Source organism: Clostridium sp. CTA-6 (assembly GCF_054768115.1).
This window is the reverse complement of sequence record NZ_BAAAAU010000002.1, coordinates 288,356-346,026: the sequence shown is the minus strand read 5'-3', so window position 1 is coordinate 346,026 and position 57,671 is coordinate 288,356. Positions and strand designations below refer to the sequence as shown.

The window sequence follows — 57,671 nt, the reverse complement described above, 5'->3', positions numbered from 1 at the left end:
TAAAATTTATTCTATTTCTATAAGCATAGGGTTCTAATTGCTTTCTTACTGTATCTATTATTTCACATATATTTATTTCTTCTTTATTTAAATTCATCTTTCCTGATACGAACTTTGAAAAATCTAATAATTCTTCTACCATTCCGCTTAGTCTTTCGCTCTCATCTTCTATTATTTTTAATCCATCTTTTAAAACTTCTTTATCTACTTCATTAGAGTTTAATGTTATTGACCATCCCTTTATGGAGGTCAAAGGAGTTCTTAGTTCATGGGATACAGAAGATATAAATTCATTTTTTAGCTGATCTTTTTTTACTATCTCATCTGCCATATAATTTAATGTATCTGATAGTTCTCCAAACTCATCATCAAACATTTTTTCACTTTTAACTTTAAAATTACCAGAGGCCATCTTATTTGCTACGTAAGTTAATTCTTTTATAGGTTCTGTTATACTATTAGCTAAAAATAGACTAACTAAGCCAGATATTAAAATTACTACTAACCCAATAAGTAAAAAGCCTAAAGATATCCTTGCTATATCACTATTTACATATCTTAATGAAGTTATAAATCTTAATACTCCAACTATTTGATTGTCTGATTTTAATGGATAGGTTACTGCCATTACACCAGAAGTATCATAGTCAACTTTGCCTAACCATACTCCTTTTTCTCCTTTTAATGCCTTTTGAACATCTGAAGTCTTTATCTGGTCTTTATTTGATACTCCTATAGAATCCATTAAGACTTTACCCTTTGTATCTATTATTTGTACCTGAGCAGAGGTCTGTCTCCAAAATACATCTACATTATCTAATACATTATCTTCTAAGGGTGAATTTGAAAAATATTTGTTATAAAATTCTGCAGAAGTTTTTATTTGATTAGAAATAGCATCCTCTAAATTATTATAATAATAATGTCTTGTAAAAAGAATTAATAAAAATTCTAGTATAAAAACACTTATTATTATAATTAATATGAAATTTACCATTAACCTTCTTTTTACACTTATTTTACTCATAATAACTCCTTAAGTGTTTTGCCATCTATAACCTGTTCCCCATACAGTATTTATAAATTTAGGCTCAGATGGTGTTTCTTCTATTTTTGATCTTAATCTTCTTATATTTACATCTACAATTTTAGAATCTCCCATAAAATCATAGCCCCAAACTAAATCCAATAACTCATCTCTATTAAAAGCTTTCCCCGGATTTTCAATAAATATTTTCATAAGTAAATATTCTGTTGGGGTTATGTCTATTTCTTCTTCATCTTTATAGATTTTTTTTGAATAAAGATCTATTTTAAATGGCCCTCCAGTTATTATATTATCATCATTTTCCTTTACTGCATTAACCCTTCTTAATATAGCTTTTATTCTTAGAGTAAGTTCTAAAGGATTAAAGGGTTTTATTATATAATCATCTGCCCCATATTCTAATCCTAAAACTTTATCTGTATCTTGGCTTTTAGCGGTAAGCATTATTATTCCCATATTAGTGAACTCCTGTCTTAGAATTTTACACACTTCTAATCCATCCATCCCTGGTAACATAATATCTAATATAACTACCTCTGGTTTATGTTCTCTTGCTTTTTCTACCCCCTCTTCTCCTGTTTCTGCTTCTATTACATCAAAATTATTCATCTTCAAATTTACTTTTACAAAGCCTCTTATAGAAGGTTCATCTTCTACTATTAATATTTTATCCATATATTCCACCTCAGTTTTTAGTATCTTATTTTTATATCTTTAGTATATTGTAATTTTTGCTTTCTTTACAACTTTTAACTATAAATTTAAGATATTTTATATATATACTATTTTAAGGCTTTGAATTCGTAGCCCTGTGATATTAAATACTCTATTATATCTGGCAATGCCTCTACAGTAGTTTTTTTCGCTGCACAATCATGCATTAGCACAACTACATGATTTTTTCCTTCAATAGTACTTTTTACATTTTGTATTAATTTCTCTTTTGGTATATTATTTCCTTCTGCATCTCCATTTAAAGCATTCCAATCCATGTTATAATACCCCTTCTTTTTTATAGCCTCTTTATAAGGATTTAATCTATCTCCAAAAGATCCTCCAGGAAACCTTACTAGTTTTATATCATAGTTAGATCCTACTATAGATTTTATAACATTTTGAGTTTTATCTACTTCATTTACAAAAACATCTACGCTAGAATAAATATTTTTATAATTATGAGTATAAGTATGATTGCCTATGGAATGCCCCTCTTTAATTTGTCTCTCTATTATACTTTTATTCTCCCTTGCTAAGTTTCCCACTACAAAAAAAGTAGCCTTTATGTTGTATTTTTTTAATATATCTAATATATCATTACTTAGATAGCTTGGTCCATCATCAAAGGTTAAAAAGGCTATTTTCTTACCGTCTTTCTTAAATACTTGCTTAGCATCATATTTGTCCTTTACATATTCACTAAACACTACCTTATCATCCATTTGTTTAATTACCATTTTACTATTGTTAACCATTTCTTTTTTCATAACTTGTTTTTCATTATTTTTATCTACTATGTTTTTGGTGACGAAAAAACCTGCTATAAAAAACAAAGCACATATTGTTATTAATAAAATTTTATTTTTTTTATCCATATTAACAGCCTCCAAAAACTTTCATTTATAATAATACTAATTTAAATAGAATTTTGGGTTACAAACTTATTAAAATATATTTATAAATAATAGCTATTATAATTATATTGTAATTATTTTTAGTCTTATTTACCACATAACATTTAATATAACTAATAGTTATATTAAAATAGCTTTATCTATACAACTTGAAACAATTTTATCACCTTCCTTACATTAAATTAATACTAAATGAATTTTATTTAATATTTATTATAGATTTACTATAAATCTTTTTCATATCATCTTTAATAATATATGAAAAACTTATTTAATAATGAACATAAAAAGGCAGTTCTTAATAATTAAGAACTGCCTTTCTCTATTATGAAAATTAACTAAATAAATTTTTTATCCAGTTACCTATTCCGCCTTTTTCTTGTTCTTGAGCAGATGTTTTATCTTGTGTTGATGCTTTCTCTTCCTTCTTAGGTTCTTCTTCTTTTGGTTTCTTTATTTCATCTGTTCTCATTATGAATTTAACATTACCTTCCATGTCATCCCCTAAGCCTGTGAAAGTTCCATAATTCTTAGATAGGTTAACTATTTCATCTTTTACATCTAATATTTCTTTTACATCTGTTATCTTTGTACCCAATTTATTATCTATTTTCTTTACGCCTTCATTATTAAACTTTGTCATGTTAACACTTAACTCTTTATTTCCTTTAGCAATGTTATTTGCACCGTCACTTAGTTTTGAAGTAGCACCTTTTGCTAATGATAAGCCACCATTTAATTTTCCTGCTCCCCCAGTTAATTTACTTGCCCCTGCACTTAATTGTGATGTTGCTCCTTTTGCTGCTGATAAACCACCATTTAGCTTATTGGATCCATCTACTAATACATTGGATTTTGAATCTAAGGCAGATAATCCTACTTTTAATTTTTCACTTCCTTCATTTAATTGACCTATTGCTTCTCCTAATTTAGGAGTTGATTGTTCTACATTTTTGTTAAGCTCCTTTGCACCTTGGCTTAAGCCTGATGTTCCACTTACTAAATCATTAGTACCCTTATAAAGTTTTTGTGAACCTTCGTATAAATTCTTTTGTCCTTGTTGCACTTGACTTATGCCTGTATCTAAATTTTGTGCACCTTGTTTTGCCTCTCCAAGTTTACCTTCTAAATTTGATAATCCTCCAATAATTTGTTGACTACTTCCTTGCATTACTTCTAATGCAGCTATCTCTGCATCAATTTTTTGAAGTACTGATGCTCTTACACTTTCATCTTCTATCTGATTTGCTACCGTTCTTAGATTTCTCATATTATTTAAATTATTATTTATTCCATTAATCTCCTGCTGCTTAGCAGCTTTAATACTAGCTGCAGCTCCTGCTGCTTGTTCCATTCCACCTGCAATTTGTTGGGTTCCTGCTTTTATATTTTCTGTATTTTTAACTAACTCTCCCAATCCATCACTTATTTTTGCTGTATTCTCATTTATATTTTTTGCTCCAACTTCTAATTTTATAGAACCATCTTGAATCTGATTTGTTGCTTTTGGTAATTCCTTCATTTTCTCAGTCTCTTTACCTAATTTTGATATTCCATCATTTAATTTTACTGCACCCTTTTTAGATGTGTTTACCCCTCCTGCGTATTGTTTTATTCCTGCTGCTAAATCTCCTGTTTTTGCTTCCATTTGTTCTATAGCGCCACCAAATTTATTCATATTTCCTGATAACTGTCCAATACCACTATATAACTGTGATGCACCTGATGCTAATTGTCCTGTTTTACCAGCTAATTCACTATTACCATTTGCTAATTTAGAAGCTCCGTCTGCTAATTTAGAGGATCCATCTTCTAATTTTGATGTGGCATCTTTTATATCATTTATACCATTTTGTAGTTCATCTATTTTATCTGATTTTTCTATTTTGTCCATTTCTGGTACTTTTGTTGTAGCTGTCATCATTATAGGTGCTAATTCAAAATCTTTTGCATCCGCTGTTATTTCTATTTCATCTTTTAAATCTATATCAAGTATATTTTCATCCACATTTAAGCTTTCTTTTAATCCTGGTACAGTTACAAATGTTATAGCTTGATTATTTCCGTCGGATATTATTTCTCCTTCACTTACTTCTACATTTGTAAATTTATCTATTGGAAGATTTACTACTGAAGCTACTGCAAAAGGTGTATATATAGTTCTTTCCTTTCCATTTACAGTTACTTTATGAGCATCTGTGTTTTTAATTTTTATATTGATAGTTACTTTTCCTGATTTTCCTGCTAATTCTTGTGGTTTTATTTCTTTTCCATCTAATTTATAAACTATGTCTGTTTCTATAGGTAGTTTTTTATCTGTTTTTCCTTGATAGAATATGTCCTTTTTATCTGATTTCCAAGTTACTTTATCTCCTGAAATTTCAGGTTTTTCATTTCCTTTTATATTTTTTATTCCTGTTAGTTCTGATTTATCTTTTATACTTATTCCTGCGTTTTCTGAATGTAACCAATCACTAACTATCTTCTCTTTTATTACTCCGTTTTGATTTAATGTAACATAGACTGATTCATCCTTTTTAATAGTATCTGCAGCATATACTGCATTTGAACTAAGCATTGAACCTATTATTACTAAACTTGCAACTTTCTTAGACATACATTTATAATTCATCCTAACCATCTCCTCAAATTTTATTTATCTTCTAAGCTGACATTTTATTTGCTTCTTTTGCTGTATTACTTTTTCTCCATCCCTTTGTTGTCTTAGCTATTATAGGCTCTGCTACTATCAATATCGATGGTAATATAAATACTGTTACAAACATACTTATGATAGCTCCACGAGCCATTAATATACATAAGCTATCAATTAACTCCATTTTAGAAACAATAGCAACCCCTGCAGTTGCACTAAAGAATGTTAAAGAGCTTGTTATTATAGATTTTGCTGAACCTTGTATAGATATTTTCATAGCCTCAAATTTATCATGACCATATCCCAATTCTTCTTTAAACCTATTTGTCATTAATATAGCATAGTCTACAGTAGCCCCCAACTGTATAGTACCTATTACTATAGAAGCTACAAATGGTATCTCCGTTCCTGTGTAAAATGGTATACCCATATTTATAAATATAGCTAATTGAATAGCTGATACTAATATCACTGGAATTGATACTGATTTAAACACAAAGAATATTATTGCAAATATAGCTAATATAGAAACATAACTTACATTTTTAAAATCTTTATCTGCAATTTCTATTAAGTCTTTTGTTAAAGGTCCTTCCCCTGCTATCATTGCTTCTTTATCATAATTTTTTACTATTTTATTTATCTCTGTTATTTGTGCGTTTTCTTCATCTCTAGCTGCTTTATATTCTGAATTCGCTATTATTAAATTGTAACCACCTTTCTTAAAGGTATCTTTTACTTCCTGTGGTAAGAAACTTTCTGGTACAGCTGAACCTATTATTTTATCATAGGATAGTACTTTACCTATACCATCTACCTTTTCTATTTTTTCTACCATTTCTTTTATTTCATAAGGTTTTACTTTATCTCTTACTATTATAAAATGAGTTGTTGTCATATTATAATTATCTTTTAGTTTATTTAAGGCTACAATAGATTGCATATCTTTAGGTAAAGTTTCATCTAAATTATAATAAACCTTAGCATTTTTTTCTCCATACACTGCAGGCAGGAATGCTATTAAAAATATAATTATAAACAATTTGTATTTTTTAGTTACTAATCCTGCAGTCTTATTAAACTCTGGCAATATAGTTTTATGAGTATATTTATGAATGGCTTTATCAAAGTATAATATAAAAGCTGGAAGTATTGTTACTGTAGATATAACCCCTAAAACTACTCCCTTTGCCATTACAAGTCCTATGTCTTTTCCTAAAGTTAAGTTCATTGCACATAATGCTAAGAACCCTGCTATGGTTGTAAGAGAACTACCCCCTATAGCTGTAATAGTATTGCTCACTGCCTCTGCCATAGCTTCATTTCTATTTTCAAATTTTTCTTTTTCTTCTTCATACCTATGAAGTAAAAATATTGAGTAATCCATGGTAACCCCTAATTGGAGCACTGCTGCTAAGGCTTTAGTTATATAGGATATTTCTCCTAATAACACATTAGTTCCCATATTGTAAGCTACTGCAAAACCTATGGATATAAGGAATATAAATGGTACCAATGTGGATTCCATAGTAAGCATTAAAACTACTACTGATAAAGCTACTGCTGTCAATACATAAAAAGGTGTTTCTTTGTCTGATAAATCTTTAGTATCTTTTATTATTGCTGACATTCCGCTCAAAAAGCATTGCTTATTTAAATGTGTTCTTACGTTTGCTATAGCTTCTTGTGTTGTTTCTGATGCCGGTGATTCCTTAAACTTTATGATCATTAGTGTAGAATCCTTATTATAGAAAGAATCTTTTATTTTATCTGGCAATATTTCTTTTGGTATAGATGTGTCCATTAAATCATCTACCCAAAGTACTTTTTCTACACCATCAACTTTAGCTATTTTATCTTTAATCTTCACTATGTCTTTGGCTTCCATATTATCAATTACCACCATAGAAGTAGCAGCACTAGAAAAAGTTTTATCTAATACCTTTTGCCCCTTTACCGTATCTAATTGCTCTGGAAGATAAGATAGTATATCATAGTTTATCTTTGTCTTTGCCATTCCATAAAAAGATGGTATTAACAAAGCTATTGCTACTATAAGAACTAGCACCCTCTTTTCTGTAATAAATTTCCCAAATTTTTTCACTGGAATCATCTCCCTATATAAATTTAAAATTTATGATTTCTGTATACTTTGCTCTCATTTCATTTATAATTATCAGAGCATAATGACTTTAAGTCATTTATCACAATACCAATTATATACTAAAATGACTTAAAGTCAATACTATTTTTTGTTATTTATATTAAAAATTTTTTAAGTTTTTTTTAACAGAATATAGCCTATTTATTTACTTTTACAATTTAAAATATAAAAATATATATAAAAAAGATGTCTCAAAATTAAATCTATTTGAGACATCTCATTTTTTATATTTGAATATATAATTTTAAGACTTTTTATCTAATCACTATATTTAATACTTCAACTGAAATTAAGAATTTCGTTTATTATAAATATAAAGTATTATATTAGCACTGATTATGCCGATTAAAGCTCCTACTAATACATCTGATGGATAATGAACATATAAATATAATCTTGAAAAAGCTATAGAAAAAGCTAATATATATATGGGTAATTTAAATTTTTTTATTTTTTTTCCTATAACTATAGCTACGGCAAAGGATGATACTGTATGTCCTGATGGGAAAGAAAAACTTTTAGGTGCTTTAACCAATAGATTTATTCCTTCTATGGCCGTAAAAGGTCGTCCCCTTTGTACTAAATTTTTAAGTACCACCTCACCTATTAATGAACTTAGTACTAATGAAGCTATACATAGCATTCCTACTTTTCTATATTTCTTGCTTATTAACAATAATAAAGATATTGCTATCCAAATTAATCCCAAATTCCCTATAGATGTTATAAATATCATTATTTTATCTAAAAAATCATTTGCTATATTCCTATGAATAAAGTCTAATAAGTATATGTCCACATTTTGTATAAAATTCATCTCTTATCCTCCGTTAATTTTTTATTTCAATCCAACTTATCATAATTATATTTTAAAATACTATTGTAACATATTTTTTATTATAGAATATTATAAATTGAGCAATTTTAAAAGGAGTTCTTTATGTACCCATTCTTTGGTAATCCAAATTATTCTAATACTTATGATGCAAATGAAAATTTTGTATGTCCATATTTTTTAAGTTCTTATAATAATTCTGAGAACAACTGTGAAAACTTTAGAGGAGAATATTGTAACTTTGAAAATTCAGAAGAAAACATGAAAAATAGAAATATAGAAGGAACTGAGTATGAAGGTCTTCTTAGAGCTTGGGGCCCTTGGAATAATCTAGGTGGTAATATTACTTCTGGTTTAGGGGCTTCTTCTTGGGCTGCTAATAGAATAGACTTATTTGCTAGAGGAAGAAATGGAGAATTAATTCATAATTGGTTCGATAATGGTAGATGGAATTATTGGGAAAATCTTGGAGGAATTTTAACCTCTTCTCCTAAAGCTGTATCTTGGGGTTTTAACAGAATTGATGTAGTATGTCGTGGTACTGATAATGCTATGTATCATAAATGGTGGAATGGCTCTAGTTGGAGTGGCTTTGAAAATCTCGGTGGAAATCTTACATCAGCTCCTACTATTTGTTCCTGGGCTTCTAACAGATTAGATTGCTTTGTTAGAGGTACCGATAACCAACTACACCATAAATGGTGGGATGGCTCTAGTTGGAGTCAGTGGCAAGCTCTAGGGGGAAATCTTACTTCAGGTCCAGGTGCAGTTTCTTGGGGACCTAATAGAATTGACGTATTCGCCCGTAGTAGGAACAACACCCTAATTCATAAATGGTGGAACGGAACTAGCTGGAGTCAGTGGGAAGACTTAGGTGGATTCTTAACTTCTGCCCCTTGTGCTTCCTCTAGAGGACAAAATAGGATTGATGTTTTTGCTCGTGGAAGAAATAATAGACTTATATATAAATACTGGGATGGATCTCGTTGGAGTGATTGGAGTGATCTCAATGGTAATTTAACATCTGAGCCAGTTTCTGTTTCTAAAGATTCATCTACCATAAATATATTTGCAAAAGGTCCTAGAGAAAATGTTATAGAGAGAATATACTCTTAAATTATATTTGATTTAATATCTACACCAAAAATACACCCCATAAACTAATTTATTTTTATTAAAAAGTTCTAAAATTGACTGAATTAAAAATTTTTTACCCATTTGATTCATCTTTCTTAAGTTCACACCTAATTTCTTATCCCCTATGAGAAATTAGGTGAATTTTTAATTAGGTTAAGTTTAGAACTACTAAAGCTTATTCATATGTTTATAAAGCTTATTTATTATCTTGCTATATCAAAATTAATTATATTTTTTCTACTGTTTATTATTATTTAATACATATATTATGTTAAAGAGGTAAAAATAACATATATCATAGCAATAAAATTCTTATTATTATAAAAGTAGGTGAACATTATTATGGTTATATATCATGATGTGGGAGGTTCTCACTCTAGCTGTGTAGCAGCTAATATACATGTTAAAAATTTACCATCAAATACGACTCCTACCAAAGAGGATTTACTAAAACTACCCACCTTTGATAAGATTACAAAAAAAGATGTAGGTCATCTTAAATTTATAGGAGTAGATGAATTTGGTCATAAAGTATATACTATAAGTGTACAATATAAACCTAATATAGTAATACCAGCTCTTAGAGACATGTATACACAAATCAAAGGATTTGACGATGATTTAATATTGGTTAGTTCTCAACCTTTTGTAAATACATGGATGAAAATTGGTGGTTTTACATCTAGAAAATTAGGTATCGTGCCTATAGGAAGACCTATTGTAACTTATGGTACATTAAAATCCTATAAGGAAATCGTTAATTTAGTTGAAAAAGTAAAAAAGAAAATACAAATTGGTGTCCCAATGTAAAACTTTGAGACACCAATTTGTATTTTAATAATGCTTTTTATATGAAATTAATTTTTACTTTCTCTTTTATGTTTTAACTTAATCCAAATAATCTACCTACTTGATATACCTAATTTATCAGATATCTTATGTAAATCTATTTCTATATCTTTTACTTTTCTTCATCTATCATATTTATAGCTAAAAATATATTTTAATATTAATCGTAAACTTGTTCTTTTTCTAATACTTCTAAAATCATATTAGTCCTGCTTATATCATAAGTGGTAAATTGTTTTTTAGCCTTTTGTATATCGTTATAAACTTTCCAATAACCACAATATATACATTCTCTCTTAGGATCTTGTATAAAAGATTTTACTTCCTCTAAAGGTATACCTAAAAAAATACCTATTTCATGAGGACAAGTATCTTTAAACCTACTTTTTAATTTTAATAAAAATGACTCTTCATTAGAAAAATCTCTATATCCTATCTCTTTTAAAAATTCTAAGTTGTATTTATTGTATAGTACCTTATTTAAGGCTTCTTTATGATAAAACAAAATAGTTGTGCATTTATCTGTTTTTTTCAATTCTATATAATTAATTTTGTAAATTTCTAAAAATTCTTTTTTATATTTACTCCATAATAAATCTAAATTTTTACCGCTTGTGCTTAAAGTAACAATAGTGGATGGTTTTACTCCATCTAAGGTTGGAGCAATTAAATACAAAAGCAAGGAATATAAATATTTTTTATTTTCCATGGCATTTATAACATTCATATACTTTGTCACTAAATTTCTACTCATATTTAACTCCTTTTAGTGTATTACTTCCTTTCACGTTAATTTAATAACACCCTTAACATTAATTTTCCCCTATGGTATCCTTTAATGTTTTCTCAATGCTAGTCCAAGCTCTTCTAGAATAAACTATCCTAGTGTTTTGAGATTTACTTTGTTCTTTTATAGATTCTACCACAGTATGCCCAACATAATCTGTTAATACTAAAACTAAATCTGTATTGGTAGGTACCTGTATTTTTCTATGTCTAGTCCTTCTACCTGTAACATGACTTATTTTATTAAATCCCATTTCTTTTAAGTTTTCTTTTATGGTTTGAATCTTATCTCCTCCCACAACGAAAACACTCATGAATAACACCCCTAAACTATCTATTTTTAATTTATATTATATCTTTCACCCCGAAACTGAGAATCAATTTCATTTAGATTATATAACAAATGAGACATAAAATCAATAGTATTTGAGAAATAATTTGATATTTATTAATACAAAATAAAATAAATTATGTTCATTAAAAAAAAGTAATACTGTGTCAAAATAAAATTAACTCTATTTTGACACAGCATTACTTTTTTTTGTATCGATGTTTGGTTTATGGGTAAAAACTAAAATTTTAGCTTTGTGTAATTATAATAATATTCCATACTATATATTTTAAACAAACTTATTTCTTGTTACTAAAAACATTAGTATACATTTCTTTTATTTCACTTATTAATGGATATCTTGGATTAGCTCCTGTACATTGATCATCAAAGGCTTGTTCGGACATTTCATCTAAAGTTTTGAAGAATTTATCCTTTGATACTCCCGCCCCTTCTATAGAAGTTGGAATATTTACTTCTGCCTTTAGTTTATCTATGGCTTTTATTAATAACTCTACTTTTTCATCCTCAGTTTTTCCACCTAATGATAAATAATCTGCTATCTTTGCATATTTAGCCTTAGCATTTGGATATTTATATTGTGGGAAAGCAGTTTGCTTTCTTGGCATATCCTCAGAATTAAATTTAATTGTTTCATTTATTAATAAAGCATTAGCTATACCATGTGGTACATGATGCATAGAACCTAATTTATGAGCCATAGAGTGACATACTCCTAAAAATGCATTTGCAAAGGCCATACCTGCAATAGTTGATGCATGGGCCATTTTTTCTCTTGCTTCTATATCTTTAGCTCCTTCTTTATAAGCTTTTGGTAGATATTCAAAAATAGTTTCTATAGCTTCTAAACATAATCCATCTGTGTACTCTGACGCCATAACTGATACATAAGCTTCTACTGCATGAGTTAATGCATCAATTCCTGATGCCGCTGTTAATCCCTTTGGCATATTAAGCATTAAATCTGCATCTACTATAGCCATATCTGGAGTTAATTCATAATCTGCTAGTGGATATTTTACCCCTGTTTTTTCATCAGTTATAACCGCAAAAGGAGTTACTTCTGAACCAGTACCTGCTGAAGTAGCTACTGATATCATCATTGCTTTATCTCCCATATGTGGGAACTCATATACCCTTTTTCTTATATCCATAAATCTCATAGCTAAATCTTCAAATTCTACTTCTGGATGTTCATACATTACCCACATTATTTTAGCTGCATCCATAGCAGAGCCTCCGCCTATAGCTATTATTGTATCAGGGTTAAAATCTACCATTTCCTTTGCACCCTTTTTTGCTGTTTCTAAAGTTGGGTCTGGTGCTACATCAAAGAACACTTTATAATTTATTCCTATTTCGTCCAATACATCTGTTACTTTTTTAGCAACCCCTAATTCGTATAATACTTTATCTGTAACTATGAATGCTTTTTTCTTATTCATTCTTTTTAATTCTTTTAAAGCTATTGGAAGACATCCATATTTAAAGTAAACTTTTTCTGGCACTCTAAACCAAAGCATATTCTCTCTCCTCTCAGCTACATTTTTGATATTTAATAAGTGTTTTGGTCCTACATTCTCTGATACTGAGTTTCCACCCCAGGATCCGCAACCAAGAGTTAGAGATGGTGCTAACTTAAAGTTATATATATCACCTATACCACCTTGAGCTGATGGCATATTTATAATTGTTCTTCCTGTCTTCATATTATTTGAGAATTTTTCTACTTCTTCTTTGCATTTTATTGTGTTTATATATAATGAAGATGTATGTCCAAATCCTCCTAGTTCTACTAATCTTTCTGCCTTAGTTAGAGCTTCTTCATAGGTTTTAACTTTATACATTGCTAAAATTGGTGATAATTTTTCATGGGAGAAAGGTTCTTCTAGTTCTACAGATTGAACTTCTCCAACTAAAATCTTAGCCCAAGCTGGAACTTGTATTCCTGCCATTTCACCTATCTTTTGTGGTGTTTGACCAACAATTTTAGCATTTACATTTCCATTAACTAAAATTATTTTTTTAACCTTTTCTGTTTCTTCTTTATTTAAAATATAAGCTCCTCTAATTATAAATTCTTTTTTTACTTCTTCATATATGCTATTCATTACAATTACTGATTGCTCTGAGGCACAAATCATACCATTATCAAAGGTTTTAGAAAGTATTACTGAGCTTACAGCCATTTTAATATCTGCTGTTTCGTGTATTATCGCTGGTACATTTCCAGGTCCTACTCCTATAGCTGGTTTTCCTGAAGAATAAGCTGCTTTAACCATACCTGGACCACCTGTTGCAAGTACTAGATTTGTATTACTCATTACCGCATTAGATAATTCTAGTGTAGGTTCTTCTATCCAACCTATTATTTCTTTTGGTGCCCCTGCTTTTATCGCTGCATCTAAAACAATCTTAGCTGCCATTATTGTAGACTTTTTAGCTCTTGGATGAGGTGAGAAAATTATACCATTTCTAGTTTTTAGAGCTATTAAAGCTTTAAAAATAGCTGTTGAAGTTGGATTAGTTGTTGGAACTATGGCCGCAATAACACCTATTGGTTCCGCAATTTTTGTTAATCCAAAGGCTTCATCTCTTTCTATTACACCACAGGTTTTTTCATCTTTGTATTTATTGTAAATATATTCAGATGCAAAATGATTTTTTATAACTTTATCCTCTACAATACCCATACCTGTTTCTTCTACCGCCATTTTTGCAAGTTTAATTCTTTCTTTGTTAGCGGCTATGGCTGCTGCTTTAAAAATTTTATCCACCTCATCTTGAGAATATGTGGAATAAACTTTTTGTGCCTCTTTAATTTTTTCAATTTTTCTTATTAGTTCCTCAGTAGTTGTAATTTTCATAATAACACCTCTTTTAATGATAGTTTATTTTTTCACAAAGTTATCTAAAATATAAAAGTATTAATAATTAGTAATACTTAGAGTTTCTTAATTGTTATTTATTTAACAATTTCATAATAATACTTTATTAAATCAAAGTCAATAGTATTTGTTAAACTTTTATCATATTTTATTTTGTTAACCTTTTCTTTTTTTGATTTTATTTTTATTACATAGTACATTTATAAAATTATTAATTTGATATAGATAATTTGTTTATAAATTACTACCACTTATAGAATATGGGAGAATTTTGCACATTAATGTTAAAATTGAATTTATTATATTTAAAATAATATTTATGGATAAAAAAATAACTATGAAAAAATATATTTTATAATATACTTTTTACATAGTTATTTTTATTACTAAAGGGTACTGTTTATCCGATGACTACCCGCTCTAACACTCCCATCTTCTTCAAAGCGGAAGTAAAGAGCGGCTACGTCCCTGGATAACGATTTCCCCTAAAGGATAACGACTTCTAATGAGTAAAACTCCTAAGAATTCTGTTAATAAGCTTTAGTGGGAGTAAAAACTCCCTCTAAAGCCAAGAACTCTGTTTATAGGATACTTATATAAAAAATTTATTCTATTATAGTTAACTCTTTACTATATTTATTTAAAACTTCACAGCCGTCTTCTGTTACTAAAACTAAGTCTTCTATTCTAACACCAACTTCACCTGGTAAGTATATACCTGGTTCTATTGAGAATATCATTCCTGGTTTTATTTCTTCAGTGTTAACTGCTGAAACGTCTCCTAAGTCATGATCTTCTATACCAATTGAGTGTCCTGTTCTATGAGTAAAGTATTTTCCATATCCAGCTTTTTCTATAACGTCTCTAGAAGCTTTATCTATATCACAGAATCTTACTCCTGGTTTAACAGCAGCTATACCTGCCATATTAGCAGCTACTACTGTATCATAAACTTCTTTTGAATGTTCTGGAACACTTTTATAGAAGAAAACTCTAGTCATATCTGAACAATAAGAATCTTTTACACAACCTATATCTAAAACTATGCAATCTCCTTCTTTAAGTTTAGAACCATCATTTTCATGATGTGGATCTGCTGCATTTGCTCCATATCCTACTATTGGATCAAATGAGAATCTTTCTGCACCTAAGTCACTATAAATTTTTGCAAGTCTTTCACCAACTTCTTTTTCTGATAAATCTTGATTTTCTTTAAATAAGCTATATAATTTTTCCATAGCAGCGTCATTTGCTTTTGATGAAGCTCTCATTAATTCTTTTTCTTTTTCATCTTTGAACATTCTTGCTCTATCTATTATTATTGAACCATTAACAAATTTGCTTCCGCCTTCTAATTCCATAAGTCTTAATAAAAAACGTGCTGGCCAATTTTTATCTACACCCATTACTTTATCTTTTTCAACATATTTAGAAATTATTTCTACTCCATCTTGGTTATCATTAAACCAAACTTTTTCTACTCCTAAGTCTTCAGTTACTGGGAATAATTCATTTATAAATAATTTATGGTTCCCATTTTCATTAAGGTAAAGAGCTATTAGCCTTTCTCCTGTATGAATCCATTTTCCTGTTAAATAAAATATAGCTGGTGCATCTGAAATCAACATTTGAGGAATTTCTCTTTCTTTCATTCCCTCTAAAACTTTATTAAGTCTTTCTTGGTTCATAAAAATCCACTCCTAAATTTATATTTATTTTTTTATTCTCTATATAAAAGAGAAACAAAATCAATATTTATTTGTGAAAAAGACTACCTTTTAGATAGCCTCTTAATTCATATTTCTATTTTTCTTCTCTAAATCCTGTTTTTTAACAAAATTATTCCATTTCCATAAACCTATACCTATAACTAAAACTGCTCCGCCTATCATTTCTAATTCATATATAATATTTTCTTTTAAAGTTGGCATAACTGGTGCTGCTGATAAAACTATTCCTACTACTGATATTATAAGTACCATATTAGCTATAGATATAGCTTTTCCATTATTTTTAGACATTTCATATGGTCTTACTTCGTTTGGTCTGTCTTGTCTTAACTTTATATACGAACGGAATAATAAAACATATGGGAATAATGATGTTAATGCTGTCATTGTAACAAGCACATTATATATTGCATCAACGGATGGTAACAATGTAGTAGTTAATAATATTATACTTACTATAACCGCTTGTAATATAACTGCTTGTACAGGTATATTGTGTTCATTAACCTTTGTAAACTTCTCTGTAAATATTCCTTTTTTAACACTACCAAATAACATTTTTATTGGTGATGCTATATAAAGTATTATAGCTCCAAGCACTGATAAAGAAATACCAAAAGCTATTATTCTTATAAACCATGGTCCTATTCCTAAATTAGCTGCAACAGTCCCTAAGGCTGCTAATATACCTTCAGATGCAGTTATCTTATCTGTTGGAATAATCATAGTTATAGCAATTGAACCTAATACATAAAGACCTCCAACTATAGCTGCTGATATTAAAATTGCCTTTGGGAAATTTTTTTTAGCATCATCTATTTCTGTGACAAAGTTTGCGGCAGTTTCTGCTCCCGCAAGGCCAAACATAACTGATGAAATTGCTGCTAAAGTATCCATGTTTAATTTTGGTGTTAACGTAGCTACTGTATAAGTTGATGCTGGTTTATGTCCAAACACTAATACAGATATAAGAGCCATTACTATTAAAAGAACTGCTGGCACAGTTGAGCCTAATGCTCCTACATTAGTAAATATCTTAGCAAAGGCCATACCTTTAGTACTAATTAATGAAAGTATCCAAAATATAACTAATGAACATATAAGTACAAACATTTTATTTCCTGCAAGTTCTGGTTTTCCTAATACGTAAGAAACGTTTACTATTAAAAATGTTAAAAATGAAGAATACCAAAATAACTTAGCTGTCCAATTTAACCAAGAAACCATAAATCCCCATTTTTCTCCATAGGCTTCTTTTACCCATTCATAAAGCCCTCCATCTCTTGGATAAGTAGCTGCAAGTTCTGCACAAATAAGCGCACTTGGTAAGAAAAATATAAATGCGAATAATACCCAGGCCGGTATAGCACCAAGACCTAACCCAAAACTAGATGCTGTAGATTTTGCTATCCACCTAATTCCAAAAAGCGCTGATACATTCATGAAAACTAAGTCCCATAGACCTATTTTCTTTTTCATGTTTATCCCTCCATACGTCAATTCTTTAGTTTCGTTAAATATTTAAATTAAAATTTTAAAATATTTTCAGTATATTTTGATAATACCATAATTTTTTATTTATGTATATATATTTTTTCGATATTACAGTAATTTTTTATTGTTTACTGTAATAAATTTGTTGTTTTTTTGTTTATATTAAGAATTTTGAATTATTGGTAAAACACTCTATTATGTCATATATTTTTTTAATATTTATTATATACTTTTCTAATAATAGGATAATAATCTTGAATTACCAAGGTTATTATGCTATTATTATTGAAAGAAAAGTAAGATTTTTCTGGATTTTGCTAATATATATATTGGAGGTCAAAATGATCAATGAAATTGCTGAAAAAATTAGAAATCTAAGAAAAGAAAAAAATTTAACCTTAAAAGATCTTGGTGAAAAGACAGGTTTGTCCATAAGTTTTTTATCACAAGTAGAAAATAATTCCTCTTCTCTTGCAATTACTTCTTTAAAAAAAATTGCAGATGCATTGAATGTACCTATAACCTATTTTTTCAAGAGTCCAGAACTTCATAAATATTTAGTAAAAAAACAAGAAAGAGAAGTTTTTGAACTTGAAGGCTCTGCTTCTAAGTTCATAAGATTAAGTGGTAATTTTACGGAAAGAAATATGGAGTCTATATTAGTTGTAATACCTGCTGAAAAACAGCATGGTCATAAATTTAGCCATCCAGGAGAAGAGTTTATATATGTATTAGAAGGAGCTATTATAGCTAATCTAGATGGGGAAGAATATTTTGTAAACGAAGGTGATTCCATTCATTTCCCTTCTACTATACCGCATATACTTTCTAATCCTCTTAAAACGGACTCTAAAATATTAACAGTAGTATGCCCTGCAATTTTTTAAAAATATTTATATAATTGATATTCATGTGCTATTTATAGATAAAAGATTTCCAAATATTAAAGTAAATTTACACTTTTAAATATTTGGAAATCTTTTTTTAATTATTTATCTGTTCTTTAACTATATTAATCTTCATCATAAAAATCTAAGTAAGAATATTTTTCTTTATTCTTTTGCCATCCTAATATAGCTTCCATATTAACATTTTTAGATGACATAAATATAGATTTATCTACGTCCTTAAAGTTTTTCTTTAATTCTTTAATTAAGTCTTTTATTTCATGCCTTTTATTACCTATTTTACCTGCTGCCACCATACAAGCACAGTTTAGAGGCCAAATCCCACTATTTTGTATGAACTTTTGTATATATTCTTCTTCTACATAATACAATGGTCTTATTAATTCTAATCCTTCAAAATTTGTAGATTTAAATTTAGGTAACATGGTCTTAAAATTTCCCGCATAAAGTACATTTAATAAAATAGTTTCTATAACATCATTAAAATGATGACCTAAAGCTAATTTGTTGCATCCTAATTCTTGAGCTTTAGAATAAAGAGCTCCTCTCCTCATTCTAGCACACATATAACAAGGATAGTCCTTAGCTATATCATCTATAACTTTAAAAATATCAGAATCAAACAAATTAATAGGTATATTTAAATAATTACAGTTATCTATTAATAATTTCCTTATATCTTCATGATAACCTGGATTCATTGAAATAAACTCTATTTCAAAATTTATTTGGCCATGTTTTTTTAACTCTTGAAATAATTTTGCCATTAAAATACTATCTTTTCCCCCAGAAACTGCCACAGCTATTTTATCACCATCTTCTACAAGGTTATATTCTTTAATAGCTTTAATAAATTTATTCCATATAGGTTTTCTATATTTTTTAATAATACTTTTTTCTATATCTTTAAGAGGTATTCTCTCATTAAAAGGTACTAAAACCTCACAACCTTTACCAGCTATACCACTCATATTTTCACCTCACTTATGCAAAATATTATAACACTTTTATATTATTTTGTGTTAAAAGATTTTTAATAAATCAAAAATAAGCTATATTATATTTTTTAATAAATACAGCTTATTTAAGGTTATTATTTATATTAAAAACACTAACGTGTACATTAAATCTATCTTAATAAAAATTTAATCATTTTAAAAGGATTTATTATGTATCCAAATAAAATTATATATAAAACTATTCTACTTAGATGAAAACTCTGAATAAATATCTGAAAATTCCATATCTACATATTCTTTACTTGGTGAATACAGTACATTATTTTCCTTTTCTGAATCTTCTTTTACCAATTTAACTGGTATATTTATTATGAATTCACTACCTTTACCTATTACACTTTGGATATCTATATTACCTTCATGCATATTTACAAAGGACTTAACTAAATATAGGCCTATACCACTGCCTTCCTTATTTCTTCTTAAAGTTTTATCTACTTGAACAAATCTTTCAAATATATTTTCTATTTTATCTTGTGGTATACCTATCCCTGTATCTTTTACGGATATGGTAATGCTATCTTTACAATCTTTTATATTTACATATATATTTCCGCCACTACCTGTAAATTTTATAGCATTAGATAATAAGTTTAATATTATTCTTTCTATTTTATCTGGATCTACAGCCATAATTTTTTCTTCAACATCTGTATCAAATATGATATTTATATTTTTACTTTCTGCATAATATACAACGGATAAAGTAATCTCTTCTACTAAATTTACTATATTACAATTCACTAGATTAAGTTTTAAATATCCTGAATCTAGTTTAGTTGTATCCAATAGATTATTAATTAACCTCATAAGTCTATAGCAGTTTTGCTTTATAACTTTTATATACTGTTCCTTTTTATCATAAGAGTTTGCATCTTTTTTATATAAATCTAATATTTGCACTGCTGTAAATATTACATTTAAAGGCGTCTTTAATTCATGGGATATATTAGCTAAAAAATCAGTTATTAATTTATTGTATTCTCTGCTTTCATTTAATAATTCTATATTTTTTTCTACATCCTTTTGAAGTTTTTCTACCTGTTTTTGTGAAGTAATATCTCTTAGTATAGATAATATAGCAGGCTTATTATTATATATAATATAAGTACTTATACTTTCAACATTTATATTTTCTTTTTTATTATTTTGTATAACTTGTTCAACACATATTATATCACTTTTATTTCTATATACTAACTCTAATTTATTCCTTATTTTCTTTTGCTCTTCTTTTAATATAAAATTATTTATATTTATATCTTGAAGTTTATCATTATTATTACAAATTAATAATTCTGATGCACTTTCATTGGCAAAAACAATCTTATCTTTTCTGTGGATTATAATAGCATCCCTTGCATTTTCTATAAGTAAATTATAGCAAGTATCGTTTTTAAAAAGAAGTTCCTCTATATACTTTCTTTGACTATCTTTTTCATTTAATTTCTTGTTTAAGTTTTCTAGTTGAATATTCTTTTGTTTTATGCTCTCATTACCTAATTTAACATAATACCCTAGAGATATGGCTGTTAAAATGAACACTCCTGAAAGAATTAAATCATTTTCAAAATAAGTATTTATGCAATTATAATTAGCCATAGATAAATCTATAGTTAAAATTATAAGAGATGATATTATTGAAATAATCATACCAGACTTTAATCCTCTTTGGATAGTAGTTGTAATTATAATAAATAAAAATAAATACTTGTATTGACTATTATACTTTCCTGACATTATAATCAATACTGTAAAAATTAAAATGAAAAACATGTTTTCTATTCTTTGAACAAGTAATATATTCTTAAACATTCTAGTTTTTATGGCAAAAAAAGACCAAATTAAATATATTACAGTCATTATTAAAGATAATAATATCGCAAAAGCAGTATTGTAATAACTGTTTTTATTAGCACAATTGTTTTCAGAAAGATAATTATATAGTATTATAGAAGAAAAAAGTAAAGATATTAACTTTACTATACAAGTTATATTATATATATTTTTTTCTTTAATTTGATTAATTTCGCTCATATACCTCACACTCGCAGTCACATTAATATATAGCGTATAGGTAAGTTTCCTTTCCCTATACACTATTTAAAATTTTTATTTTCTTAATGACTTTGGTTCTTTTGGCTGATATATACCCGCTACACAAGCTGAATCTGCTGTAGAATAAGCTACAGATTTAAGAAATTTTGCAGTAACCTTTATACATTTTTCTTTTAATTGTTTTTTCATTATAATTCCCCCTATAATTTTATATTATTACATATTAACATATTAACATATAATTAACTTTAATGAAATAATTTGTTATTCCATGGCTATATTAGCAAACACTCTTTTAGCTAAGGGTGTAAGAGTAAAACTCTGCCATAAAACACCTGCAATTATACATTTAGCGTAATAAATCAACATTTCATTCTTATATTGAAAATAAATTAACAAAAGTAGGGCTTCAATGAAAAATAAAATACTAATTATAAAAAAAGAATACCTTCTTAATTTTAATATTTCATCTTCATTTTCTATAGGCTTAGTTTTAGTATCTACTGGCACAAATTTATAAATTGCATAATATGAATAAATGAATATCAAAATACAAATTACTGGGAAAAATAAATTCAAACCTATATTAATATTTTTTACTATTAATGCAAATCCTACAAAAACTATAGCTCCTAAAATTGCACACTTATTAGGTGTATTAGCATGTATTCCACCAGAATACTTTCTGTATATAACTGAAGTTAATGCAATAATTACAGATTCTATCAATACATTACATATATATCCTAAAATTACTACACATAAAAATGCCCATATTGTTTGCAATACTGAAAAGGCTCCATATGCAATAATCTCTTCTGTATCTTTATCTAGATTTAAATTACTAGAAATTTTACTTCCTATTTTATTTGAAATCTGTTCAATTAAAAACATCCTTTACTCTCCTATCTTTTATTTTAAATATAAGTAAAACTATAATTACCAAAACAAGGATAGATGGCATTAAATAAATGCATTTTTTTAATGGACTTTTTAAAACATTTTCTATATTTTCACCAAATATCTTATACATAAAATATAAATTTAAAGCCTCACTTAGTGCTAAAAAACTCACTAATATTAAAGAATAGGTTATAGCTTTAATAGGAGCAACTTGATTTATGAAAGTGCATATTAATATAATTGCTATAATATTTAAAATAGTATGTACACCATAATGTATTGGGAGTAATCTAATTGAATATATAATTACAGAAAATAAAATACTAGATAAAACATATTTATTCTTGTTTATCTTGCTATTGCTAAAAGCTTGTATAATAAAAATAAATAAAAACGCTTCTGGAGTTAATCTCATAAATAACTCTACTACACTACTTTTCAACACGATTAAATCATTCCTTTATTAGTGTATTTACACTATAATTATAACACTTTTAGAAATTAATGTAATGTTATTTTTCTATTTAACTAAAATTTTAACATTTTTGGATATATAGTATTATTTTTTTATCAACTTGTAAACTTATATAAGTTTTAATAAATAAAAACAAAATAAATTCTCTAAAATTGTATAATACAATTTTAGAGAATTTATTTTGTAATAATTATAATATTATTGAGTTATATCTGAGAACTCCATATTTATACGTTCTACATTAGCTTCATAAATTACATTTTTTGATTTTATATTATTATTACAAACTGTAGCAGGCAATTTTATTATAAATTCTGTTCCTTTTCCTAGTTCACTGGCTATAGTAACATCACCCTTATGCATTTCTACAAAGGACTTTACTAAATGTAATCCTATACCAGTTCCCTCTTTATTTTTCTTTAAAGTTTTATCCACTTGAAAAAATCTTTGAAATATAGATTCTAATTTATCTGAAGGTATCCCAACCCCTGTATCTTTTACATGTATATATACATAATCTCCAGAATCTTTTATATTTACAAATATATTACCTCCAGAGTTAGTAAATTTTATAGAATTTGAAAGTAAATTTAAAATAATTCTTTCTATTTTATCTGGATCTACCGCAATTATTTTCTCCTCCACATTTGTATCAAATACAATATTTATACCCTTGCTTTCCGCATAGGATGTTACAGATAATGTTATTTCTTCTATCAAACTTATTATATTATAATTAACTAAATTTAATTTTAAATACCCTGAATCTAATTTAGTTGTATCTAATAAGTTATTTATCAACTTCATAAGCCTATAACAATTTTGTTTTATTAGTTTTAAATATTTATCTTGCTTTTCATAATCAAGATCTTTGTTAATATCTTTTTCATAAAATCCTAATAATTGTACTGCTGTAAAAATCACGTTTAATGGGGTTTTTAGCTCATGAGATATATTAGATAAAAATTCTGTAATTAATTTGTTATACTCCCTACTTTCATTTAATAATTCTATATTCTTTTTAACATCTTGTTCAAGTTTTTCTACTTGTATTTTAGATGTTACATCATGTAATATACTAAAAATTGTTGGCATACCATTATATATAACATAAGTAGATGTATTTTGTATTGTCTTCTCTTTATTATTAATTACATTGTGCTGAAACTTAACTATATTTTCACTACCACAATATAAATTTTCCAATTTATTTTTTACAGTATTATATTGATCTTTAGGTATTAAACTTTTTATATCTATATCTTCAAAATTATACTCTTTTTTGTATCCTAACATCTGTTTTAATCTCTCATTAGCAAATATAATTTTACCATATCTATGTACCAATATAGCATCCTTTGAATTTCTTATAAGTAAATTATAACAATTTTCATTTTTTATAAGTAATTGTTCCATACATCTTTTTTGCATTTCCTTCTGGCCTAGTTTGCTAGCTAATATATTTACTTCTTCCTCTTTTTGTCGTAAATCTTCCTTTTGAATATTTACATAATACCCTAAAGGCCAAGCTGTCATTATAAATACCCCTACTAAAATTAAATCTGTTTCGAAATATATATTTATTGGAGCCTTTGGTGCTAATATTAAATCTATAGCTAATACTATACTGGAAGATACAATTGCTGTAATTATTCCATATTCCATTCCTAATTGTATGGTAGTAATAATTATAACTAATAAGAATAAAAACTTATAAGAACTTTTATAACTTCCTGACAATATTATTATGAATGTAAAACTTATCATTGATATGATATTTTCTATGACTTGAATTGTTTTTATTTTTTTCAGTTTAAAAGCTTTTATTGATATAAACATCCAAATAAGATATACACTAACTAAACATATTATAATAATAGCTAAATTTAATGCATCAAAATAAAATTTTTCAGTAATATTATTCTTTTCTGCATAATTTAAATAAATAGCACCTGCACAAAAAAGCAATATAATAAATTTTACTATAAGCATACTATTATATATTTTTTTATCATGACTCCAATTTTTAATTTTTATTTTATCTAAATTCATTAATTTAACTCCTATATATTTTTACATTGTTTCCTTCTATCCATAAATTTGCTTATAAGAAAAACATTAAATACAAATAGAATAAAATACGGAATAAAATATATTACTTTAGTGATAGGTGTAAGTCTTAGTAAAGGTACATTAATTTGAAATACCTTAGTTAAAACGAAAATGCTTATAAATTCACTTATGCATAAAATTATTGTCATAATCATATTGTAAGAAATGGCATCTTCCATGGATATTTCACCAATATTAACAGATAATATTATTGAAAAAATAATATTTATAGCTAAATGAATTCCAAAATGTATAGGTAACATTCTAACACAATAAATTTCTATAGCTGATAATAAAGACATTATTATTAACCTTTTTTTATCAAAAAATTTCTTTGATAAAAAATAAATCCCCGTTGTAAATGTAAAACTTTCTGGTATCGCTATTAAAAAAAACTCTAATATAGATAATTTAAGCATATCTTTTATTCCTTTTCATTTATAGAATCTATATGTAATTATATCATATTTTTCTATTATATAAAATTAATGACAAGAAAAAATATGTTTTTTATTTGTTCTATTGTTATTTTCGTCATATTTTTATAAAAATTTAGTTTTTACAACAAATTTTAACTCTATATTATACAAAAAATCATTTTTTGTCAAATTTTGTTCCATTTAAACTATAATTCCTATTTAATAATTATATTATTTATTAAGGATTTATATTCCATATTTATTATAAATAAAAAGCCATATACACTTATATCGCATATGACTTTTCATAACTATTATTTGATTATTTATTCATATATGTAAATTTAGCAATATATTTTATGTCTTCTGTGTTTTTTTTACCAAAAATTTAACAATAGTATTATGCTACTAATTGTAAAAATTTCTTTATAGACATAGAATATTGCATTTCTTTTGCTAACTCTTTATCTTCTGTAAATCCAATTTTTTTAAATACCATTCTTGAACGTTGATTTTTAAAATTAATTTTTGCAACAACTTCATCAACTCTCCACTGAAAAAATGCATGTTTTAATCCTTCTAATATTGCATTAGTTCCTAATCCTTTACCCCATTTATCTTTATCTCCTATTACTATAACCATTTCTGCAATATTATTCTTAGGAACAAGTCTTAAAAATCCTACAGGTTCCTTTTCATTAGTTGTTACCATAAAAAAACTACCATTTTGATTAAATAAATGAGTAAGAATAGGCATATTTATTCTATACATTATATCTTTAATACTTTTACTTACATTCTGTTTTTCGTTTAAATATTGTGTTATTTCAGTATCTTCTAACCAATTAGCAATTATTGAAGCATCTGATTTAAAAACTTCTTGTCTCAGCTCTACATTATTATCTTCCATTAACATTAATCCTCCCTAGCATAATAAAAAACCCTATTATAAGTGCAAATTTTGCATTTACAATAGGATTTATCTACATACAATTGGATTGTACCAGCATTATCTATTTATTTCAAATACTGTATTTCACGTTTAATATAGTTTCTATTGCATTAGTACAGATTGGTGAAGAATGGCCATGGTAAAATGAATATTGCTCATTTTATCTTCATAATTGGCATATACCTCTATTATAATAAACTTAAATCATCAAAACTATCCTTGTTTTCTATAATAACCTTTATAAACTTTTCTGCAATATATGGATCAAATTGGGTCCCACTACACCTTTTTAATTCTTCAATAGCCTCTTCATAAGTCTTTCTTCTATTATATGGCCTATTAGAGGTCATAGCATCAAAGCTATCTACTACCGTCAATGCTCTAGCAAGAAAAGGTATATTATCCCCTTTAAGCTTACCTGGATAACCTTTTCCATCATATCTTTCATGATGATGTAATATTAAATCAGAGATACTTTGAAGAGAACTAACAGGCTTTATTATTTCAACCCCATTTACAGGATGCTGTTTTAATATTTCCCATTCTTCTTTTGCTAAAGGCATTTTTTTATTCAATATCTCCCTTGAAATATTTATTTTACCTATATCATGCATATAAGCTCCATATATAAAAATTTTTTTATCCTCTTCAGATAATTTAAGCTTGTCCGCTAATAATCTACTATAAAGAACTACCCTTTCAACATGCCCATATGTATATCTATCCTTAGCGTTGATAACACTTATTAATGTTTTTATTGATGTAACCAAATCTATGTGTTTTTCATCAATATCATTTTTAAGTTCATCTAAAATGGAAGTATACGCTTCAACTCTATTTTTATTAAAAAATTTAGCTCTATAAAGAGCATCATCAGCACTCTTAATAAGCTCCATATCACTTTTAGCTTTATAAGGGTATACAGATATTCCCATTGATACAGTTAGATTACCATTGGGTTGATTTTCTTCACCTTCAAAATAAGTGTATTCTATCTTTCTCCTTATTTTTTCCGCTATATTAATAGCTTCTTTCTCTGGAGTATTAGGTAGCAGTACTGCAAATTCTTCTCCCCCATATCTTGCTACTATGTCTCCTTCTCTTGTATTATTTTTTAATATGTCACCTATGGTTTTAAGTACCTTGTCTCCTTTTTGGTGACCATATAAATCGTTATAATGTTTAAAATAATCTATATCAATAAATATCATAGAAAGAGCTTCATTTTTTTCTTCACACTCTATTATTTCTTTGCTTAAAGCATCATGAAAAAATCTATGATTGTATACATCTGTAAGTCCATCCCTATTAACTAAACTTTCAAGTTTTTTGATGTGTTCACTTTCAACCTTCACATAAAAACCTAAAGGCCAGGCTGTAAGTATAAACACTCCTGCTAATATCAAATCCTGTTCAAAATATTCATTAATTATTAAATTAGGTACACAGATAACATCCATAATTAAGATAATCAATGAAGCTAAACAAGCTATTATTATTCCCTGCTTCATCCCTAATTGTATAGTTGTTATTATAATAATAAATAAAAACAAAAATTTATATTCGCTAGCATAAGAGCCAGATACATGTATCAGAATAAGAAATATAAACACAAAGATCAAATTTTCCATCAAATATACATATTTAATGTATTTGTCACTGATCCTATTGGTTTTAGGGAATACCCATATACCATATATTAACAATAACAAAAGTACTACAAATATTACTGATATCAAACTATAATAAGAATATGTACTTGATAAACTATTGTAATAAAAAAATCTTTTAAAAAATATTATTGCCGAAAATAATAACATAGACAACTTTACTATAGATACTATATCATTTATCTTATTTATTTTATCATCTTGCATTTTACTCATTTTCTGCTACCTCATATTCTCACAAAATAAATATTTTTATTTATATATATTTAATAAGAAAGATCAGTTATAAACTGATCTTTTTCTTTTATTCTTCTTTTAAACATTTTGGCTCTTCAGGTTGATATACGCACCAAACACACGCTGATGATGCTACTATAGATGCAAGAAGAGTTGTAAATGTTGCAACTAGCATTAATGCCCTTTTACTTAATTTTTTCATGATTTTTGTCCCCCTTTGTAGTATCTATTATATAATTTAAAAAATCGTCTAATTTTTTCACTACTAAATGCCCATATTGTGTAAGAGTAAATGTTTGCCATAGTATTCCACTATATACACATAAAGAATATATAATAAACTTTTTATTCCCCATTTTATAATATAAAACAAAATTAATTAATATAATAACTAAATAAACACTTAATGTTATAATAGAACTTTTTTTTAGCCTTTTTATTTTTTTAGATTTCTTTATAGGTTTGGCCTTAGAGTCTACAGGAGCTAATTTATAAATAATATAGTAAGACCACACAAAAATAATTACCCCTAAAAATAATAGTATATTTAAATTAACTAATGAACTTGTTAAAAATACTACTATTATAGCAAACCCAACACAAATAATTGTTCCTATAATAGCACAATTATTTGGAGAAGTAGCATGTACTCCACCGGAAAACTTCCTTAATATGCTTATTGTAAAGGATATCAGCAAAGCTTCAATTTGAACATCGAATAAATATCCAAGCATAATTATAAGAAATATACAAAATATAGTTTGAAAAAAAGCAAAAGTTCCGTAAGCTATAACTTCTTTTTTATCATTATCCAAATTTAATTCTGATGCTATTTTTGTAGCAACATTATTAGATATTGTCTCTGCATTAATCATATTGCAGCTTTTCCCTTTTTAATAATCTAATATAACGTAATGCTATAATACAAGCAAAAATAATCAAAGATGGAATTCCATATATAGTTTTCAAATTAGGATTACTAAATATATGGTTCATATCTTCTTCTAAAATGTATTGTATTATAAAAATATTAGTGCCTTCACAAATAAGCTGGAAAATTATTGTAATAATAGTGCTTTTTACTGCCTTCATTATATCTATTCCATTTATAATATAACTTAATAAAATAATCACCATAATACTAAGTATTGTGTGAATACCATAACTGATTGGCAAAGATCTAATTATAAATATCATTATTAGCATTGAGAAACTGGACAATAAATAGTTTTTTTTATTCATTCTAGTATTGGAAAATGTATAAACTGCAAAAATAAGTAAAAATGCTTCTGGAATAGCTCTTGCAACAAACTCTACCACGGATAATTTTAGCATATTTTATTTCTCCTTTATTAATTATGTAAATATTTATACATCTTTTATAATTATATCACTAACATTATCGAAATAAAATGAACTTACTTTTAATATTTAGCAATTTATATATATTTTTCAATAATTAAAATTATAATATATTCTAATATATTTATCATCCTAATAATTAGAAATTGCTTTAAATTTTTATAGATTTTATATTATTTATATGTTTTATAGTATTAAAAATAACAATAAAAACAAAAAATCTTATAAATATATCTCCAATACTCATAACACTATAGCCTACGTCAATTATATCTGTTAAAAATTTAAATTTAGTAGATGAATTACCTAGAATATGTATATCATTAACTTTAAGAAAAGAATAAGGCTTTGCATATCCTGTAAAATAAGATAGTGTAGGAAACACAGGCATCTTACCATTATTTACTGCTATGGCAATTTTATTTAGCATACCACCTATTAAAATAAATATAGACCCTATAATAGCACTGGTATATTGTTCATATTTTATAATAATAAATAAATAGGAACAAATATATATAGTCTCTAATATTTTAACATGTGTTATTAAACTATAATTTTCTAAGAATATGTTTATTTGTATAATTATATATATTAATTCAATAGTTACCACAGGATAAATATGCCATGATTTAAATAATGACTTTATTTCATATCCCTTTAATTTAGTTATTATTAAGGCTAATATTATTGTTTCTAACATAGATACTCCCTCCCCTTCTTATATATATTTTTATTAATTCTATTATATTAATTTACCTTAATATTAATATAAATAAATATTAAGTTAAATTTACTTATTAAGTCAAATATTTACCATTATATTTTATATCCATTAAATTTTTATATCTATATTTTTCATAATTGTCCTTTTATAATATAAATATCCCAATTGTCAATATTAAAAAGTTAAAATCTAATTTAAATTTTTAAAGCATATTTTTTTCATAGACAATAAAAAAACATGCCCAAAATCCATTACTCCAAATTTTGAAATAATGAATTTTAGGCATGTAATTTATATTAATTTTAGTTATTATAATAAAGACTTTCTGAAATATATTCTGGATCGCAGGTTACATCTATCCCAAGCTTTCTAAAGGTTTGTTCTTCATTGGTGCTTAAAATTGTAGTTGAATGAGCTTGACATCCATTCAACATTGGTAATTTACTCATAGCTACTTGAGCTGTTGGATTTGTAGCTGCACATATACTAAGGGCTATTAACACTTCTTCACAACTTAAAGCAGTTCTTTTACTTCCTAAAGTTTTTGCTTTTAAATTTATAATTGGTTCTAGTATAACTGGTGAAATAAGATGTATTTCATCAGATATATTTGCATAATGCTTAACTGCATTTAAAATTACAGCAGCTGTTCCATCCATTATATCTGAACTTCTACCTGTTAATATTATTCCATCCTCTAATTCTAAAGCTACAACTGCACAAATTTCACTTTTGTTAGCTCTTTCTTTTAATTTAGATGCATATTCTCTTGCAGGTATAACAACTTTCCTATCCTCTTCTTTTAAATTAAGCTCTTCCATAATAAGTTTAGCTCTATGGAAAGTTTCCTTATCTACATATCCTTTTTTATATTCGCAGGCTGTTTTAAAAGCTCTTCTTATTATTTCTTGTTTAGATGCTTCTTTAACAACTTCATCATCAACTATACCAAATCCCACTCTATTTACCCCCATGTCTGTTGGAGATTTATAAGCAGATTCTTCTCCTGTTATCTTTTCTATAATTCTTTTAAGTACAGGAAAACTTTCAATATCACGGTTATAGTTTACAGCTACTTTGTTATAAGCATCAAAATGGAAAGAATCTATCATATTCACATCTTTAAGATCTACTGTAGCTGATTCATAGGCTATATTTAGAGGATGTTTTAAAGGTACATTCCATACTGGAAAAGTTTCAAATTTTGAATACCCTGCCACGTTACCTCTTTTATATTCATGATAAAGTTGACTAAGACAAGTAGCTAATTTACCACTTCCTGGGCCTGGTGCTGTAACAACTACAATTGGCTTTGTTGTTTCAATATATGGATTTTTACCATATCCTTCATCACTTACAATAGTATCTACATCTGTAGGGTATCCTTTAGTAGCTTCATGCTTATAAACCTTTATACCTCTACGTTCTAATTTATTTATAAATATATTAGTTGCAGGCTGACCGCTATATCTTGTTATTACAACGCTGTTTACTTCAAGGTTATATCCTCTTAAATCATCAATAAGTCTTAAAACATCAACATCATAAGTAATACCAAAATCTCCTCTTATTTTGTTTCTTTCAATATCGCCTGCATATAAACAAATAATTATTTCTACTTTTTCTCTTAATTTATGTAGTAGTTTAATTTTTGCATTTTCATCAAATCCAGGTAAAACTCTTTTTGCATGCAAATCGAATAAAAGTTTTCCTCCAAATTCTAAATATAGTTTGTCATAATTGTTAACTCTTTCTAATATGTACTTTGATTGTTCTTCAAGGTATTTTTCGTGATCAAATCCTATTTTCATATTTACGCCTCACTATACTTTATTATTTTATTCTTATTTATAAGAACCTTTAAGTTTTTACATTTTTATATTATTACATAGTTTTGATTGAAAGTAAATTATTATATAATGGATTTTTAAATTATTTAAATTACTAAAACCAACTTAGCTGATTATTTCCATAGTTCTTTTTATATGCCAAAACTATATCTTCCATTTTATATAAAATACCTAATCTTTCACATTCATTTCTAAATATATTCCATAATTTTTTGTGATTAAGTGAGGCACATTCATATTTATTTCCAAAGGTATCTTTGTATTTTGCTATCATATTTTCTTTTGGAAACTTTTTTATTAAATTCCTATAAAAGTATTCCCTTTGATTTCCTCTTAAAGTTAATCCCATACCATATGCAAAAATAAATTTTGCACCACATTCATGAGCAGTTCTTATTATTTTTATAATATTTTCTTCATCATCATTTATGAAGGGCAAAATAGGCATAAGCAATATACCTGTAAATATACCATTGTAAGAAAGCTCCTTTATAGATTGAAACCTTTTAGATGTTACACAAACATTAGGTTCAATTTTTTTGCACAATTCATCATCATATGTAGTTATGGTAATCTTTATTAGTGTAGGCGAGTGGTTCTTAATTTTTTTCAAAATATCAATATCTCGTACTATAAGATTGCTTTTAGTTGCTATAGCTACTCCAAAATTAAAAGTATTTATCTCTTCTAATGCCATTCTTGTAAGCATCAGTTCTTTTTCAAAAGGATTGTAAGGATCACTCATAGCTCCTGTTCCTATAACTCCTTTTTTTCTTTTTCTTCTTAATTCATTTTTAATAATCTGTATTGCATTTTTCTTTGCTCTTACTTTATCAAAGTTTTCTATACCATAACATTCGCTTCTAGAATCGCAATAAATACAACCATGACAGCAACCTTTATAAATGTTCATATTATAATTTATCCCAAACCACCAATTGTCCTTACTATAATTTGATATTAAAGTTTTTGCTGGAACATACTCCAAGTTTACTATCACTCCTTAATAAATCTTTTATTAACTATTTGTATTTATATTATCAAATCATACATGACATCTGCATGTCATATTAAACAAATCTTTATCATAATTTTTTATTTATTTATTGTCTAATAAATCTTAATTTCATTACTCCTATATTATATCCATTAATCTATTGAATTTGTTGTAATTATTAATTTCATTATATTAAAGATAAAAAAATATTTATTATAATCAAAATTAAGGAGATAGAAAATCTCTTTCCATCTCCTTAATATAAATATATAATTTTAAATTAATCTTTTAATTTTAATTAACAATTTTTTGTTTAAAACTGTATTATTATGTATAAAATAAGTTTTATCTTTACGAGTTTATTTTATTCCTGAAGTTAATTTAACAATGCCTGCACCAAAACTTTTCATATCTTCTGGTATCCAAGTCTTTTCTTTTATAGTAAATTTAAAAGTTTGTTCTTTCATATCAGATGATGGTTTTACATTTTCATATGATTTTATAAGATTTTGTATATAGATACCTGTGGCTTTATTAATAGCTTCTTGTCTATCTGTAATATTCATTTTTTTAACTTGTTCAACAGCATCTGTTGCTGCTTTTTCATCAAGAGCAACTTCATTAATGTGAGTTGCTTTTACTTTAACTTGTGCAGATTTATCATCTTGAGAAACAACTTCTGTTTTTGCTGATAATTTCTTTAAAGCAGATACACGAGCTGCATATATTTTGTTTATTTGTTCATCATTAACTTTCAAACCTGCTGCTGTAAGATTAGTTTTTATTGTTGATATAGTTTGATCTTTTTGCATTTTTGAAATTTCTTCTGTTTGTTCTTTAGATATCTTAATTTTTGATAAAGACTCTTGATCTCCTTTAATATAAAAATCAAATAAAATTTTTGCTGTTTCATCAGCACCTACCTTTGGTTTAGAACTACATCCTATTACCATTACCGGAATAAATAATAAGATTAGCGATAAAATTAGACCTTTTTTTGCTTTTTTCATATTTTTCCCCCTAATATAATATATTTTTAAAATAAATATATTATATTTTGAGCTTTTTGTCAATTTTTTTTATATATCCCATGTATTATAAATTAATTCTAAATTTTAATAATATTAATTTTTTAATTGAATTGATATTTTTACAAAAAATTTTATACTAATTTTCATTAACTAAAAAAGAGGGCATCTCAAAATTAAATCTATTTTGAGACCCCCTCTTATTAAAATTAATTATTTTAATAAGATCCTATATAAAAATAAATTAGTTAAAATAAAAGGAAATAAAAACAATGAATAATTAATGTAGAAATTTTATTATTATAGGAGCTAAGAAAGAAGTAATAAGTCCCGCTATACCTATAGCTAAGCTACTCATAGCTCCTTCAGTTTCTCCCATTTCTATAGCTTTTGTGGTACCTATAGCATGGGATGATGTTCCAATAGAAATACCTATAGCTATATTGTTTTTAATTTTAAATATCTTACACACTATAGGAGCTATTACAGCTCCCATTATACCTGTTATTATAATAGCAGATACCGTAATGGCAGGTATACCACCTAAAACTTTAGACACTTCTATACCTATAGGTGTTGTTATAGATTTTGGCATCAATGAATAAGATAATTCACTGGTCAGACCAAATGCTTTAGAAATATAGAATATACTTATCATAGCAGTTATACAACCCACAGTTACCCCAAGTAATATAGGTATAGCATATTTTTTTATTACATTTATTTTTTTATATAATGGTACGGCAAGTGCTACAGTAGCAGGTCCTAAAAAGAAAGATATAAGATTGCCACCTTTATTAAAATTATCTAATTTAATATTAAAGGATATTAATATACATACTATTAAAGCTATACATATTAAAAGAGGATTAAATAAGGCTATTTTTGTTTTTCTGTATATGTAAAGTCCTATTTCAAAACCTATTATTGATAATAGTATTCCGAAAACAGGAGAATTTAAAAGATCTTGGACCATTATTGTGCCTCCTTACTCATTAGTTTTATATATAATTGAATAGTCCAACCTGTAACAACTATTATAATAATACTTGTTATTAAGCATACTCCTAAAAATGCTAACCATTTACCTTTTAGCATAGGCATACAGGATAAAATTCCTACTCCCGCTGGTACAAAGAAAAAAGCTAAATGATCAAGTAAGAATTTACTTATGTAGTTTATTTTAGTTAATTTTATTATACCTGAGGATAAGCATAGAAATAATAGTATCATCCCTATAACATTTCCTGGTATAGGCAACTTAAAGAAGTCATGTATAGCTTCACCTAGCAGGCAAATTAACAAAATTATTCCTAACTGTCTTAATAATCTCAAGGTAACACCTCTTTTCTAAATATTAAGTTTTTAACAACTAGTATTTATTTTATTACTTTTTTATTATAAATACCATAGTAAAATAAAAGTTGAAATTTTAAAACAAATTAGTATTGTGGCAATATATAATCAATAATATAAATTCCAAAAATGGATTGGGATTATAAAAATGGTTCCGCTCATAACATATAACTAACTATTGTTTGCAAAAATAATCCCCTTACTCTATAATAAAACAAGCTAAAAAATTTCATACACATATGAATGTAATTTATACTTGGGGGGGATGAATTTTATGCTAAATGTTAAAAATATGAGTGTCATGAACTTCGAAAATGCCTTGCGTGGGGCAAGAAATCCGATGAATAGTTGGGGAAAAAGTGATAGTTATTATGATTCTAAAGGCTTATTTGTTATTGGAGAAAATGATTTAACCCTTGCTAAGAAACTTTGCAAAGCAGGAAGTGACCATAGAAAATTTTTACGCCAAATATTCATTTCCGTTGATATAACTGCTCCATTATATTGGTGGAAGGAATTTGACACCTATAAGATAGGAACAGTTGCCAATTCAACAAGCACAATGCACAAAATTCATAGTCAAGAGTTCACTTTAGATCATTTTAGTTGTGACCAAATGACTGAAAAAACCAAGGAACAAATGATACTTCTAATAAAATATCTAGAAGATTTAAGAACCAAATATCTTGAAACAAAAGATAAGCAATATTGGTATGATATAATTCAATTATTGCCTTCAAGCTATAATCAGTTAAGAACCTGTACTTTTAATTATGAAACTATGATTAATATATATCATTCTAGAAAAAATCATAAATTACAAGAATGGCATACTTTCTGCCAATGGATTGAAACTTTACCATATGCAAAAGAATTAATCCTTTTGGATTAATAAAGTAGTCTTACTAAGTAAGTATAGGCCTAATTACTAAGGGGTAATGTAGCTGGCTGCTACATTACCCTTTAAACACTCTTATTAAGCACTTTTCTATTATGCTTTTTTTATTATATAAAACATCATTAACCATAAACTTTACCATCCTTCTTTATTAAATCCATAATAATTTGTCTTTCTTCATTTAATTTTACATAATCTTTAAAAGCTCTCATATCATACTGGATTCTTAGATTTTCATCTTGGCTATAAAGAATCTCTTTGGTACCCACTATTTATGCGTGAATTATATTCTATTTGCTAAGCTTTTCTTTATATCTAATAGATAGTTTCCTCTTATAATAAAGAAATATATTATTTGAATAATAAGGAAACTTCCCATTACAAAGAATGCTACTATATTAACATCCATTGCAAAGGTATTTTTTAATGCTGACAATGCAAATGATGAGTGTATTACTGCAACAATATAAGGAAATAAAAATAATACTCCGATTTCAATAGTTGATACTTTTTTTATTTCTCTAAAGGTTAACCCAATTTTATTTAACTGTTCATACTTTACTCTATCCTCTTTAACATCCATATAGTATTTGCTATATAAGAAACTTCCTGTAGTTACAAAGAAAATTATTCCTATGAATATAGCTAAGAACAGAACCACCCCATATCCAATTTTGTGGGATTCTAATATATCAGCTTTCATTAAAATAATATAATTTTCCTTATGATTATCTTCTCCAAATTTCTCCTTATAGCTTTTACAAATATTCAAAGTATCTTTATAATTCTTTACATTTAATGCAGAAAATAAAGATATCGAGCCATTAATCTTCTTATATATATCATCCTTTACAATATATACATCATCATATAATGCAGGTATTACCCTCTCTTTTAACTTTGTAACAACTTTTATATCCATATTATCTACTAAAATATTGTCTCTCTTATTAATCATTAATGGTGACCCTGCTATTGATTCATTACTTTTAATATGTATTCTTTCTTGTCCAAGTGATTCATTCAACATATTATAGGTACTTTCATTAATTATATTTATAGGTATAGTATCTTTCTTAGACACTATAGACTTAATTTGCCCTTGAACTTTTGTATAATTATAACCTTCTTTTTTTAGAGAACCTTCTATAAAATCTAATTTTTTATAATCTTTTTTATTAGATGCATAAAAAAATGCTTGTGGAAAATTTCTGTCAACTTCGGCCTCCTTATTTACCCAAAAAGCTGATACAGCTCCAATAGATGTAAATGCCATGGCAGAAGTTATGGTAACTAAAAAGAACATTCTTGTATTATCCTTTATCCTATATAAAAGAGTTGAAATCCATAATACCCTTGTTTTATTCATATAAAATTCTCTATTCTTTTTTAAAATCTTTATTACAAAAACGCTTAACTGTGAAAATAACAAATATGTTGCAATTATAACTGCTACTGTTACGGGTATAATTCTATAAACTATATTATTCATAGTTGATGTAATAGAAAAATAATATCCTCCAAGCAATAATACTACACACAATATTGCAATAATATTTGAAGTCTTTGGTTCACTCTTGGGTTTTTGAGTTCCCTTTAGTAAATTTAAAACTTCATCTTCCTTTATTATAAATGTAGTAAAAATAGAAATTAAAATTCCCATTAAAACAAAGGCTAAGAAAGTTATTGCCATTGCTTTAACTGGAAAATAGAACAGCAAAGCATTATAACCTAAAAGTTTTCCACTAAGTACTAAAAATATTTTTGAAAAAACCAATCCTAATGTAACTCCAGATATTCCAGACAATGAACTAATTAATACATTTTCAATTGCTATCATCTTTTTAATTTGTTTATCCGAAGCTCCTAGAATATATAGTATACCCAACTCTTTAAACCTACTTTTTATAAACACACTTACAGAATAAAATATAAAGAAGCATAAAAATAGATATGCAATTATTGTTGTTATGTTAAATGCCTTCTGTAAATACATTGGGAATATAGTTACATCTAAATTAGGATGTAATACAAGCATAGTAAATGAAAATAATAAAGCTGCTGATATAGTACTACTTAATAAATATGCAAAATATGCTCTAATATTTCTTACTACATTTCTGGTGGAAAACTCTCTAAAATTCATTAGTTACCACCTCCTAATAGAGCAAGAACATCTATTATTTCTTGATAAAATTGCTGCCTACTATCCCCCTTATAAATTTCATTGTAAATAGCTCCATCTTTTATAAAAAGTATTCTATTGGAATAACTAGCAGCTAGTGGATCATGGGTAACCATCATAGTAGTTACTTTCTCCTCTTTATTTATTTTTTCAAATAGTTCCATCACAGTTTTTGATGCTTTTGAATCTAGGTTACCAGTAGGCTCATCAGCTAAAAGTAGAGAGGGATCATGTATTAATGCTCTTGCAATAGCTGTTCTTTGTGCTTGGCCTCCTGATACTTCAAATGTTCTCTTTGCTAATAAATTCTCTATTCCAAGAATTTTTGATACTCTAGTTAACTTTTCATCCTGTTCTTTAATTGCTATACCATCTAAAGTCAATGGTAACACTATATTTTCTCCGATAGTTAATGTATCCAACAAGTTAAAATCTTGAAATACAAATCCTAATTCTCTTCTTCTGAACAAAGCTAAATCCTCCCCTTTAAGTGTTAAAGGGTTCTTATCCTTTATTGTTATTTGTCCTGAAGTTGGTTTATCAACTGTAGAAATCATATTTAAAAGCGTTGTTTTACCACTTCCTGAAGGGCCCATAATTCCTACAAATTCACCCTCATCTATATTAAAGCTTATATTATTTAAAGAGGTAAATATAATTTTTTTACCATATACTTTTTTTAAATTACTAACTCTTAAAATTTCCATTTTATTCACCATCCTATGCAGTTAATATTATAATTTTAGTAAATACTAATACAGCAAGTAAAAGACCTGCTAAAATTCTATATATTGCAAATATTTTCATAGGTTTCTTCTTTAAGTAACTTACAAACTTATTCATAACTATTATTGACACTATAAATGCTACAATAAAACCTAATATTAATGCACTCCATAAAGTTGGTGTCATTATAGAATAATCAAATTCAAATAAGTCCTTTATAGATGTTCCTATCATTGCTGGAATAGCTAAAAAGAATGAAAATTCTGCTGCTATTGGTGTTGATATTCCTGCAATCCAGCCGCCCATTATAGTAGATGCACTTCTTGACATTCCAGGCCATATAGATAAAATTTGTAATAAACCTACCTTTAAAGCTTGAATAAAAGTTATGCTATCTATATCCTGTACAGCATGTTCTTTTTTTCTAAACATATTTTCTATTATAAGAAGTAGAATACCGCCTACTATAAATCCTATAATTACTGCTTCTGGTCTAAATAATGCTTTTATCTTATGATATAATAATAGGCCTGTAATCCCAATAGGAATAGAACCTACTATAACATTAATTCCAAATTTAAATCCAGTCTTACCTTCCTTACCTTTAGTGAATATAAACTTAAAAAATTCTACTACACTTTCTTTAATCTTTTCCCAATAAAGAACTACTACTGCAAGTATTGCCCCAAGCTGAATTATAACCTCAAACATTTTAGCAAACTCCCCATTGAAATTAATTGCACTTCCCACTAATATCATATGACCTGTAGAAGATACAGGAATAAACTCTGTAAGCCCCTCTACAACTGCTATTATAATAGCTTTTAATATAAATATTATATCAATATCCATAACTACATCTCCTTTAAACTAATACTTATGTATCTAGTTTAAAAGATGCCATATAAAAATACTATCTCAAAACCTTACATAAGTATGACATGTATGTCACACTTATTAATTAATAAAAAAATAGAATAGTATAGCCTTAAACTATCTATCCTATTTCTATATTTAATATGATACCCTACTTTTTAAATACTATGGAAACAGTTGTTCCCTCTGAAACTTTAGATTCTATAAATATGTCATGATCTAGATTATCACAAATTCTTTTAACTATATGTAGTCCCATTCCAGTAGACTCTCCAAAATTACGTCCATTTTCCCCTGTAAAAAATGGCTCAAAAACTCTTTTAATATCCTTCTTCGGTATTCCTACCCCTTTATCAATTACACTTAACTTAACAGCATTTTCCTCATCATAAGCTCTTATAATCAATTCTTTCCCCTTATCTTTAGAATACTTTACTCCATTAACAATAAGCTGTTCTAATACAAATTTCATCCATTTGACATCGCTGTATACTTCTATAGAATCATCTATTTGAACTTTTGGTAATATCCTGTTTTTAATAAATATCTGCTTTTCTTCATTAACCTTACTCATAACTAAATTATATAAAGAAAATTTTTCTACTATAAAGTCTTTTTGAAAAGAATCAAGTCTAGCAAAATACATAGCCATATTTAATCCTCTATTTAATTTACTTATCTCCACCTTCATACTATCAAAAGGTTCTTCTCCCTCGTATTCTTGCATTTGTAGTTGAATTACTGATAGAGGTGTTTTCATCTGATGAACCCATTGATTTATGAATGTTAGATGATCATTATAAACCTTATTGTGTTTTATAATTTCAGCTTCATACAAATTATGCTCTTTCTTTAAAATATTAGAGATGCCTTCTCCTAAGACTGAATTTCCTAAATCTAAAAAAGATTCATCTAAATTTTTTAGACCCTTATCTAAAAATCTATATACTTCCTTATTCTTATAATATCTAAAAAATAAAAAACCTCCTAAAATAAATGTATTGAATAATAATATATATAAACACTCACCAATTTGTACAAATCCTAAAAGAGCTAAATATACCAATGTAATAAAAATACTTATAAAATATATAACTATATATCCTTTATTGTCTTTTATAAATAACTTCATTTTTTCTGCTCCCTACCAAGTTTTATTCAATCTATATCCTACCCCTCTTACGGTTTCTATTCCATCTTCTATTCCTAACTTATGAAGTCTTTTTCTTATCCTACTTACATTAACATTCAATGTATTCTCTTCTACAAACTCAATATCATCCCATATTTTCTCTAAGAGGAAATCTCTATTTACAACCTTAGGATATTTTTTCATAAGATATTCTAATAATATTCCTTCTTTTTTAGTTATAATTACGCTTTCATCTTTAAATTCTATTTCAGACCTCTCTTTATAAAATTTCAATCCTTGAAGTTCTACTATTTTTTCATCAATCTTTGGTGCATACTCTCCAAAGGCTCTTCTTATATGACTTTTTATCTTAGCCATAATAACATCACAATAAAAAGGTTTAATTATATAATCATCAGCTCCGTTTTCAAGTGCCATTACCTGATCCATTCCACTATCTCTAGCTGATATAAAAATTATAGGGATTTTTGATTTCTGTCTTATCTTTCTACACCAATAAAATCCATCATATTTGGGCAAATTCACATCTAATAATACTACATCAGGATTGAATTCATTAAAGTCTTCCATTATATTTTCAAAGTTTTCTGCTACCTTTACATGAAATCCATATTTAGTAATATAGTCTTTTAATAACAAGCTTATTGATAAATCATCTTCTATAATATATATTTTATAATTCATATTATTTTCTCCTTATTCATTATAAACAGAGTTCTTGGCTTCAGAGAGAGTTTTTACTCCCTCTGAAGCTTATTAACAGAATTCTTAGGAGTTTTACTCCTTAGAAGCCATTATCCTTTAGTGGAAATCGTTATCCAGGGACGTATCCGCTCTTTACTCCCACTTTGAAGAAAAGCAGAGAGTCCAAATCTTCGATTTGGTGCGAATCGCTTTCACAGAGTGCGATGGAAGTATTAGAGCAGGTAGTCATCGGATAAAATCATATTAATTATACCAATATTAATATATGTTTTCATTATATTTATGTAAATTTTTTCAATATTTAAATATAAAATTCATATTATTTTTTTCTTATTAATATCCTTTTGATTAAAACCATTTTGTTATAAATTTTAATTTTAAAAAATATAAATAGAACACTTTCCATATTTATTTATATATAAAAATTATTTTATTTAAAATATACAATAAACAATCTAACTACATTTGTAAATAAGATTATATGATTAACTATTGTCTAAAATAAAATAGATTTAATTTTAACACTACTAGGATAAAAAATACGTATAGTAGAACAATTTGCTACATATATTTTTTATCTTTGTTATATTAAAATTAAATCTATTTTGAAATATTATCTTATATAGTTACTACTAAGCACTATTTATAAAATTTAATAATAAATATAGTTTATTTTACAAATTCAATTAAGCCTTTTTCTAATTTAGCTATACGTGCTAGTGAGTATACATCATATCCTTTGTCTTCTAACATTTTTCGTCCTGGTTGGAATGATTTTTCAATAACAATTCCCATTCCTGCGACTTTAGCTCCTGCCTCTTGTACTAAGCGTGCAGCCCCTAATGCAGCTTCTCCGTTTGCTAAAAAATCATCTATAATTAATATATTATCTTCTTTTGTAATATACTTTTTGGATAATGTTAGTTCATAATCCAATCCCTTTGTAAATGAGTGTACAGTAGTTTGATAAACATCTCCATTTAAAATTTTTGATGCTTGTTTTTTTAATATTACCATTGGCAAATTCATTTGCATTGCAGTCATAACAGCTGGAGCAATTCCTGAACTTTCAATTGTAAATACCTTTGTGATTTTATGTTCTTTAAAATAATTTTTAAAATAAGTTCCTATTTCATACATTAAATCTGGATCTACTTGATGATTTAAAAAAGAATCCACCTTTAATACAGTTTCAGATAATGCATGACCCTCTTGTAAAATACGATTTTGTAATTTTTCCACTTATATCACCCCGTAAAATTCCTTATTCTTTTTCTTTTAATATTACATTTAATAATAAAGCTACAATTGTTCCAGTTGAAATTCCTGATGAAAAAATCATTTTTAAGGATTCTGGTAATTGAGCAATAAATTCTGGACGGAAGGTAACCCCTAATCCTAATCCAATAGATGTAGCAATTATTAACATATTTCTATTGTTTAACTTTACACTACTTAAAGTTTGAATTCCTGCTGCAGCAACTGTTCCAAACATAACAATTCCTACACCCCCAAGTACCGGCTGTGGCATTATATTGATTAGTGCAGCAAATTTAGGGAACAATCCCAAAATAACTAATAATATTCCAGCCATCATTGTTACATAACGACTAGCTACTTTTGTTAGAGGAATTAATCCAATATTTTGACTAAATGATGTATTGGGTAAGGCACCAAAAACCCCTGCTAACATACTTCCTACACCATCAGATAGAACTCCTGCTGTAATAGGTTTTTCATCTGCTTTAATTCCAGAAACTTCTGTAATGGCTTTAAGACATCCAACAGTTCCAATGATAGTAACAAAATATGCAGGAATAAAAGGTAATAAAACCTGTAAGTTAAAAGTTATACCATAGCCAAAAATTTTAGGTAATGATACCCAACTAGCTTGGCTTACTGATGAAAAATCAACCATTCCTAATGGAATACAAATTATATATCCAACAACCATACCTATTAAGATTGAAGCACTACTTACTAATCCCTTTCCATAATGATTTAGTAATAATGTAACTATCATTATAAATAAAGCAATAGAAATATTTTTTAAACTTCCATAATTAGCTGATCCAACACCACCTGCTGCCCAATCTATTGAAACTGGTAATAATGTTAACCCAATTAAACTCACAACTGTTCCTGTTACAATAGGTGGAAATAGTTTCATTAGTGGCTTAACAAAAAAACTTAAAATAATTACTATACCAGCACCTAAAATTGTTGCACCAAAAATTCCTGATAATCCAAACTTTCCACCAACAGCAATTGCCGGTGCAACAAATGTAAAATCAGTTCCCATAATACAGGCAACACGTGCTCCAATAGGACCTATTCCTCTTGACTGAATGAAAGTAGCCACTCCTGCCGCTAAAATTGCACTACTAATTAATGCTGTTGAAGTTTTAGCATCAAAGCCTAAGGCTGCTGAAATAACAATTGGAACAACAATTATTCCACCGAAAGCCGCAAAAATATGCTGCAATCCTAATAAAATTTGCATTAATATTTTTGGCTTATCATTAACCCCATACATTAACTGAATATCCGTCTCATTTTTTTTCATTTTACTACTCTCCTCCCTAACTTTATTAATGCTCTAAATATTTATTTATCATACAGCATCTTAAGGTACATAAATAAGAATCCACCTATATAGGAGATAATTTTGTAAAACAAAAAACACCTCAATCAAATTGAGGTGTTGAGTTCATAACAAATAGACATAAACTATATCTATTTACTAAATACACAATACCTCGTAGTCTGCTAATTTATGGTTAGCAGGTAGAAACTTTCGGACCATATTACCGATGATATACGAGCTTTTTATATGATATATGACATTATAACATATTTTTTACACTATTAATAATCAAATACAAAATTTAAATAAAAAAATTACTTCATTTTAAAGAAAATTATGCATTTTGTATTATAAAATGCATAAATTTAATAATATATCTATATTCTTGGAACTCCATTTAAAATATGTTATTATTATTAAAAGACTTTTTATTAATATAGAATGAATAAACTCAACTTTAAAAATCACAGGAGATTTGTATGGAAAAACTTACTTTTGTAATGGAAAATTATTTAGAAGCTATCTATGAGTTGTCAGAAGAAAGTAACGGAGTTAAAATGACTCGTATAGCCGAAAAGCTTGGAGTGACTAAAGCCAGTACTAATAGTGCTATGGTAACTTTAGCTGAAAAGGGACTTATAACTAATGAAAAGTATAAGAAAATATTTTTAACTCCTTTAGGTTTAAAAATAGCTAGATTTACATATAAAAAACATCACATTATTAAAGATTTCCTTATAAAAACTCTAAATATAGATAGTTCTATTGCAGATGAAGACGCATGTGCTATAGAACATGTTATTAGTTCCGATTCTGTTTATGCTATGCAAAAATTTCTTTCCGAACATGAGAATAAATAAAAAAATTAACGACTCAAAATTGCTTTTAGATTTTAAGTCGTTAATTTTTTACCTTTAAGATACCTGACTTTTATAGAGCATAGCATAAGTTCCTCCAGAACGAATTAGCTCATCATGGGTTCCCATTTCTTTAATGCCTGCTCCTTCTAGAACTACAATTTTATCTGCATTATAAATAGTTGATAATCTATGAGCAATTACTATAGTTGTTCGATCCTTTGAAATTTCATCTAATGCAGCTTGAATTTCTTTCTCTGTCTTTGTATCCAGAGCTGATGTGGCTTCATCTAAAATTAGGATGGGTGAATTTCTAAGAATTGCTCTAGCTATGGAAATTCTCTGTTTTTGTCCTCCAGAAAGACGTACTCCACGCTCACCTATTATGGTATCATAACCATCTTCTAAATTCTCAATGAAATTATGAGCATTGGCTGCTTTTGAGGCTGCAACAACCTGATCCTTAGTAGCTTCTTTCCAGCCATAAACAATATTTTCATAAATTGTTCCGTTAAATAAAAAGGTGTCCTGCAAAACCATGCTTATATTATCCCTAAGACTTTTTAAGGTTACATCTTTAATATCTATTCCATCCATTAAAATGCTTCCATTCTGTGGATCATAAAAGCGATTTAAAAGACTAGCTATTGTGGTTTTGCCAACTCCAGTTCCTCCAACAAAAGCTACAGTTTCTCCTGCATTTACTTTTAAATTTATATTTTTTAAAATCTTTATCTCATCATTGTAGGAGAAAGAAATTCCCTTAAACTCAACTTCTCCTTTAACCCTAGGTAATTTATTTGCATTAACTTTCTCTTTGACATCTGGAACTTCATCCATAACCTCAAAGACACGCTTGCATCCTGCAACTGCATTACCTGCCATTTCCATAAGCCTTGAAAAACTCTTTATAGGTCCATAAAACATACCAAGGTACATAGAAAATCCTACAATATCTCCAATATTAATTTCTCCTCTTGAAACCATAAATCCACCAAATATTATAACTATAACAGAACCTAGAGCCGTGAAAAATGCAAGAAGGGGAAAAGTGGTTTCAAAAAAGAAGCTTGCCTTTAAATATGCCTTACTATGTTTTATAGAAAGGTTCTTAATCTTTTTCTCTTCTCTTTCCTGTTGATTGAATATCTGTATTTCCTTAATTCCAGAGAAATTATCTTGAACAGTACCAGAAAGTTCTCCTCTAATCATAGAATTCTGCTTCCATATGGGGGAAAGATGCTTACTTTGCCAAAGAGTAATCATAATAATAAAAGGAATAGTAACAAGACTTATAAAAGCTAACTTTACATTAATAGAAAATAATAATATCCCTACACCTACGAAAGTCAATATATTAACAACAAAATCAGGAATTACGTGAGCCAAAAGAATCTCTACCTCCATAACATCATTAATAACTCTGCTAGTTAAATCTCCTGTACGACTTTTATTAAAATACTTAAGCCCCATATGTTGAAGCTTAGAGTAAAGTTCTGTTCTCATATCTGCAACATAATGCAAAGCTGCATGATGGTTTAAATATCCTGAAATAGCACTTCCAGCTGATTGAAGTATCGTTGCAACTAATAGCATTAATCCAATTCGTAAAGATTGCTGTCCAAAATTAGCACTTCCTTCAGTTGCTATACTTGTAAGCTCTCTTAAGGCCCAGGGATTATAAAATCCTGCTATAGTAGAAATAATAACAGCTATTAATGCTAATATTAAATAAATCCAATATCTTCTGGCTCCTATAAAAATACGTAAGGTGGTTCTCATATACCTACTGCCTCCCTTTCCTTCAATTGCACATCCTCATTTTCATCTATAATATCATAAGTAATACATACTGGACGATTACTCTTAGGCTCAATAACAATATCAGCATTAATATTGAAGGTTTTCCTGAGAGCCTCTGGAGTCATAACTTCCTCAGGAGTTCCATATTTTATGATAGCTCCTTTTTTAATAGCAATAATATAGTCAGAGAATCTTGCAGCAAGATTTAAATCATGAAGTACCATAACAATAGTACACTTTTGATTACGGTTAAGCTCATATAAAAGCTTTAAAACCTCTAATTGGTGAGCAAGATCAAGATAAGTAGTAGGTTCATCTAATAAAATCAAATCAGTTTGCTGTGCTAAAGCCATAGCAATCCAAACTCTCTGTCTTTGCCCTCCTGATAAAGTATCAACTTCTCTTCTCTCAAATTCACTTAGCTTAGTTGCATCTAAAGCCCACTTAACAATTCTTTTATCTTCCTTTGTAAGATTTCCAAAACCTTTTTGATGAGGGAACCGTCCATATGCAACTAACTCACTTACAGTGAGTCCACTTGGTGCAGTAGGATTTTGAGGAAGTATAGCCATCTTTTTAGCTATTTCTTTTGTAGACAATTTACTTATATCTTGTCCACTTAAATGTACTACACCCGTCTTAGGCTTTAATATACGTCCAACAGCTTTCAAGATAGTTGATTTACCACAGCCATTTGCTCCTATAATAGAAGTTATCTTTCCCTTTGGTATCTGCATATTTAATTCTTTTACAATGACAGTATCCTCATAAGCTATATCTAAATTTTTAGTTTCAATACTTTTCATACAAACCTCCTTAATTTGACTTTACTAATAGGTATAAGAAGTAGGGTGTACTTAATACAGTGATAACAATTCCTGTAGGAATATCACTTCCAAAACTTATGGTTCTAGTAATAGTGTCTGATAATAGAATAATTATTGAGCCTACTAAAGATGCTGTAGGAATTAATAGTTTATGATTTGACCCTACAAACTTTCTTGCCATATGTGGAGAAATCATTCCTACAAAAAAGAAGTTTCCACCTAAAGCTACACTACCTGATGATAGAGCAACAGCTGCTACAGTTAACCCTATAAATTGACGCTTTACTGCTACTCCTAATCCTGTTGCAGTTTGATTCCCAAGATTTAAGGTATTTAAAATACGAGATTTATAAAATACATATAAAAATAGAATCAACACCCAAGGTGCAAGAATAGAAATATATGTCCAATTGTCTCCCCAAAGACTTCCTGCACTCCATCTTTGAACAAAATCCATCTGTTTTTCATCTAGCTTTAAAGTAAGCATCATAGTAACAGCACTATATCCACTTCCAACGGCTACCCCTGTCAAAATTAATCCTGTAGGTGATATACTTTTTCCTCTTCTATAGGAAAGTAAAAATATCAATACAGCTGCTGTCATTCCACCTACAAAGGCCAGAAGTGGGAGCGCAATAGCTGAAGATACACTGTCTACCTTAAAAATAACTATAAACAACAATACAAATAACCCTGATCCAGAACTTATTCCCAAAGTTCCAGGACTAGCCATGTCATTGCGAAGTAAACTCTGCATTACACAGCCAGCTGTTCCCATACCAATGCCTACAAGCATGGTCAATACAATACGAGGAAGACGAAAATTATATACTATAAGATTTTGTTTATCTGTACCTCTTCCAATAAGAACATTAAAAACCTCCGAAGGAGAGAGATTCATTTTACCTGAGTTCACACTTATTACTGCCACAACTAATAGAATAATGGTAAGTAGCAAAATAATAGTTAGACCACGTGAAACTGAATAGCCCTTTTTCTTCATTCAAATTCCCTCCTTTGTATCCTTGTAAGATAAAGAAAATACGGAACACCTATTAAAGCAAAAATAATTCCAATTGGAGTTTCATAGGGCTTATTAATAAGCCTTCCAATTAAATCTGCTGCTACAGTAATCAAGGCTCCATATAATCCTGAAGCTGGAATAATGTATCTATAATCTACCCCTATAAGGTAGCGGACAATATGAGGTACTATTAATCCTACAAATCCAACAGGTCCAACAACAATTACAGAAAGCCCTGTAAGTATTAAAACTACTACAGTAGATATCCCTTTAACCTTCTTAGTATTAAGTCCAAGTCCTATAGCTGCATCATCTCCAAGATTTAAAACCGTAATTGAAGGGGATATAACAAGAGCTACAATAATACCTACAATGAAGAATGGGAAAACTATAGCAAGTTCACTCCATTTAGCACCTGCCGTTCCTCCAGCAGTCCAATAAGCTAATGCATGTCCGAGTCTATATTTAATAGAAAGATATTGGCTAAAAGCACCAAATAGCATTGATATAGAAATACCTGCTAAAACAAGTCTCTGTGGTTTCATGCTTCCTCTACCAATAGATGCAATAAAATAAGTCATACCTGTAGTAACGGCTGCACCAATGCAGGCAAAAAGCATCATCTGTCCGTAACTTCCACCAGGTAAAAATGCCATACAAAAAGCCATAGCAAAAGTAGCACCGCTACTTATACCCATAAGTCCAGAATCAGCAAGAGGATTTCTTGTAGTTCCCTGCATTATAGCACCACATATCGCAAGGCTTGACCCAACAATTATATTAGCTGCTATACGAGGAAGTCTTAGAGTTTGAATAATCTGATGTTCAGTTAAAGAAGAGTCAAAATTAAAAATGGCTCCCCAAGCTGTAGTCAAATTCATATCAGCAGCACCAAAAGAAATTGACGCCGCTGATACAATTGCTAGCAAAACCACTCCTACAATCATATAGATTGTAAAATTCAAAGCTCCTAATTGTCGCTTTTTATTATAGGTCTTTTGCATATTTATTTTCCTTTCTTATATTAGAATTATTTAACTAATGAATTTATTGCATTACTCATATAGTCAAGTTGTTCAGTAAGACTTGTAATATCAGAATAATAGAAAAGACCTGAATACTTCCCTGGTATTTCTACAACTCTGCCTGCTGCAACTGCAGGAATGCTTTTCCAAATATCTGTTTTTGAATATTTAGATTCTTTACCTTCTTGTTGGAACCATAATATATAATCTCCAAAATACTCATGGGCCACTTCATAACTTATAGATCCACGACCTTTTTTGGATTTTTCTATAAGTTCTTTAAGTTTGTCTGGATATTTAAGCCCAAGATAGTTATATACTAAAGTACCACCTCTAGAGCCTGTTTCATAATATATACCACTAAATTCTCCAGTAGGACCCCAATCTTCCATAATGCTGAAAGTTTTTCCTACAAATTTATCACTTTTAAGAGTTTTTTTCACAGCATCAAGTTTTTTTTCAAATTTGTTAACAGCTTCTTTTGCTTCAGTAGTACGTCCTGTAGCTTCTCCAATGAACTTTATTCTATCAATGGAATTTTTAGATTCTGGAATAACAAGAACTGGAGCTACTTTACTGAATTTATCAAAATCTGCCTCATCATATGTGATGATAAGATCTGGCTTTAAATTCATAACCTCTTCTGGTTCCCATTTTTCTATTTTTTTTGTAGCTTTAAGTTTATCATAAAAAGGCATAGTCTCTTGTTCCCAAGCATTGTATCCAACTAAATTTAACCCTAAAGTAATAACTTCTCCAACGTACCAATTAGCAACAACACGCTTAGGATTAGCTGGAACTTCAATATCCCCTTTTACAGTAGTTATAGTGCGAACAGTTGCTTCTTCTTTCTTTTCATTTTTAGATGAAGAGCAACCAGCAAAAATCACAGTAGTCATAAATATTGCACAAAATAATGACAATAATTTTTTCATTTTATATCTCTCCCTTATAAATATCTTATATTAATCTGATAACGTCTGCGCTATATACAAATGTAAGACTAGTCTAACTTTTAAAATCGTAGCATTTATAAATTCTGCTGTCAACGGCTTAATAGGCTCCTTTTCCGAAGTCATTTCCTATTAAAATGATAGCAGTTTGTTGTCTTGTAAGAGCTAACTGAAAACGCTTCTCTTCATTATGGATTGCAATTAAAATAAAATGGATTGTAATTTCATTGAAAACCCTTCTCAAATAATGCTATAATTTTCTTACTTTAAATCAAAGAAAAAAGAGGTGTAAAAGTTTTATGGTTAAATATAGTGATTCTTCTTGGAGTGCTTTAGCAGACAAATATAATCTTGTTAAAAGACCTTATGGTAAAGGACAGATTTATGATTTCCCTCCTCATTGGTCAAATGGATGGATTGCAGAAGTAAACCCTGCTAAAGGATTATTTGTTTCAAGTGCTTGGCTTACTCCAAGTGAGCAAATAGTACATACAATAAATTCTAGTAATCCCTTTATGATGCTTTTTTGTATTGACTGCGGAGAAATAGTCTATTCACAGCAAGGAAAAAAGAAGCAAGCTTTATTCCCTATCACTCATCTAATTATTAATCCACAAAAACAATTTACCTTTACTTTCTTTAAAGACGTGCATTATTGTTTTACCAGTATTTTAATTTTTGATGACTTTATAAAACCTTTTCTCAAAGACCGTACCAATACACCTAGAATCAGTGTGGAGGATGCAAAACTTTGGAAAACACAGCATTACAACACGCCGGATATAATGCTTATTTTCGAACAAATTAGATGGGCTGTACGAAATACAGACATGCCTTTGCTTGCCTTTGAGGGTATGACTTTGCATTTATTATCTTCAATCACTAGAAATTTCCCTGATATACCTAAAAGAAGAAGCAACCGTCGTCACTATGTTACTTGGGAAAACGAACAAAAGATTTATAAAGTTAAAAATAAGATTGACGAAGATATTTTAAATCTTCCGGATATAATTGAACTATGCAGAATAGCTGGAATGAGCGAAAGTAAACTTCGTCAATCTTTTAAAAACCATTATGGAATTCCTCTTTACAGATATATTAGAATAGAAACCATGAAAAGAGCCATGCAGCTCTTATCTGCTGACCATCTAAGTATTTGTAACATATCTGAACTATGTGGCTACAAAAATCCAGCCAAATTTGCTGCTGCCTTTAAAAGTATCCATGGAATTACTCCTAGTGATTTTAGAAAATCTTTTAATTTATAGAGATTTAGATGCTTATATGCTTATAGTATACAAGTATCTAAATCCAACAGGCTGTTGATAAGCATATTTTATCAACAGCTATTCCCACTCCTCCAAATTTACTTTTTGGTAGTTTTAAGAATTGCATTAACTAAATAATCAAGTTGTTTATCCATAGAATATAAATCCTTATAAAAGAACAAATTCCAATCTGTTTTTATAACTCTATCTTCTTTTACTGCCGGTAAACTTCTCCATAAATTATTATCTTTTAAATTATCTCCTCCGTAATTCCAAACTGCTTGTATTATATAGTCTCCAGAATACTCTGGAAAAGCTTCAAGAGAAACATCCTTGTATTGCTCCCCATTTATTATTTCTTTTTTTATCACATCAGGAGCTTTTAGTCCAAGATAGTCGTAAAGTATCTCTCCTCCTCTTCCCCAGTTATTCCCAAACACTGTTATTTGCTTTGTATCTTGTTCTATAAGAGTGAATGTTTTATCCATCACTCCTGCCGCTTCTAACTTTTTTTTACTAGTTTCTACTTTGTTTTTAAAATTATTAATTACTTTCTTTGCTTCTTCTTGTTTTCCAACAGCTTCAGCTATAAGAGTTAATCTTTCTTCTGAAGATATTTTTGTAAACGGAATAAACACTGTTGGAACAATTTTGTTAAATTTTTTGTACTGCTCTTCAGTTGTTACAATTATTAAATCTGGGTTAAGAGCCATTATTTCCTCTGGTTCCCATTTCTCTACGATTTTAACACCTTTAAGCTCATCTTTAAGGGCACTATCACCTTCCATATGAGATGTTGCTAAAGGTTTTACACCTAATGAAAGTAAATCCCCTTGAAAATAATTTATAACAATTCTTTTTGGATTTGCAGGTACTTCAACTTTTCCCATAGCTGTAGATACAGTTCTAGTTTTATGTTCCTTATTTGACTTTTCCTCACTATTAGTACTAGTACTTTTAGAGCATCCTACAGCCAGTGCAGAAAACATAAGAATTAAACAAGTGATAAAAGTTATTTTTAATTTTTTTATACCCATTTTGTTCCTCCTATTTTTATAAGTGTTTTTAAATTTATATAATTAATAAAAATTTAATTAATTAGCTATAGCTGATTTTAGAGTTATTATATCAACACTCTTTTTCACATGTCAATAATAATCATTTTCATTTAGTGAAGGTTATAATTATCTTTTATATAGAATAAATACATCTATTCCAATGTATATAATAAAATTTACTTAAAAATTTTATGTTCATATAAGTATATAATTATACCGTTTTGGAGTATTTTTATATTGTCCCAAAAGATAATATATGCTACCATTTATGATATATTATTTTTAATTCACCGCTTTTAGTAGGAATATATAAAGTATTAATAACATTGCTATTTACACAAATAAATGTATATAAAAAATAAATTGCTATTAAGTAAAGAAAGGATTTAAATCCATGAAAATAGATAAAACTACCAGAATAATTAAAGAATTTGCTTTACAACTTAATTGCAAAAAATATGATTATGGAAATGGAAGTATTTATCGTTTACCTGAGGAAAATGGAGACAGTTGGTTTGTAGAGGTTGAACCTGCTGATGGACTACTTCTTAGTGATGCTTACTTTTCATTACTGAAGCCAGTAACCTATGCTTATAATATTCCAGAGAATCATATCTTAATATGCTCCTTATATAGTGGTAATATTACTATTGTTGAGAATGGTAAAAAATCAAAGCGTTTGTATCAAGGTATACATTTCTTTGTTAATAGCGGGAAAAAAATCAAAATAATTATTAATACGGATGAACCTATATGGTATACTTTTGCTTTAGTATTTGAAGACTTTATCTTAAAATATATAAAAGATTTTTTATCTCAAGCTTCATATATCTTATCAAAAGATATTTTATTAAAGCCAAATTATTTTAATACACCAGAATTACTTATGATCTTTGAACAATTAAAATATACAATTAGAAGTTGTGATCTTCCACATATGTATTATATAGGTAAAATATACGAAATTTTCGCCATTATTATACGGAATTTAGAAAATGAAAAGTATTTAAATATACCTCGTCATAATCATTTGAGTTACCAAAACAAACAATTTATGTGGCTCTTAAAGACAGAAATAGATAAAAATATATTAAATCCCCCTACAATTGAAGAAATGAAAAATATAGCTGAAATGAGTGAATCTAAACTTAGGCGATGCTTCAAAGCAACTTATGGAAAAACAATTTATGAATATATTAGATATAAAAAGATGGAACAAGCAATTAGATTTCTATCCCATGATGAAATGAGTATTCATAATATTTCTACCACCTTAGGTTATAAAAGTGCAAGTAAATTTTCAGCAGCATTTAAAAAAGTTTATGGTATTACCCCTAGTGCATTTAGAAAATCCTTTAATCTGTAATTATGATTGAAAGCTAAAGCCTTATTGTCAGTTCCTAACTCTCACTATTAAGATAATCTCAGACTTTCACTAATAAGCTAAGTTATTGCCAATACTAAGTTCACTAAAAGTAGGAGTGCTCACATAACACTCCTATCTATATAATTATATTGAATTTGCCATTACTTTTTTATACATAAATCCACCTAAAGCATTGGATAAGAACCATCCGATTACAATGGACCAGCATATTCCTGTAAATCCCATTGATGTTCTTGCTAATCCGTATGCCAAGGCTACTCTTATTCCTTGAGATACAACAGTTAAAATAATTGATATATTAACTTCTCCCATACCACGGAAAAATCCATAAAACATAACGATACAACCAAGTAATATGTAAAAAATACATACAATCCGAAGATAACCTACCCCAACCTGAATAATATCTATGGATTCTTTTTTAACAAAAATTGATATTAAATTAGGTGCGAAAATAAAGACAACTATTGATATTATAAAAGAAATTAAGGCAATAACTTTTAAAATGGCATAAAACCCTTGGCGAATCCTTTCTATATTTCCTGCTCCCTTATTTTGTGCCACATAAGTGGAAAATGCATTACTTAAATCCTGTAAAGGACGATTAGCAAACTCATCAATCTTTGAACAAGCCGCAAAGGCAGCCATCACGGTAGTTCCAAATGTATTAATTAATCCTTGAATCATTAACATTCCAAAGCTTGATAGAGATTGCTGCACTGCTGTCAAAACAGAGTAGCTTAAAATCGTTTTAAAAAGTTTTCTACTAAATACAATATCTTTTCTTTTAAAATCAAGGAATTTCATATGTTTTACAGTATAGAATGCACACCATAATGCGGATACTCCTTGTGCTATAAATGTAGCTAATCCTACACCTGAAACTCCCATGTTAAACACTAAGACAAAAATTAAATCTAAAATAGTATTTAAAATACAAGAAACAATCAAAAAATATAGTGGAGATTTTGAATCTCCAACGGAACGTAGCAAATAAGCACATATATTATAAAGTCCTGTGAATATAAGCCCTGTTAAGATATACCTTAAATATTCAGCAGAATATGTTACAGTATCTTTGGGCATCTGAAATAATTCTATTATTTCATAGAGAAATACATTCGTTATAAGACTTAACAGAATGCTTATAGATATTATGAAAAAAAATGAAGTAGATATAGCTTTTTTCATTTCATCATATTGTTTTGCACCATAAAGTTGTGAAAAAAATGCAGATGCTCCCATAGCTAGTCCAATTAAAATAGATGTCATAAAACTCATAATGAGAAAACAGGAACCTACAGCTGCAAAGGCTTCATTTCCTACAAATCGCCCTACAACAATGGAATCTACTACATTGTATATTTGTTGAAATAAATTTCCAATAAACATAGGAATAAAGAACCTTACAATGATTCCCATTGGTTTTCCTTTTGTCATATCGGTTTCCATGATAAAACCTCCTTTTTTTGAAATATGTACTCTTTAATATTTAGGCATTTTATATGCAATAGCCATTTCTCCCGTTATAGGATTGGTATATATCTCACAGTCAATTTCATATACTGATTTTATAAGCTCTTTAGTCAAAATCTCATTTGGCTTTCCATAGGTTACTATTTCTCCATTCTTTACTACATACAAAATATCACAGTATGTAGCTGCCATTGATAAGTCATGTAATGCTGCCAATACTCCTATTTTTAATGACTTTACAATAGAAAAAATTTGGAGTTGATATTTAATGTCTAAGTGATTTGTTGGTTCGTCTAGAATTAAAAACTTTGGCTCCTGTGCTATAGCTCTAGCTAATATGACCCTTTGTTTTTCTCCACCTGAAAGAGTTAAGTAGCTTCTATCAGAATATGTAGTTAAATCCACCTTTTTCAAAGCATTATGCACAATTTCATAATCCTCTTTATTATCAGGCTCCATTAAATTCTTATGAGGTGTTCGCCCCATCATAACCATATCGTAAACAGAAAAATCAAAACTCAAATCATTAAACTGTCCAACAACCCCCATCTGTTTTGAAACTGACTTAGCCTTTGATTTTAAAACATCCTTCTCTCCTAAAAAAACAGATCCTTTTTCAGGTTTGATTACCTTGTATATGCTTTTTAACAAGGTTGATTTTCCACATCCATTTGGTACAATAATTCCAACAAATTTTCCATTATCAACCTGTAGGGAAATATCCTTTACAATTTTTCTGCCCGATAAAGTAACAAATATATTGTCTACTTTTAAATTCAATTTATTTACCTCCAAATCCATAACTTCTCTTTACTAGCATGTACATAAACACAGGTGCTCCAAGAAGAGATGTAATAATACCGATTGGCAGTTCTCCATTTGGAATAATTGTCCTAGCAAAAATATCTGCCCAAATTAAAAATATCGCGCTAAATAAAATACTTGTTGGTAAAAGTTTTTTATTATCCGAGCCAACAATACTTCTAACAATATGAGGAACAATTAAGCCAACAAATCCTATAATCCCACAAGTTGCTACTATAACACCTGTTACTGCAACTGAAATCACCATATAAAGCTTTCTATAAAAATTAAGATTTATTCCCAAAGTAACTGCCGTCTCTTCTCCCATCATCATAGTATTCATTACTCTTGCCTGAGATAAAAATAACACCACAGCTAACATTACAATGGTAGTAATAATAGGAAGCTTTCCCCAC

General features: G+C 28.0%; 52 protein-coding genes, 1 pseudogene and 1 riboswitch (2 of these 54 running past the window's edge). Of the genes and pseudogenes, 7 read left to right on the top strand and 46 right to left on the bottom strand.

Annotation, left to right across the window (positions count from 1 at the left end; all coding sequences use genetic code 11):
• The 6 genes from ACYUDJ_RS04890 to ACYUDJ_RS04865 form a co-directional block, all read right to left on the bottom strand.
• On the bottom strand, positions 1–1,027 hold the 5' portion of the coding sequence (locus tag ACYUDJ_RS04890; protein WP_043031104.1) for a HAMP domain-containing sensor histidine kinase. 368 nt of this gene lie to the left of the window's left edge; 1,027 of the gene's 1,395 nt are visible here — the first part of the coding sequence; its start codon is at positions 1,025–1,027; its stop codon lies off the left edge, out of view.
• 9 nt (positions 1,028–1,036) lie between these two features.
• On the bottom strand, positions 1,037–1,723 hold the full coding sequence (locus ACYUDJ_RS04885) for a response regulator transcription factor (protein WP_003487489.1): 687 nt from the start codon (positions 1,721–1,723) through the stop codon (positions 1,037–1,039).
• Between the two features lie 107 nt (positions 1,724–1,830).
• Positions 1,831–2,640 (bottom strand): polysaccharide deacetylase family protein, encoded by an 810-nt coding sequence (locus ACYUDJ_RS04880; RefSeq protein WP_003487492.1) that lies wholly within the window; start codon positions 2,638–2,640, stop codon positions 1,831–1,833.
• A gap of 373 nt (positions 2,641–3,013) precedes the next feature.
• Complete coding sequence (locus tag ACYUDJ_RS04875) at positions 3,014–5,311, bottom strand: YhgE/Pip domain-containing protein (protein WP_139814339.1); 2,298 nt, start codon at positions 5,309–5,311, stop codon at positions 3,014–3,016.
• Positions 5,312–5,342: 31 nt separating this feature from the next.
• Positions 5,343–7,439 (bottom strand): efflux RND transporter permease subunit, encoded by a 2,097-nt coding sequence (locus ACYUDJ_RS04870; RefSeq protein WP_187116468.1) that lies wholly within the window; start codon positions 7,437–7,439, stop codon positions 5,343–5,345.
• Positions 7,440–7,788: 349 nt separating this feature from the next.
• Complete coding sequence (locus ACYUDJ_RS04865) at positions 7,789–8,316, bottom strand: phosphatase PAP2 family protein (RefSeq protein WP_043031102.1); 528 nt, start codon at positions 8,314–8,316, stop codon at positions 7,789–7,791.
• A gap of 123 nt (positions 8,317–8,439) precedes the next feature.
• On the opposite strand from ACYUDJ_RS04865, the gene ACYUDJ_RS04860 reads away from it, so the two are divergent.
• Positions 8,440–9,450, top strand: coding sequence for a PLL family lectin (locus ACYUDJ_RS04860; protein WP_043031100.1), 1,011 nt, complete (start codon positions 8,440–8,442; stop codon positions 9,448–9,450).
• 351 nt (positions 9,451–9,801) lie between these two features.
• Positions 9,802–10,281 (top strand): DUF3189 family protein, encoded by a 480-nt coding sequence (locus ACYUDJ_RS04855; protein ID WP_162266812.1) that lies wholly within the window; start codon positions 9,802–9,804, stop codon positions 10,279–10,281.
• A 199-nt stretch (positions 10,282–10,480) separates the two neighbouring features.
• Here the strand turns inward: ACYUDJ_RS04855 and ACYUDJ_RS04850 are convergent, their stop codons facing one another.
• The 5 genes and pseudogenes from ACYUDJ_RS04850 to ACYUDJ_RS04830 all read right to left on the bottom strand — a co-directional run bounded on the left by ACYUDJ_RS04850 (position 10,481) and on the right by ACYUDJ_RS04830 (position 17,555).
• A complete protein-coding gene (locus tag ACYUDJ_RS04850; protein WP_003487504.1) occupies positions 10,481–11,074 on the bottom strand; it encodes a DUF3793 family protein in 594 nt (197 codons plus the stop codon).
• Between the two features lie 58 nt (positions 11,075–11,132).
• Positions 11,133–11,420, bottom strand: coding sequence for a DUF2325 domain-containing protein (locus tag ACYUDJ_RS04845; RefSeq protein ID WP_003487510.1), 288 nt, complete (start codon positions 11,418–11,420; stop codon positions 11,133–11,135).
• Positions 11,421–11,736: 316 nt separating this feature from the next.
• Positions 11,737–14,325 carry a bifunctional acetaldehyde-CoA/alcohol dehydrogenase gene (gene adhE, locus ACYUDJ_RS04840; RefSeq protein WP_043031098.1) on the bottom strand — a complete coding sequence of 863 codons (2,589 nt, stop codon included), beginning with the start codon at positions 14,323–14,325 and terminating at the stop codon, positions 11,737–11,739.
• A 626-nt stretch (positions 14,326–14,951) separates the two neighbouring features.
• Positions 14,952–16,034, bottom strand: coding sequence for a M24 family metallopeptidase (locus tag ACYUDJ_RS04835; RefSeq protein WP_003487514.1), 1,083 nt, complete (start codon positions 16,032–16,034; stop codon positions 14,952–14,954).
• Positions 16,035–16,149: 115 nt separating this feature from the next.
• Positions 16,150–17,555 (bottom strand): annotated as a pseudogene (locus ACYUDJ_RS04830) (APC family permease).
• A 356-nt stretch (positions 17,556–17,911) separates the two neighbouring features.
• On the opposite strand from ACYUDJ_RS04830, the gene ACYUDJ_RS04825 reads away from it, so the two are divergent.
• Complete coding sequence (locus ACYUDJ_RS04825; RefSeq protein ID WP_003487519.1) at positions 17,912–18,457, top strand: helix-turn-helix domain-containing protein; 546 nt, start codon at positions 17,912–17,914, stop codon at positions 18,455–18,457.
• A 125-nt stretch (positions 18,458–18,582) separates the two neighbouring features.
• Here the strand turns inward: ACYUDJ_RS04825 and ACYUDJ_RS04820 are convergent, their stop codons facing one another.
• The 18 genes from ACYUDJ_RS04820 to ACYUDJ_RS04735 all read right to left on the bottom strand — a co-directional run bounded on the left by ACYUDJ_RS04820 (position 18,583) and on the right by ACYUDJ_RS04735 (position 35,622).
• Positions 18,583–19,449: a tRNA 2-thiocytidine(32) synthetase TtcA gene (locus ACYUDJ_RS04820; RefSeq protein ID WP_003487520.1), complete on the bottom strand. Its 867-nt coding sequence runs from the start codon at positions 19,447–19,449 to the stop codon at positions 18,583–18,585.
• 231 nt (positions 19,450–19,680) lie between these two features.
• Positions 19,681–21,534, bottom strand: coding sequence for a PAS domain-containing sensor histidine kinase (locus ACYUDJ_RS04815; RefSeq protein WP_043031095.1), 1,854 nt, complete (start codon positions 21,532–21,534; stop codon positions 19,681–19,683).
• A gap of 75 nt (positions 21,535–21,609) precedes the next feature.
• Entirely contained in the window at positions 21,610–21,744 is a 135-nt protein-coding gene (locus ACYUDJ_RS04810) for a cyclic lactone autoinducer peptide (protein WP_043031092.1), read from the bottom strand.
• A 75-nt stretch (positions 21,745–21,819) separates the two neighbouring features.
• The gene (locus ACYUDJ_RS04805; RefSeq protein ID WP_043031090.1) at positions 21,820–22,449 is read right to left on the bottom strand and encodes an accessory gene regulator ArgB-like protein; all 630 of its coding nucleotides are present in this window, start codon (positions 22,447–22,449) and stop codon (positions 21,820–21,822) included.
• Positions 22,436–22,873 (bottom strand): hypothetical protein, encoded by a 438-nt coding sequence (locus tag ACYUDJ_RS04800; RefSeq protein WP_043031177.1) that lies wholly within the window; start codon positions 22,871–22,873, stop codon positions 22,436–22,438. The genes ACYUDJ_RS04805 and ACYUDJ_RS04800 overlap by 14 nt, the downstream gene beginning before the upstream one ends.
• Before the next feature lie 258 nt (positions 22,874–23,131).
• Entirely contained in the window at positions 23,132–24,985 is a 1,854-nt protein-coding gene (locus tag ACYUDJ_RS04795; protein ID WP_043031089.1) for a PAS domain-containing sensor histidine kinase, read from the bottom strand.
• An 11-nt stretch (positions 24,986–24,996) separates the two neighbouring features.
• The gene (locus tag ACYUDJ_RS04790) at positions 24,997–25,464 is read right to left on the bottom strand and encodes a hypothetical protein (protein ID WP_043031088.1); all 468 of its coding nucleotides are present in this window, start codon (positions 25,462–25,464) and stop codon (positions 24,997–24,999) included.
• A gap of 400 nt (positions 25,465–25,864) precedes the next feature.
• A complete protein-coding gene (locus ACYUDJ_RS04785; protein ID WP_043031086.1) occupies positions 25,865–26,374 on the bottom strand; it encodes a GNAT family N-acetyltransferase in 510 nt (169 codons plus the stop codon).
• A 230-nt stretch (positions 26,375–26,604) separates the two neighbouring features.
• Positions 26,605–28,302, bottom strand: coding sequence for a bifunctional diguanylate cyclase/phosphohydrolase (locus tag ACYUDJ_RS04780; protein WP_043031084.1), 1,698 nt, complete (start codon positions 28,300–28,302; stop codon positions 26,605–26,607).
• An 88-nt stretch (positions 28,303–28,390) separates the two neighbouring features.
• Positions 28,391–28,525, bottom strand: a complete 135-nt coding sequence (locus ACYUDJ_RS04775; protein WP_043031082.1) for a cyclic lactone autoinducer peptide — start codon at positions 28,523–28,525, stop codon at positions 28,391–28,393.
• Positions 28,509–29,198 carry an accessory gene regulator ArgB-like protein gene (locus ACYUDJ_RS04770; RefSeq protein WP_043031080.1) on the bottom strand — a complete coding sequence of 230 codons (690 nt, stop codon included), beginning with the start codon at positions 29,196–29,198 and terminating at the stop codon, positions 28,509–28,511. The genes ACYUDJ_RS04775 and ACYUDJ_RS04770 overlap by 17 nt, the downstream gene beginning before the upstream one ends.
• Positions 29,191–29,658: a hypothetical protein gene (locus tag ACYUDJ_RS04765; protein ID WP_003487535.1), complete on the bottom strand. Its 468-nt coding sequence runs from the start codon at positions 29,656–29,658 to the stop codon at positions 29,191–29,193. Before ACYUDJ_RS04765 ends, ACYUDJ_RS04770 begins: the two co-directional genes overlap by 8 nt.
• Before the next feature lie 178 nt (positions 29,659–29,836).
• Entirely contained in the window at positions 29,837–30,388 is a 552-nt protein-coding gene (locus ACYUDJ_RS04760; RefSeq protein WP_003487536.1) for a DUF5317 family protein, read from the bottom strand.
• 326 nt (positions 30,389–30,714) lie between these two features.
• Positions 30,715–32,223 carry a DUF1846 domain-containing protein gene (locus ACYUDJ_RS04755; RefSeq protein WP_003487538.1) on the bottom strand — a complete coding sequence of 503 codons (1,509 nt, stop codon included), beginning with the start codon at positions 32,221–32,223 and terminating at the stop codon, positions 30,715–30,717.
• Between the two features lie 133 nt (positions 32,224–32,356).
• Positions 32,357–33,250 carry an SPL family radical SAM protein gene (locus tag ACYUDJ_RS04750; protein WP_043031078.1) on the bottom strand — a complete coding sequence of 298 codons (894 nt, stop codon included), beginning with the start codon at positions 33,248–33,250 and terminating at the stop codon, positions 32,357–32,359.
• Between the two features lie 368 nt (positions 33,251–33,618).
• Positions 33,619–34,269, bottom strand: coding sequence for a DUF5105 domain-containing protein (locus tag ACYUDJ_RS04745; protein ID WP_003487541.1), 651 nt, complete (start codon positions 34,267–34,269; stop codon positions 33,619–33,621).
• Positions 34,270–34,567: 298 nt separating this feature from the next.
• Positions 34,568–35,263 (bottom strand): LrgB family protein, encoded by a 696-nt coding sequence (locus ACYUDJ_RS04740; RefSeq protein ID WP_003487544.1) that lies wholly within the window; start codon positions 35,261–35,263, stop codon positions 34,568–34,570.
• Positions 35,263–35,622: a CidA/LrgA family protein gene (locus ACYUDJ_RS04735; protein ID WP_043031076.1), complete on the bottom strand. Its 360-nt coding sequence runs from the start codon at positions 35,620–35,622 to the stop codon at positions 35,263–35,265. Before ACYUDJ_RS04735 ends, ACYUDJ_RS04740 begins: the two co-directional genes overlap by 1 nt.
• A gap of 295 nt (positions 35,623–35,917) precedes the next feature.
• Here ACYUDJ_RS04735 and ACYUDJ_RS04730 point away from each other — a divergent pair, with 295 nt between their 5' ends.
• Positions 35,918–36,535: a hypothetical protein gene (locus tag ACYUDJ_RS04730; RefSeq protein WP_043031074.1), complete on the top strand. Its 618-nt coding sequence runs from the start codon at positions 35,918–35,920 to the stop codon at positions 36,533–36,535.
• 128 nt (positions 36,536–36,663) lie between these two features.
• Here ACYUDJ_RS04730 and ACYUDJ_RS04725 read toward each other — a convergent pair whose 3' ends face one another.
• The 8 genes from ACYUDJ_RS04725 to ACYUDJ_RS04690 form a co-directional block, all read right to left on the bottom strand.
• Entirely contained in the window at positions 36,664–36,810 is a 147-nt protein-coding gene (locus tag ACYUDJ_RS04725) for a hypothetical protein (protein ID WP_003487550.1), read from the bottom strand.
• 14 nt (positions 36,811–36,824) lie between these two features.
• Complete coding sequence (locus ACYUDJ_RS04720) at positions 36,825–38,687, bottom strand: ABC transporter permease (protein WP_043031073.1); 1,863 nt, start codon at positions 38,685–38,687, stop codon at positions 36,825–36,827.
• Entirely contained in the window at positions 38,687–39,433 is a 747-nt protein-coding gene (locus ACYUDJ_RS04715) for an ABC transporter ATP-binding protein (RefSeq protein ID WP_042385823.1), read from the bottom strand. The genes ACYUDJ_RS04720 and ACYUDJ_RS04715 overlap by 1 nt, the downstream gene beginning before the upstream one ends.
• A 13-nt stretch (positions 39,434–39,446) precedes the next feature.
• Positions 39,447–40,304 carry an undecaprenyl-diphosphate phosphatase gene (locus ACYUDJ_RS04710; RefSeq protein WP_003487556.1) on the bottom strand — a complete coding sequence of 286 codons (858 nt, stop codon included), beginning with the start codon at positions 40,302–40,304 and terminating at the stop codon, positions 39,447–39,449.
• A gap of 175 nt (positions 40,305–40,479) precedes the next feature.
• Positions 40,480–41,460 carry a sensor histidine kinase gene (locus ACYUDJ_RS04705; RefSeq protein ID WP_003487559.1) on the bottom strand — a complete coding sequence of 327 codons (981 nt, stop codon included), beginning with the start codon at positions 41,458–41,460 and terminating at the stop codon, positions 40,480–40,482.
• A 12-nt stretch (positions 41,461–41,472) separates the two neighbouring features.
• Positions 41,473–42,165 carry a response regulator transcription factor gene (locus tag ACYUDJ_RS04700; RefSeq protein ID WP_043031071.1) on the bottom strand — a complete coding sequence of 231 codons (693 nt, stop codon included), beginning with the start codon at positions 42,163–42,165 and terminating at the stop codon, positions 41,473–41,475.
• A gap of 690 nt (positions 42,166–42,855) precedes the next feature.
• A complete protein-coding gene (locus ACYUDJ_RS04695) occupies positions 42,856–43,428 on the bottom strand; it encodes a xanthine phosphoribosyltransferase (protein WP_043031069.1) in 573 nt (190 codons plus the stop codon).
• 22 nt (positions 43,429–43,450) lie between these two features.
• Positions 43,451–44,752 (bottom strand): nucleobase:cation symporter-2 family protein, encoded by a 1,302-nt coding sequence (locus tag ACYUDJ_RS04690; RefSeq protein ID WP_012341889.1) that lies wholly within the window; start codon positions 44,750–44,752, stop codon positions 43,451–43,453.
• Between the two features lie 176 nt (positions 44,753–44,928).
• A riboswitch (purine riboswitch) is annotated at positions 44,929–45,030 on the bottom strand.
• Positions 45,031–45,252: 222 nt separating this feature from the next.
• On the opposite strand from ACYUDJ_RS04690, the gene ACYUDJ_RS04685 reads away from it, so the two are divergent.
• Positions 45,253–45,633 carry a metal-dependent transcriptional regulator gene (locus ACYUDJ_RS04685; protein WP_003362768.1) on the top strand — a complete coding sequence of 127 codons (381 nt, stop codon included), beginning with the start codon at positions 45,253–45,255 and terminating at the stop codon, positions 45,631–45,633.
• A gap of 54 nt (positions 45,634–45,687) precedes the next feature.
• On the opposite strand, the gene ACYUDJ_RS04680 is transcribed toward ACYUDJ_RS04685, so the two are convergent.
• From ACYUDJ_RS04680 to ACYUDJ_RS04660, 5 genes are read right to left on the bottom strand one after another with little or no spacing between them, the layout of a single operon-like run.
• Positions 45,688–47,412 (bottom strand): ABC transporter ATP-binding protein, encoded by a 1,725-nt coding sequence (locus ACYUDJ_RS04680; RefSeq protein WP_043031064.1) that lies wholly within the window; start codon positions 47,410–47,412, stop codon positions 45,688–45,690.
• Positions 47,409–48,239: an ABC transporter ATP-binding protein gene (locus tag ACYUDJ_RS04675; protein ID WP_043031063.1), complete on the bottom strand. Its 831-nt coding sequence runs from the start codon at positions 48,237–48,239 to the stop codon at positions 47,409–47,411. Before ACYUDJ_RS04675 ends, ACYUDJ_RS04680 begins: the two co-directional genes overlap by 4 nt.
• Positions 48,240–48,249: 10 nt before the next feature.
• Entirely contained in the window at positions 48,250–49,263 is a 1,014-nt protein-coding gene (locus ACYUDJ_RS04670; RefSeq protein WP_043031062.1) for a FecCD family ABC transporter permease, read from the bottom strand.
• Positions 49,260–50,288, bottom strand: a complete 1,029-nt coding sequence (locus ACYUDJ_RS04665; RefSeq protein WP_043031061.1) for a FecCD family ABC transporter permease — start codon at positions 50,286–50,288, stop codon at positions 49,260–49,262. The genes ACYUDJ_RS04670 and ACYUDJ_RS04665 overlap by 4 nt, the downstream gene beginning before the upstream one ends.
• A gap of 26 nt (positions 50,289–50,314) precedes the next feature.
• Positions 50,315–51,244, bottom strand: a complete 930-nt coding sequence (locus ACYUDJ_RS04660; protein ID WP_043031059.1) for an ABC transporter substrate-binding protein — start codon at positions 51,242–51,244, stop codon at positions 50,315–50,317.
• Between the two features lie 317 nt (positions 51,245–51,561).
• Between ACYUDJ_RS04660 and ACYUDJ_RS04655 the strand changes: the two genes are divergently transcribed.
• Positions 51,562–52,530, top strand: a complete 969-nt coding sequence (locus ACYUDJ_RS04655; protein ID WP_043031057.1) for a helix-turn-helix domain-containing protein — start codon at positions 51,562–51,564, stop codon at positions 52,528–52,530.
• Between the two features lie 98 nt (positions 52,531–52,628).
• On the opposite strand, the gene ACYUDJ_RS04650 is transcribed toward ACYUDJ_RS04655, so the two are convergent.
• A complete protein-coding gene (locus ACYUDJ_RS04650) occupies positions 52,629–53,567 on the bottom strand; it encodes an ABC transporter substrate-binding protein (protein WP_043031054.1) in 939 nt (312 codons plus the stop codon).
• A gap of 415 nt (positions 53,568–53,982) precedes the next feature.
• Here ACYUDJ_RS04650 and ACYUDJ_RS04645 point away from each other — a divergent pair, with 415 nt between their 5' ends.
• Entirely contained in the window at positions 53,983–54,954 is a 972-nt protein-coding gene (locus tag ACYUDJ_RS04645) for a helix-turn-helix transcriptional regulator (protein ID WP_043031052.1), read from the top strand.
• Between the two features lie 144 nt (positions 54,955–55,098).
• Here the strand turns inward: ACYUDJ_RS04645 and ACYUDJ_RS04640 are convergent, their stop codons facing one another.
• The 3 genes in view from ACYUDJ_RS04640 to ACYUDJ_RS04630 are tightly spaced (at most 33 nt apart) and all read right to left on the bottom strand, a layout consistent with a single transcriptional unit that may run on beyond the window.
• Positions 55,099–56,427 carry an MATE family efflux transporter gene (locus ACYUDJ_RS04640; protein ID WP_043031049.1) on the bottom strand — a complete coding sequence of 443 codons (1,329 nt, stop codon included), beginning with the start codon at positions 56,425–56,427 and terminating at the stop codon, positions 55,099–55,101.
• A gap of 33 nt (positions 56,428–56,460) precedes the next feature.
• Entirely contained in the window at positions 56,461–57,231 is a 771-nt protein-coding gene (locus tag ACYUDJ_RS04635) for an ABC transporter ATP-binding protein (RefSeq protein ID WP_460289529.1), read from the bottom strand.
• A gap of 1 nt (position 57,232) precedes the next feature.
• Positions 57,233–57,671 carry the end of a FecCD family ABC transporter permease gene (locus ACYUDJ_RS04630; protein ID WP_043031047.1) on the bottom strand. 680 nt of this gene lie beyond the right edge of the window, so 439 of the gene's 1,119 nt are visible here — the last part of the coding sequence; the start codon falls outside the window, past its right edge — the gene reads right to left on this strand; the stop codon is at positions 57,233–57,235.

Bases quoted from the DNA above. Each gene is read 5' to 3' on its own strand.
- ACYUDJ_RS04740 (WP_003487544.1), bottom strand. From the start codon at position 35,263: ATGGTCCAAGATCTTTTAAATTCTCCTGTTTTCGGAATACTATTATCA.
- ACYUDJ_RS04720 (WP_043031073.1), bottom strand. From the start codon at position 38,687: ATGAATTTTAGAGAGTTTTCCACCAGAAATGTAGTAAGAAATATTAGA.
- ACYUDJ_RS04785 (WP_043031086.1), bottom strand. From the start codon at position 26,374: ATGGAAGATAATAATGTAGAGCTGAGACAAGAAGTTTTTAAATCAGAT.
- ACYUDJ_RS04665 (WP_043031061.1), bottom strand. From the start codon at position 50,288: ATGCAAAAGACCTATAATAAAAAGCGACAATTAGGAGCTTTGAATTTT.
- ACYUDJ_RS04780 (WP_043031084.1), bottom strand. From the start codon at position 28,302: ATGAGTAAAATGCAAGATGATAAAATAAATAAGATAAATGATATAGTA.
- ACYUDJ_RS04655 (WP_043031057.1), top strand. From the start codon at position 51,562: ATGGTTAAATATAGTGATTCTTCTTGGAGTGCTTTAGCAGACAAATAT.
- ACYUDJ_RS04685 (WP_003362768.1), top strand. From the start codon at position 45,253: ATGGAAAAACTTACTTTTGTAATGGAAAATTATTTAGAAGCTATCTAT.
- ACYUDJ_RS04770 (WP_043031080.1), bottom strand. From the start codon at position 29,198: ATGATTAATGCAGAGACAATATCTAATAATGTTGCTACAAAAATAGCA.
- ACYUDJ_RS04850 (WP_003487504.1), bottom strand. From the start codon at position 11,074: ATGAGTAGAAATTTAGTGACAAAGTATATGAATGTTATAAATGCCATG.
- ACYUDJ_RS04795 (WP_043031089.1), bottom strand. From the start codon at position 24,985: ATGAATTTAGATAAAATAAAAATTAAAAATTGGAGTCATGATAAAAAA.
- ACYUDJ_RS04700 (WP_043031071.1), bottom strand. From the start codon at position 42,165: ATGAATTATAAAATATATATTATAGAAGATGATTTATCAATAAGCTTG.
- adhE (WP_043031098.1), bottom strand. From the start codon at position 14,325: ATGAAAATTACAACTACTGAGGAACTAATAAGAAAAATTGAAAAAATT.
- ACYUDJ_RS04755 (WP_003487538.1), bottom strand. From the start codon at position 32,223: ATGAAAATAGGATTTGATCACGAAAAATACCTTGAAGAACAATCAAAG.
- ACYUDJ_RS04860 (WP_043031100.1), top strand. From the start codon at position 8,440: ATGTACCCATTCTTTGGTAATCCAAATTATTCTAATACTTATGATGCA.
- ACYUDJ_RS04650 (WP_043031054.1), bottom strand. From the start codon at position 53,567: ATGGGTATAAAAAAATTAAAAATAACTTTTATCACTTGTTTAATTCTT.
- ACYUDJ_RS04680 (WP_043031064.1), bottom strand. From the start codon at position 47,412: ATGAGAACCACCTTACGTATTTTTATAGGAGCCAGAAGATATTGGATT.
- ACYUDJ_RS04705 (WP_003487559.1), bottom strand. From the start codon at position 41,460: ATGAAGTTATTTATAAAAGACAATAAAGGATATATAGTTATATATTTT.
- ACYUDJ_RS04790 (WP_043031088.1), bottom strand. From the start codon at position 25,464: ATGCTTAAATTATCTATATTAGAGTTTTTTTTAATAGCGATACCAGAA.
- ACYUDJ_RS04675 (WP_043031063.1), bottom strand. From the start codon at position 48,239: ATGAAAAGTATTGAAACTAAAAATTTAGATATAGCTTATGAGGATACT.
- ACYUDJ_RS04845 (WP_003487510.1), bottom strand. From the start codon at position 11,420: ATGAGTGTTTTCGTTGTGGGAGGAGATAAGATTCAAACCATAAAAGAA.
- ACYUDJ_RS04660 (WP_043031059.1), bottom strand. From the start codon at position 51,244: ATGAAAAAATTATTGTCATTATTTTGTGCAATATTTATGACTACTGTG.
- ACYUDJ_RS04760 (WP_003487536.1), bottom strand. From the start codon at position 30,388: ATGTTAGAAACAATAATATTAGCCTTAATAATAACTAAATTAAAGGGA.
- ACYUDJ_RS04865 (WP_043031102.1), bottom strand. From the start codon at position 8,316: ATGAATTTTATACAAAATGTGGACATATACTTATTAGACTTTATTCAT.
- ACYUDJ_RS04805 (WP_043031090.1), bottom strand. From the start codon at position 22,449: ATGTTTTTAATTGAACAGATTTCAAATAAAATAGGAAGTAAAATTTCT.
- ACYUDJ_RS04800 (WP_043031177.1), bottom strand. From the start codon at position 22,873: ATGAGATTAACTCCAGAAGCGTTTTTATTTATTTTTATTATACAAGCT.
- ACYUDJ_RS04645 (WP_043031052.1), top strand. From the start codon at position 53,983: ATGAAAATAGATAAAACTACCAGAATAATTAAAGAATTTGCTTTACAA.
- ACYUDJ_RS04690 (WP_012341889.1), bottom strand. From the start codon at position 44,752: ATGAAAAAAAATGAGACGGATATTCAGTTAATGTATGGGGTTAATGAT.
- ACYUDJ_RS04885 (WP_003487489.1), bottom strand. From the start codon at position 1,723: ATGGATAAAATATTAATAGTAGAAGATGAACCTTCTATAAGAGGCTTT.
- ACYUDJ_RS04715 (WP_042385823.1), bottom strand. From the start codon at position 39,433: ATGGAAATTTTAAGAGTTAGTAATTTAAAAAAAGTATATGGTAAAAAA.
- ACYUDJ_RS04825 (WP_003487519.1), top strand. From the start codon at position 17,912: ATGATCAATGAAATTGCTGAAAAAATTAGAAATCTAAGAAAAGAAAAA.
- ACYUDJ_RS04710 (WP_003487556.1), bottom strand. From the start codon at position 40,304: ATGGATATTGATATAATATTTATATTAAAAGCTATTATAATAGCAGTT.
- ACYUDJ_RS04815 (WP_043031095.1), bottom strand. From the start codon at position 21,534: ATGAGCGAAATTAATCAAATTAAAGAAAAAAATATATATAATATAACT.
- ACYUDJ_RS04775 (WP_043031082.1), bottom strand. From the start codon at position 28,525: ATGAAAAAATTAAGTAAAAGGGCATTAATGCTAGTTGCAACATTTACA.
- ACYUDJ_RS04835 (WP_003487514.1), bottom strand. From the start codon at position 16,034: ATGAACCAAGAAAGACTTAATAAAGTTTTAGAGGGAATGAAAGAAAGA.
- ACYUDJ_RS04640 (WP_043031049.1), bottom strand. From the start codon at position 56,427: ATGGAAACCGATATGACAAAAGGAAAACCAATGGGAATCATTGTAAGG.
- ACYUDJ_RS04730 (WP_043031074.1), top strand. From the start codon at position 35,918: ATGCTAAATGTTAAAAATATGAGTGTCATGAACTTCGAAAATGCCTTG.
- ACYUDJ_RS04765 (WP_003487535.1), bottom strand. From the start codon at position 29,658: ATGCTAAAATTATCCGTGGTAGAGTTTGTTGCAAGAGCTATTCCAGAA.
- ACYUDJ_RS04670 (WP_043031062.1), bottom strand. From the start codon at position 49,263: ATGAAGAAAAAGGGCTATTCAGTTTCACGTGGTCTAACTATTATTTTG.
- ACYUDJ_RS04810 (WP_043031092.1), bottom strand. From the start codon at position 21,744: ATGAAAAAACAATTAAAAGAAAAATGTATAAAGGTTACTGCAAAATTT.
- ACYUDJ_RS04875 (WP_139814339.1), bottom strand. From the start codon at position 5,311: ATGAATTATAAATGTATGTCTAAGAAAGTTGCAAGTTTAGTAATAATA.
- ACYUDJ_RS04820 (WP_003487520.1), bottom strand. From the start codon at position 19,449: ATGAGTGGTATAGCTGGTAAAGGTTGTGAGGTTTTAGTACCTTTTAAT.
- ACYUDJ_RS04880 (WP_003487492.1), bottom strand. From the start codon at position 2,640: ATGGATAAAAAAAATAAAATTTTATTAATAACAATATGTGCTTTGTTT.
- ACYUDJ_RS04745 (WP_003487541.1), bottom strand. From the start codon at position 34,269: ATGAAAAAAGCAAAAAAAGGTCTAATTTTATCGCTAATCTTATTATTT.